The organism is Ruegeria sp. A3M17, assembly GCF_003318255.1.
GTDB lineage: Bacteria > Pseudomonadota > Alphaproteobacteria > Rhodobacterales > Rhodobacteraceae > Ruegeria.
The window spans coordinates 54,975-110,522 of record NZ_QOCF01000008.1 but is presented as its reverse complement, the minus strand read 5'-3'; the positions used below and the strand labels follow the sequence as shown (position 1 = coordinate 110,522).

Annotated in this window: 61 protein-coding genes (2 of these 61 running past the window's edge); 34 read left to right on the top strand and 27 right to left on the bottom strand. The window is 58.0% G+C overall.

Annotation, left to right across the window (positions count from 1 at the left end):
* Positions 1-675, bottom strand: the 5' portion of a protein-coding gene (locus DS906_RS05495) for an ammonium transporter (RefSeq protein WP_113789210.1). The gene continues 636 nt to the left of window position 1, outside the view; only the first 675 of its 1,311 coding nucleotides appear in the window; it begins with the start codon at positions 673-675; its stop codon lies beyond the left edge, outside the window.
* Between the two features lie 33 nt (positions 676-708).
* On the bottom strand, positions 709-1,047 hold the full coding sequence (locus DS906_RS05490) for a P-II family nitrogen regulator (protein ID WP_058273036.1): 339 nt from the start codon (positions 1,045-1,047) through the stop codon (positions 709-711).
* Positions 1,048-1,306: 259 nt separating this feature from the next.
* On the opposite strand from DS906_RS05490, the gene DS906_RS05485 reads away from it, so the two are divergent.
* Positions 1,307-3,493, top strand: coding sequence for a transglycosylase domain-containing protein (locus DS906_RS05485; protein WP_113789208.1), 2,187 nt, complete (start codon positions 1,307-1,309; stop codon positions 3,491-3,493).
* Positions 3,494-3,541: 48 nt separating this feature from the next.
* On the opposite strand, the gene leuB is transcribed toward DS906_RS05485, so the two are convergent.
* From leuB to DS906_RS05450, 7 genes are all read right to left on the bottom strand, one after another.
* Positions 3,542-4,645: a 3-isopropylmalate dehydrogenase gene (gene leuB, locus DS906_RS05480; protein WP_113789207.1), complete on the bottom strand. Its 1,104-nt coding sequence runs from the start codon at positions 4,643-4,645 to the stop codon at positions 3,542-3,544.
* Positions 4,646-4,811: 166 nt separating this feature from the next.
* Positions 4,812-5,843 (bottom strand): endonuclease/exonuclease/phosphatase family protein, encoded by a 1,032-nt coding sequence (locus DS906_RS05475; RefSeq protein WP_113789205.1) that lies wholly within the window; start codon positions 5,841-5,843, stop codon positions 4,812-4,814.
* A complete protein-coding gene (locus DS906_RS05470) occupies positions 5,840-6,670 on the bottom strand; it encodes a hypothetical protein (RefSeq protein WP_113789203.1) in 831 nt (276 codons plus the stop codon). The genes DS906_RS05475 and DS906_RS05470 overlap by 4 nt, the downstream gene beginning before the upstream one ends.
* Positions 6,671-6,999: 329 nt before the next feature.
* Positions 7,000-7,605 (bottom strand): 3-isopropylmalate dehydratase small subunit, encoded by a 606-nt coding sequence (leuD, locus tag DS906_RS05465; RefSeq protein WP_058273030.1) that lies wholly within the window; start codon positions 7,603-7,605, stop codon positions 7,000-7,002.
* Between the two features lie 42 nt (positions 7,606-7,647).
* The gene (locus DS906_RS05460; RefSeq protein WP_113789201.1) at positions 7,648-8,202 is read right to left on the bottom strand and encodes an HdeD family acid-resistance protein; all 555 of its coding nucleotides are present in this window, start codon (positions 8,200-8,202) and stop codon (positions 7,648-7,650) included.
* Between the two features lie 37 nt (positions 8,203-8,239).
* Positions 8,240-9,643: a 3-isopropylmalate dehydratase large subunit gene (gene leuC / locus DS906_RS05455; RefSeq protein WP_113789200.1), complete on the bottom strand. Its 1,404-nt coding sequence runs from the start codon at positions 9,641-9,643 to the stop codon at positions 8,240-8,242.
* A 52-nt stretch (positions 9,644-9,695) separates the two neighbouring features.
* Positions 9,696-9,794, bottom strand: coding sequence for an isopropylmalate isomerase (locus tag DS906_RS05450; RefSeq protein WP_108861670.1), 99 nt, complete (start codon positions 9,792-9,794; stop codon positions 9,696-9,698).
* A 102-nt stretch (positions 9,795-9,896) separates the two neighbouring features.
* On the opposite strand from DS906_RS05450, the gene DS906_RS05445 reads away from it, so the two are divergent.
* The 4 genes from DS906_RS05445 to DS906_RS05430 all read left to right on the top strand — a co-directional run bounded on the left by DS906_RS05445 (position 9,897) and on the right by DS906_RS05430 (position 12,775).
* Complete coding sequence (locus DS906_RS05445) at positions 9,897-11,249, top strand: mechanosensitive ion channel family protein (RefSeq protein WP_113789198.1); 1,353 nt, start codon at positions 9,897-9,899, stop codon at positions 11,247-11,249.
* A gap of 164 nt (positions 11,250-11,413) precedes the next feature.
* Positions 11,414-11,773 (top strand): ribosome silencing factor, encoded by a 360-nt coding sequence (gene rsfS / locus DS906_RS05440; RefSeq protein WP_113789248.1) that lies wholly within the window; start codon positions 11,414-11,416, stop codon positions 11,771-11,773.
* 44 nt (positions 11,774-11,817) lie between these two features.
* Positions 11,818-12,288, top strand: coding sequence for a 23S rRNA (pseudouridine(1915)-N(3))-methyltransferase RlmH (gene rlmH / locus DS906_RS05435; RefSeq protein ID WP_113789197.1), 471 nt, complete (start codon positions 11,818-11,820; stop codon positions 12,286-12,288).
* A gap of 1 nt (position 12,289) precedes the next feature.
* Entirely contained in the window at positions 12,290-12,775 is a 486-nt protein-coding gene (locus tag DS906_RS05430) for a flavodoxin family protein (RefSeq protein ID WP_113789195.1), read from the top strand.
* Positions 12,776-12,778: 3 nt separating this feature from the next.
* Here DS906_RS05430 and DS906_RS05425 read toward each other — a convergent pair whose 3' ends face one another.
* Both DS906_RS05425 and DS906_RS05420 read right to left on the bottom strand, forming a co-directional pair.
* Positions 12,779-13,126 carry a hypothetical protein gene (locus DS906_RS05425; RefSeq protein ID WP_113789194.1) on the bottom strand — a complete coding sequence of 116 codons (348 nt, stop codon included), beginning with the start codon at positions 13,124-13,126 and terminating at the stop codon, positions 12,779-12,781.
* A gap of 35 nt (positions 13,127-13,161) precedes the next feature.
* A complete protein-coding gene (locus DS906_RS05420; RefSeq protein WP_113789193.1) occupies positions 13,162-13,872 on the bottom strand; it encodes a DUF599 domain-containing protein in 711 nt (236 codons plus the stop codon).
* A gap of 80 nt (positions 13,873-13,952) precedes the next feature.
* On the opposite strand from DS906_RS05420, the gene DS906_RS05415 reads away from it, so the two are divergent.
* The 7 genes from DS906_RS05415 to DS906_RS05385 all read left to right on the top strand — a co-directional run bounded on the left by DS906_RS05415 (position 13,953) and on the right by DS906_RS05385 (position 21,129).
* The gene (locus tag DS906_RS05415) at positions 13,953-15,401 is read left to right on the top strand and encodes an FAD-linked oxidase C-terminal domain-containing protein (RefSeq protein ID WP_113789191.1); all 1,449 of its coding nucleotides are present in this window, start codon (positions 13,953-13,955) and stop codon (positions 15,399-15,401) included.
* Positions 15,402-15,426: 25 nt separating this feature from the next.
* Positions 15,427-16,527: an FAD-binding protein gene (locus DS906_RS05410; RefSeq protein ID WP_113789190.1), complete on the top strand. Its 1,101-nt coding sequence runs from the start codon at positions 15,427-15,429 to the stop codon at positions 16,525-16,527.
* 4 nt (positions 16,528-16,531) lie between these two features.
* Positions 16,532-17,848, top strand: coding sequence for a glycolate oxidase subunit GlcF (gene glcF, locus DS906_RS05405; RefSeq protein WP_113789188.1), 1,317 nt, complete (start codon positions 16,532-16,534; stop codon positions 17,846-17,848).
* A 118-nt stretch (positions 17,849-17,966) separates the two neighbouring features.
* Positions 17,967-18,761, top strand: coding sequence for a serine protease (locus tag DS906_RS05400; RefSeq protein ID WP_233494688.1), 795 nt, complete (start codon positions 17,967-17,969; stop codon positions 18,759-18,761).
* Positions 18,758-19,573: a serine protease gene (locus tag DS906_RS05395; RefSeq protein WP_113789187.1), complete on the top strand. Its 816-nt coding sequence runs from the start codon at positions 18,758-18,760 to the stop codon at positions 19,571-19,573. The genes DS906_RS05400 and DS906_RS05395 overlap by 4 nt, the downstream gene beginning before the upstream one ends.
* 122 nt (positions 19,574-19,695) lie before the next feature.
* Complete coding sequence (locus tag DS906_RS05390; protein ID WP_113789186.1) at positions 19,696-20,163, top strand: Hsp20 family protein; 468 nt, start codon at positions 19,696-19,698, stop codon at positions 20,161-20,163.
* A 186-nt stretch (positions 20,164-20,349) separates the two neighbouring features.
* Positions 20,350-21,129 (top strand): hypothetical protein, encoded by a 780-nt coding sequence (locus DS906_RS05385; RefSeq protein ID WP_113789185.1) that lies wholly within the window; start codon positions 20,350-20,352, stop codon positions 21,127-21,129.
* Positions 21,130-21,217: 88 nt separating this feature from the next.
* Here DS906_RS05385 and DS906_RS05380 read toward each other — a convergent pair whose 3' ends face one another.
* Together DS906_RS05380 and DS906_RS05375 are read right to left on the bottom strand one after the other, a co-directional pair.
* Positions 21,218-23,401, bottom strand: coding sequence for an esterase-like activity of phytase family protein (locus DS906_RS05380; protein WP_113789184.1), 2,184 nt, complete (start codon positions 23,399-23,401; stop codon positions 21,218-21,220).
* A 128-nt stretch (positions 23,402-23,529) separates the two neighbouring features.
* Positions 23,530-25,005, bottom strand: a complete 1,476-nt coding sequence (locus DS906_RS05375) for an NAD-dependent succinate-semialdehyde dehydrogenase (RefSeq protein ID WP_113789183.1) — start codon at positions 25,003-25,005, stop codon at positions 23,530-23,532.
* A gap of 283 nt (positions 25,006-25,288) precedes the next feature.
* Here DS906_RS05375 and DS906_RS05370 point away from each other — a divergent pair, with 283 nt between their 5' ends.
* The 7 genes from DS906_RS05370 to DS906_RS05335 all read left to right on the top strand — a co-directional run bounded on the left by DS906_RS05370 (position 25,289) and on the right by DS906_RS05335 (position 32,461).
* Positions 25,289-26,368: a hypothetical protein gene (locus DS906_RS05370; protein WP_113789182.1), complete on the top strand. Its 1,080-nt coding sequence runs from the start codon at positions 25,289-25,291 to the stop codon at positions 26,366-26,368.
* Positions 26,369-26,645: 277 nt separating this feature from the next.
* On the top strand, positions 26,646-27,764 hold the full coding sequence (locus DS906_RS05360) for a hypothetical protein (RefSeq protein ID WP_113789180.1): 1,119 nt from the start codon (positions 26,646-26,648) through the stop codon (positions 27,762-27,764).
* Positions 27,765-27,817: 53 nt separating this feature from the next.
* Positions 27,818-29,749 carry an ATP-binding protein gene (locus DS906_RS05355; protein WP_113789179.1) on the top strand — a complete coding sequence of 644 codons (1,932 nt, stop codon included), beginning with the start codon at positions 27,818-27,820 and terminating at the stop codon, positions 29,747-29,749.
* On the top strand, positions 29,746-30,204 hold the full coding sequence (locus DS906_RS05350) for a hypothetical protein (RefSeq protein ID WP_113789178.1): 459 nt from the start codon (positions 29,746-29,748) through the stop codon (positions 30,202-30,204). Before DS906_RS05355 ends, DS906_RS05350 begins: the two co-directional genes overlap by 4 nt.
* Entirely contained in the window at positions 30,201-31,538 is a 1,338-nt protein-coding gene (locus DS906_RS05345) for a DUF6638 family protein (protein ID WP_113789177.1), read from the top strand. The genes DS906_RS05350 and DS906_RS05345 overlap by 4 nt, the downstream gene beginning before the upstream one ends.
* The gene (locus DS906_RS05340) at positions 31,539-31,805 is read left to right on the top strand and encodes a hypothetical protein (RefSeq protein WP_113789176.1); all 267 of its coding nucleotides are present in this window, start codon (positions 31,539-31,541) and stop codon (positions 31,803-31,805) included.
* Positions 31,806-31,816: 11 nt separating this feature from the next.
* Positions 31,817-32,461 carry a DUF1523 family protein gene (locus DS906_RS05335; protein ID WP_113789175.1) on the top strand — a complete coding sequence of 215 codons (645 nt, stop codon included), beginning with the start codon at positions 31,817-31,819 and terminating at the stop codon, positions 32,459-32,461.
* Positions 32,462-32,523: 62 nt separating this feature from the next.
* On the opposite strand, the gene DS906_RS05330 is transcribed toward DS906_RS05335, so the two are convergent.
* The 6 genes from DS906_RS05330 to DS906_RS05305 all read right to left on the bottom strand — a co-directional run bounded on the left by DS906_RS05330 (position 32,524) and on the right by DS906_RS05305 (position 39,763).
* Positions 32,524-33,618 (bottom strand): flagellar basal body P-ring protein FlgI, encoded by a 1,095-nt coding sequence (locus tag DS906_RS05330; RefSeq protein WP_113789174.1) that lies wholly within the window; start codon positions 33,616-33,618, stop codon positions 32,524-32,526.
* Positions 33,615-34,622, bottom strand: coding sequence for a flagellin (locus DS906_RS05325; protein WP_113789246.1), 1,008 nt, complete (start codon positions 34,620-34,622; stop codon positions 33,615-33,617). Before DS906_RS05325 ends, DS906_RS05330 begins: the two co-directional genes overlap by 4 nt.
* 2 nt (positions 34,623-34,624) lie before the next feature.
* Positions 34,625-36,076, bottom strand: a complete 1,452-nt coding sequence (gene flgK / locus DS906_RS05320; RefSeq protein ID WP_113789173.1) for a flagellar hook-associated protein FlgK — start codon at positions 36,074-36,076, stop codon at positions 34,625-34,627.
* 34 nt (positions 36,077-36,110) lie between these two features.
* The gene (locus DS906_RS05315) at positions 36,111-37,406 is read right to left on the bottom strand and encodes a flagellar hook protein FlgE (RefSeq protein WP_199528485.1); all 1,296 of its coding nucleotides are present in this window, start codon (positions 37,404-37,406) and stop codon (positions 36,111-36,113) included.
* 98 nt (positions 37,407-37,504) lie between these two features.
* Complete coding sequence (locus tag DS906_RS05310) at positions 37,505-38,341, bottom strand: flagellar motor protein MotB (RefSeq protein ID WP_113789172.1); 837 nt, start codon at positions 38,339-38,341, stop codon at positions 37,505-37,507.
* A gap of 87 nt (positions 38,342-38,428) precedes the next feature.
* Positions 38,429-39,763, bottom strand: coding sequence for a FliI/YscN family ATPase (locus tag DS906_RS05305; RefSeq protein WP_113789171.1), 1,335 nt, complete (start codon positions 39,761-39,763; stop codon positions 38,429-38,431).
* An 86-nt stretch (positions 39,764-39,849) separates the two neighbouring features.
* On the opposite strand from DS906_RS05305, the gene DS906_RS05300 reads away from it, so the two are divergent.
* From DS906_RS05300 to DS906_RS05260, 9 genes are read left to right on the top strand one after another with little or no spacing between them, the layout of a single operon-like run.
* A complete protein-coding gene (locus DS906_RS05300; RefSeq protein WP_113789244.1) occupies positions 39,850-40,236 on the top strand; it encodes a FlgB family protein in 387 nt (128 codons plus the stop codon).
* Positions 40,237-40,249: 13 nt separating this feature from the next.
* Positions 40,250-40,636: a flagellar basal body rod protein FlgC gene (gene flgC, locus DS906_RS05295; RefSeq protein ID WP_113789170.1), complete on the top strand. Its 387-nt coding sequence runs from the start codon at positions 40,250-40,252 to the stop codon at positions 40,634-40,636.
* 11 nt (positions 40,637-40,647) lie between these two features.
* Entirely contained in the window at positions 40,648-40,938 is a 291-nt protein-coding gene (gene fliE / locus DS906_RS05290) for a flagellar hook-basal body complex protein FliE (protein ID WP_113789169.1), read from the top strand.
* A 4-nt stretch (positions 40,939-40,942) separates the two neighbouring features.
* Positions 40,943-41,215, top strand: a complete 273-nt coding sequence (locus DS906_RS05285; RefSeq protein WP_113789168.1) for a flagellar biosynthetic protein FliQ — start codon at positions 40,943-40,945, stop codon at positions 41,213-41,215.
* On the top strand, positions 41,215-41,925 hold the full coding sequence (locus tag DS906_RS05280; RefSeq protein WP_113789167.1) for a flagellar hook-basal body complex protein: 711 nt from the start codon (positions 41,215-41,217) through the stop codon (positions 41,923-41,925). The genes DS906_RS05285 and DS906_RS05280 overlap by 1 nt, the downstream gene beginning before the upstream one ends.
* Before the next feature lie 21 nt (positions 41,926-41,946).
* On the top strand, positions 41,947-42,732 hold the full coding sequence (flgG, locus tag DS906_RS05275; protein ID WP_113789166.1) for a flagellar basal-body rod protein FlgG: 786 nt from the start codon (positions 41,947-41,949) through the stop codon (positions 42,730-42,732).
* Entirely contained in the window at positions 42,732-43,148 is a 417-nt protein-coding gene (gene flgA / locus DS906_RS05270; RefSeq protein WP_113789165.1) for a flagellar basal body P-ring formation chaperone FlgA, read from the top strand. The genes flgG and flgA overlap by 1 nt, the downstream gene beginning before the upstream one ends.
* Complete coding sequence (gene flgH, locus DS906_RS05265) at positions 43,148-43,879, top strand: flagellar basal body L-ring protein FlgH (protein ID WP_113789243.1); 732 nt, start codon at positions 43,148-43,150, stop codon at positions 43,877-43,879. The genes flgA and flgH overlap by 1 nt, the downstream gene beginning before the upstream one ends.
* Positions 43,880-43,889: 10 nt before the next feature.
* The gene (locus DS906_RS05260) at positions 43,890-44,417 is read left to right on the top strand and encodes a flagellar basal body-associated FliL family protein (RefSeq protein ID WP_113789164.1); all 528 of its coding nucleotides are present in this window, start codon (positions 43,890-43,892) and stop codon (positions 44,415-44,417) included.
* A gap of 37 nt (positions 44,418-44,454) precedes the next feature.
* Here the strand turns inward: DS906_RS05260 and DS906_RS05255 are convergent, their stop codons facing one another.
* The 8 genes from DS906_RS05255 to DS906_RS05220 form a co-directional block, all read right to left on the bottom strand.
* Complete coding sequence (locus DS906_RS05255; RefSeq protein ID WP_113789163.1) at positions 44,455-44,799, bottom strand: hypothetical protein; 345 nt, start codon at positions 44,797-44,799, stop codon at positions 44,455-44,457.
* Positions 44,799-45,884, bottom strand: coding sequence for a flagellar type III secretion system protein FlhB (flhB, locus tag DS906_RS05250; protein ID WP_113789162.1), 1,086 nt, complete (start codon positions 45,882-45,884; stop codon positions 44,799-44,801). Before flhB ends, DS906_RS05255 begins: the two co-directional genes overlap by 1 nt.
* Positions 45,881-46,654 (bottom strand): flagellar biosynthetic protein FliR, encoded by a 774-nt coding sequence (locus tag DS906_RS05245; protein ID WP_113789161.1) that lies wholly within the window; start codon positions 46,652-46,654, stop codon positions 45,881-45,883. Before DS906_RS05245 ends, flhB begins: the two co-directional genes overlap by 4 nt.
* Entirely contained in the window at positions 46,651-48,738 is a 2,088-nt protein-coding gene (flhA, locus tag DS906_RS05240) for a flagellar biosynthesis protein FlhA (protein WP_113789160.1), read from the bottom strand. Before flhA ends, DS906_RS05245 begins: the two co-directional genes overlap by 4 nt.
* A gap of 9 nt (positions 48,739-48,747) precedes the next feature.
* Positions 48,748-49,437 carry a lytic transglycosylase domain-containing protein gene (locus DS906_RS05235; RefSeq protein ID WP_369934127.1) on the bottom strand — a complete coding sequence of 230 codons (690 nt, stop codon included), beginning with the start codon at positions 49,435-49,437 and terminating at the stop codon, positions 48,748-48,750.
* Positions 49,438-49,510: 73 nt separating this feature from the next.
* The gene (locus DS906_RS05230) at positions 49,511-49,939 is read right to left on the bottom strand and encodes an Lrp/AsnC family transcriptional regulator (RefSeq protein WP_113789159.1); all 429 of its coding nucleotides are present in this window, start codon (positions 49,937-49,939) and stop codon (positions 49,511-49,513) included.
* A 34-nt stretch (positions 49,940-49,973) separates the two neighbouring features.
* Positions 49,974-51,206 carry an MFS transporter gene (locus DS906_RS22665; protein ID WP_113789158.1) on the bottom strand — a complete coding sequence of 411 codons (1,233 nt, stop codon included), beginning with the start codon at positions 51,204-51,206 and terminating at the stop codon, positions 49,974-49,976.
* A 3-nt stretch (positions 51,207-51,209) separates the two neighbouring features.
* The gene (locus tag DS906_RS05220; protein WP_113789157.1) at positions 51,210-51,473 is read right to left on the bottom strand and encodes a metal-sensing transcriptional repressor; all 264 of its coding nucleotides are present in this window, start codon (positions 51,471-51,473) and stop codon (positions 51,210-51,212) included.
* A 134-nt stretch (positions 51,474-51,607) separates the two neighbouring features.
* Here DS906_RS05220 and DS906_RS05215 point away from each other — a divergent pair, with 134 nt between their 5' ends.
* The 6 genes from DS906_RS05215 to hpf all read left to right on the top strand — a co-directional run.
* Positions 51,608-52,222 (top strand): ribonuclease D, encoded by a 615-nt coding sequence (locus DS906_RS05215; protein ID WP_113789156.1) that lies wholly within the window; start codon positions 51,608-51,610, stop codon positions 52,220-52,222.
* Complete coding sequence (locus DS906_RS05210) at positions 52,219-53,181, top strand: SIS domain-containing protein (RefSeq protein WP_113789155.1); 963 nt, start codon at positions 52,219-52,221, stop codon at positions 53,179-53,181. The genes DS906_RS05215 and DS906_RS05210 overlap by 4 nt, the downstream gene beginning before the upstream one ends.
* 15 nt (positions 53,182-53,196) lie before the next feature.
* Positions 53,197-53,796, top strand: coding sequence for a hypothetical protein (locus DS906_RS05205; protein ID WP_113789154.1), 600 nt, complete (start codon positions 53,197-53,199; stop codon positions 53,794-53,796).
* A 3-nt stretch (positions 53,797-53,799) separates the two neighbouring features.
* Positions 53,800-54,291, top strand: coding sequence for an LptA/OstA family protein (locus DS906_RS05200; protein WP_113789153.1), 492 nt, complete (start codon positions 53,800-53,802; stop codon positions 54,289-54,291).
* A complete protein-coding gene (gene lptB, locus DS906_RS05195) occupies positions 54,291-55,049 on the top strand; it encodes an LPS export ABC transporter ATP-binding protein (RefSeq protein ID WP_058272996.1) in 759 nt (252 codons plus the stop codon). Before DS906_RS05200 ends, lptB begins: the two co-directional genes overlap by 1 nt.
* 253 nt (positions 55,050-55,302) lie before the next feature.
* A protein-coding gene (gene hpf, locus DS906_RS05190) for a ribosome hibernation-promoting factor, HPF/YfiA family (protein ID WP_113789241.1) crosses the window boundary here: on the top strand, positions 55,303-55,548 show its beginning. 318 nt of this gene lie beyond the right edge of the window; only the first 246 of its 564 coding nucleotides appear in the window; it begins with the start codon at positions 55,303-55,305; its stop codon lies beyond the right edge, outside the window.

The window sequence follows — 55,548 nt, the reverse complement described above, 5'->3', positions numbered from 1 at the left end:
GCCGTCCTTGTATTTGCCAATGCGGGGGCCAAGGATTAGGCAGCCCGCCAGAGCGGCCCATCCACCGACCGAATGAACAACCGTAGAACCGGCGAAGTCGGAAAAGCCCATGGCATCCAGCCAGCCGCCGCCCCATTTCCAGGACCCCGAGATCGGGTAGAGGATACCGGTCAGTACGATGACGAAGACCAGGAAGGGCCACAGCTTTATGCGCTCGGCCACGGCACCGGACACGATGGACGCGGTTGCCGCCACAAAGACCAGCTGGAAGAAGAAGTCCGAACCGATTGACGCGTAATCTAACGCCGCGTCTGCGGGCGCAACTCCCACGGCATCAAGCACGGTCGGTCCGCCAAGGGCAAAGAAACCATTGAAGTCGCCCGGGTACATCGTGTTGAAGCCGACCAGCCAGTACATGATCGCGGCAATCGAAAACAGCGCGATGTTCTTGATCATCTGCATAGCCACGTTTTTTGAACGCACCAGCCCGCCTTCGAGCATGGCAAAGCCTGCGGCCATGAAGAACACCAGGAAGCCGGCCATCAGGAACAGTAGGGTGGTAAAGATATACTGGGTATGTTGCGCGGCTTCGCCAGGGGTGGCCTCCTGCGCAAGGCCCATCTGCGGCAACGCGACGATCGCGGCGGCAGGGATGAGAGATTTCATCAGGTTCATTGTTAGTCCTCGAATGCTTTGGAGTGGCGGCGCTTACAGCGCCTCTTCGTTGGTTTCCCCGGTCCGCACGCGCAGCGCCTGCTCGACATCAAGGACGAAAATCTTGCCATCACCGATCTTGCCGGTCTTGGCGGTTTTGGTGATGGTTTCGACGATCTGGTCGGCCATCGTGGCCGGCACCACGATTTCGAGTTTGATCTTGGGCACGAAATTCACCGCATATTCGGCCCCACGATAGATTTCGGTGTGGCCTGATTGCGAGCCGAAGCCCTTGATCTCGGTCACCATCATGCCGCGCACGCCGGCCTCGGTCAGCGCCTCGCGCACCTCCTCCAGCTTGAACGGCTTGATTGTCGCAATGATCAGTTTCACGTCTGTCCCCTCTTCCTGTCCGGCGGAACCGGTTTGTTTGCACTTGCAGAAAGAGAGCGTGACTGACCGCAGTAAGAAACGGTCGGGGTGAGTGAACGCAGGGGAAAAGGGGGGTGAGGTGCACAATTTTTGCACAAAATAACGTTTTTGCCCAAAAAGCGGGCGAACTATTGAGGCCGGTTGGCGGAATTTCATACCTCTACTTCGCGCCAGCGGCAGGGTATGGTGCCTCAAAATGATAACCGGGCAGAGTTTGAGCATGACTGAGTCCAGGCGTCGCAAGACATCGCTTGTTGCAGACAAAAGATACCCTTCAAAGGGGCGTAAAACCGCTGCGACAAAGCGGACGACAAAGCCCGCTGGCAAAAAGGCGACGGCGCGTAAAACGTCGACTCGCAAAACCGCCCGAAAGAAAACCCGCAAGATGTCCGGTGGCGGCGGCGGCTTCTTTCGACGCATGTTCCGTTGGATTTGGCGGTTGATTTGGGGTGTGACCTGGCGTGTGGGCGCGGTGGCTGCCATGCTGTTGGCTTTGGCGGTTGGGGTTGTCTACTCCTCTCTGCCTGACGTCGATGCCTTGCTAGACGGTCGCGCGCGCGGGTCGGTGACCCTGTTGGATCGGGACGGCAAGGTCTTTGCCTGGCGTGGAGACCAATTTGGTGGGGTGATCACCGCCGATACCGTCTCGCCGCATCTGAAAAACGCCGTCGTCGCGACCGAGGACAAGCGGTTCTATCGCCATTTCGGCGTCAGCCCGCGCGGTGTCGCAAGCGCTGTGCGCATCAACCTGAGCGAAGGGCGCGGACCGCTGTCGGGGCATGGTGGGTCGACCATCACGCAGCAGACGGCCAAGCTGTTGTGCCTAGGTGTGCCTTATGAGCCCAGTGAATGGGAATCCGAGGCTGCATATGAATCCGATTGCCGCCAGGGCTCGCTTTGGCGCAAGGCCAAAGAGGCGGTCTATGCGATGGCGATGGAGGTCAAGTATTCCAAGGACGAGATCCTGACCATCTACCTGAACCGGGCCTTCCTTGGCGCGGGTGCGCGCGGGTTCGAGGCCGCAAGCCAACGTTATTTCGGGATCTCGGCGGCAGAAGTCAGCCCGTCGCAGGCCGCGATGTTGGCTGGTCTACTGGTGGCACCGACGCGCTATGCACCGACGAATAACCTTCAACGTTCGCAGGACCGGGCGCGGCTGGTAGTTGGCCTGATGGAGGCACAGGGGTATCTGACCTCGGCCCAAGCCAGCAATGCGCGCAGCAATCCCGGGCAACTGTCCGAAGCCGCTGCTGCGCGGGCGGGGGGCTATTTCGCCGATTGGGTGATGGCCAGCGGGCCCGAGTTCTTTACACGCAACACAACCGAAGACGTGGTGATCCGCACCACGCTGGATCAACGTATCCAGAAATCGGCCGAAGAGGCGCTGCAGTTCATCTTTCAGGAAAAGGTCCGCGAAGGATCAAAGGCGCAGGCCGCGATCGTGGTGATGTCGGCGGACGGGGCCGTCCGTGGCATGGTTGGCGGGCGAAAGACCCGCGTGTCCGGTGCATTCAACCGCGCCACGCAGGCGCTGCGGCAAACGGGGTCCTCATTCAAACCCTTCGTGTATGCCACCGCGCTTGAGCTGGGATATTCGCCATTGGATACGGTGGTGGATGAGCCGTACTGCGTGAACATTCCGGGCTCTGGGCAATGGTGTCCCAAGAACTACACCAACAAGTTTTACGGGCGTGTCACGCTGGCGGACGCGTTGAAAAACTCGCTGAACATCCCGGCGGTGAAAGTGGCTGAGATCGCAGGGCTGGACAATGTCCGCACGGTGGCCAGCGAGTTCGGTATTGATAGCGATCTGGCGCAGGGTCCCGCTTTGGCGCTGGGCGCGTCGGAAAGCACGCTGATCGAGATGACAGGGGCCTATGCGGGTATCCTGAATGGCGGTTCGGCGGTGGAACCGTATGGGCTGACGGAACTGAAGTTGTTAGGCGATGTTACCCCTGTCATGGTGACGACAACAGGCATTGGTGAGCGGGTCATCAACGACAAAGCAGCCAAGCAACTGACGTGGATGATGGAGCGGGTGGTGTCCGAAGGCACCGGCGCACGGGCGCAACTGCCCGGTTGGCAGGTGGCGGGTAAAACCGGCACAACGCAGGCTGCGCGGGATGCGTGGTTCATCGGGTTCACGGCCGATTACGTGACGGGCATCTGGATGGGCTATGACGACAACACGCCGCTGTCCGGTGTGACCGGAGGCGGTTTGCCTGCGGAAATCTGGAAAGAAACCATGCTGCGCGTGACCGAAGGTATGACGCCGACACCGTTGCCGATGCTGGCCCCGGACCCACCGGTTAGAACAGCTCAGCCGCAGCAGCAGCGCCGTAAGAATGAAACTGGGTTGGACCGGGCCATCAACAACCTGCTGAACAACATCTTCGGTGGAAACTAAAAAAGGCGGTGCGCTGAGCACCGCCTTTTCAATTGAATGTGGGTCTGATCAGAGGCTGTCGTCGAGAGCACCCAAAATGGCGTCGCCCATTTCCGTGGTCGAAACCGGCGTGACACCTTCGTCGGCCAGCAGATCGCCGGTGCGAACACCGTCGGCCAGCACCTTCTCGATCGCGGCTTCCAGACGATCTGCTTCTTCAAGCTGATCAAAGCTATAGCGAAGCGCCATGGCAAAGCTGAGGATACAGGCGATCGGGTTGGCCTTGCCTTGTCCGGTGATATCCGGGGCCGAGCCGTGGACCGGTTCGTACATCGCCTTGGGGCGGCCATTCGCCATCGGAGCACCCAGCGAGGCCGACGGCAGCATTCCCAGCGAGCCGGTCAGCATCGCGGCACAGTCCGACAGGATGTCGCCAAACAGGTTATCGGTCAGGATGACGTCGAACTGCTTGGGCGCGCGTACCAGCTGCATCGCGCCATTGTCCGCATACATATGGCTCAGCTCGACCTCGGGGTAATCCTTAGCCACACGGTTCACAACTTCGCGCCACAGGATGCCCGATTCCATGACGTTGGCCTTCTCCATTGAGCAGACCTTTTTGTTCCGGCGCATTGCCAGTTCAAAGGCTGAGCGCGCGGCGCGTTCAATCTCAGATTCGGTATAACGCTGGGTGTTGATACCCACACGCTCATTGCCTTCCTCGAAGATGCCGCGCGGCTCGCCGAAATAGACGCCCGAGGTCAACTCGCGCACGATCATGATATCGAGGCCGGCAACGATGTCTTTCTTCAGCGACGAGAAATCAGCCAACGCGTCAAAGCACTGTGCCGGGCGCAGGTTGGAATACAGGTCCATTTCCTTACGCAGGCGCAGCAGGCCACGCTCGGGCTTGAGGCTGAAATCCAGATCGTCGTATTTCGGGCCGCCAACAGCACCCAGAAGAACGGCGTCGACTTCTTGCGCTTTGGCCATCGTCTCGTCCGACAGGGGCTTGCCATGCGCGTCATACGCGGTACCACCGACCAGATCCTCGCTCACGTCGAATTCCAGGCCGCGTTTTGCACCGAACCAGTTGATGACTCTGCGCACTTCGGCCATGACTTCGGGGCCAATTCCGTCTCCGGGCAGGATGAGGAGCGAGGGGTTGGACATGAAGGATCTCCTTGCGTTTTACAGCACAGGCCCTAGCGCCTGCACGGCATCGGGTCAATGAGACGATCCCGCCTGAGGGCAAGGAAAATAGAGGTTTGTTTCCGTTAGCGTCTGAAAATTGCGTCAGGCCTGTTTTGCAGGCTGGATCATGGCGCAAAGGGCCGTATCAGCGAGGCAGTGTCAGGTCGACCCAGATCAGCCGGTGACGGCTGGCGCTTTCGGCGGTTTTGCGTTCTTCGGTGCCTGCGGGGGGCCAGTGAACCCCGGAATCCACTACCTGCCAATGGATCGAAGGCAGAACGTAATCGACCCGCATTGGACCAACCGTTTTCCAAACCACCGTAGTCAAATCGCCTGAGGGGTCTTCGGGTGAAGGATCCTGAAGGCGGGGGTCGTTCAAAAATTCTTGGATCGCCTCTTTGCGTCCATCACCCCGCACTGGGTCCAGATTGGCGTCACCCGCGATGACAAACAGACGATCGGGTTTGCGGCCGACGTCCCCGTCCATGACTGCGGACCAAAGGCGAATTTCATCCCGGTTTCGCAGTCCATTGCGATCCTCTGGCCCGTCAAACACCGGGGGCGAGGCGTGGAAGGTCATCAAATCCAGCTGCCCTGCCGGAGTTTCGATGGGCACAATCCAATGCGCCACGGATGAGAGGCGCTGAACGTTCTGCGCCTGTTCTGACGGGTAGGGACCTGCGTCATGTTGGGGCAGTTCAGCGCCGGGCAGTTCCAGCCATAGCAGTTTGGATAGGTCCTGAACTTGATCCGAAGCGATGGGATAACGGGACATCACGGCCAGCCCACCTTGTCCGGTGAAGCGACCCCAACCCTGCGCGTCACCAGGGCCGTGGGTTCGACCATCTCCGTTCAGATCAAGATCCGTTTCCAGGCCGGAATTTGGTTGGGCTGCGAAAGTGTAGGGATAGTCCAATCCGGCCTCACGCAACCGATTTTCCAGCGCCGCCAGCGCCAGCCCCTCGAAATCCCAGTCGATCCCCTGCAACGCAATGATATCGGGTCGAGCTTCTGCTAAAACGGCAACAACCGCCATCACCTGATCATCACCGCGGTGAATATCCCGCAACAGCAACCCCGGGCCATCGCGGCTGAGTTCTGTGTTGTAAGTGGCTATACGGATCGTCTCTGCCTGCGCCACAACGGGCAACAGCAGCAGGATCAGAATGCGGATCATGCGGTTTGGGTAGACTCGGCTGTGGAATAGGCGCGCCGTTTTTCGACGATCAGATTGGCAATGCGCAGAGTCGCCATGCCACGCATGATCATGCTGGCCGGAAGGAAGGCCCAGGCGCTGAGCGTCCAGATCAGGGTCTGAGGATTGCTCAGAGAGATCGGTTCGGCATAGTCGGTCAACAGTTTGATCAGCGCAGGGATCAGGAACGGCAACAGAATACCGATGCAAATGTTCAGCCGTCCGTCGCGCTGCAGGCGCGTGACCACGTCACCGCCTTTGGTGGGGTCGAACAGCGGAAGATTTGTCCAGACATTGAAGGCGCCGTTTCCGGTCGGCCAGCCGCGCACTTTCACCGCGTAGGCAAAGCTGGCGATCGTCACCAAAGCAGCGACATACGCGACGCTGGCAGAAATACGGACAAGTTCGATCAGGGGCGCGCTTGCATCAGTCGGCAGCATCAGGATGATCAGCCGTACTGGCGAATAGGGAAAGTCGACCACATTCGCGACACCCACGCCGAAGGAATAGAAGATCGTCGTCAGGCTGGTCGGCGTATATGCGTTTTTGCAGATCAACGTTAGGAACGTAATCATCGACATCAGCCCGACAAAGCGCAAACGGTTGACAGGCGGCGCATCGCGGAATTCGATAAAGCTGGGAAAAGCAGAGTTATATTCAGCGAATGTCAGGAAAAACGCAAGAATGGCGAGAAAGACGACAATCTCGGTCCCATTCGTAGACGTTACAGGCAGGTACAACGCGGGTGTCAGCACCATTAGTGCGACCAATAATCCCCGAATCGCCGCCCCTGTTGTGCGCGCAATCACTATCCAAACCCTTTCAAACCGGATTGACCGCTTCTTTGACGGTTTCGTCCCAACTTGTGCCCGATCATTATTTATCGACGGGTGCCTCTATTATCGCCAACACTGACGATAAGCGGCAATCCGCTCAAGCCAAGCTGCAGAAAACACGGAATTTCAGGCAAAAAGATGGCAAAACTGGTGCGCCTTTGCATCATTTCCGTCGCAAATTCGGCGTGTATCAGAAGGGGAGCACCACATGTTGTGGTTGCCGAGACATCGACCCCAAGAACGCGAAAGGGGTCGCCCAGGCGACCCCGATAGGTTGAGTATCCACAGATTCGCTCTTGGAATCACACCCAGGGGCGGGCCTGGCTTGCGTGATCCTCGAATTTGTCGATGTGGTGATCTTTCTCCATTGTCAGGCCGATATCGTCCAAACCATTCAGCAGGCAATGCTTGCGATGTGGGTCGACACTGAACTCGATCACAACGCCATCCGAGGTGGTGATCTGCTGATCCTCCAGATGCACGGTCATGCGGGCGTTTTCACCTTTATGCGCATCTTCCATCAGGATCGCGTGGTGTTCTTCTTCGACCACGATGGGCAGAATGCCGTTCTTGAAGCAGTTGTTAAAGAAGATGTCGGCAAAGCTGGTCGAGATCACAACCTTGATGCCGAAATCCTTGATCGCCCATGGCGCGTGTTCTCGGGATGAGCCACAGCCGAAATTGTCGCCGGCAACCAGAATCTCTGTCTGACGATAGGCGGGTTTGTTCAGCACGAAATCTTCGTTTTCGCCGCCATGTTCATGATAGCGCATCTCATCAAACAGCACGACACCAAGGCCGGACCGTTTGATGGTTTTCAGGTGCACTTTCGGGATGATCATATCGGTGTCGATATTGATCAGCGGCATTGGGGCGGCCACCCCGTGGACTTTGTCAAACTTTTCCATGTCTACACTCCTGCGAGAGAGGGCCGCGCCCGTGTCCCGCGTTTAAGCTTGTTTCGCTTCTGTTGTTGCGTCGTTGGGAGCGTTCTTGACGAAGAACGCCATGAAGACCAATCCAAACCCGTTGAACAGCATCTCAATGCCCAGGAAAATCCCCAGCAATTCCAAGAGAACTGTTTTTTCCTGAGCCGCGTAGTTCCAGATAATGACGGCTAGTATGACGGACAAGATGCCCGAGATGAGCGTCGGCCAGAAGAACTGGGTTCCACGCATCTGAAAGGACAGGATGATCCGGGCGATTCCGCCAGCCATAAATAGGATCATGACAACGATTGCCAATGTGATGGTGCCCTCAAGAGGCTCGGACATGAAATTCCAGCCCAGAAATAGCATCACCGCACCCATAATGAGCGACAGAATCTTGTTGCCGGTACCTTCGACGGTGAAGCCGCCGACGACCTGAAATGCTCCCGCTATCAGCAGCAACACACCGGTCACGAGCGTCACCGCAACCGATGCGGCAATAGCATTACCCAGCGCAAAGACGCCAAATGCTATCGATAGCAGCCCCAGCAGGAGCCATTTGACCCAGTCACTCATGTTTTCAATCCCTCAAATATCTAGATGTGATGGGACCTTACATCAATTCACGCACGTCTGTCAGCCGTCCTGTGATTGCCGCAGCGGCAGCCATTGCAGGGCTCAGCAAATGGGTACGTCCGCCCCGGCCCTGACGGCCTTCGAAGTTGCGGTTCGAGGTCGCGGCACAGCGTTCACCGGGCTCCAATTGGTCCGGGTTCATCGCCAGACACATAGAACATCCAGCCAGACGCCATTCGAAACCGGCCGCCTTGAAGATCTCAGCCAGACCTTCCTCTTCGGCCTGCGCACGAACAAGGCCCGAGCCGGGCACGATCATTGCGCGGATACCGTCCTTGACCTTCTTGCCCTTCAGGATTTCCGCAGCGGCGCGCAGGTCTTCGATGCGGCCATTGGTGCAGGATCCGATAAACACAGTGTCGATCTCGACGTCGCTCAGCTTTTGACCGGCTTCCAGACCCATGTACTCGATCGAGCGGCGTGCCGCGTCGACCTTGCCACCTTCGAAATCTTCGGGGTTTGGAACGGTCGCGGTGATCGGCAGAACGTCCTCGGGGCTGGTGCCCCAGGTCACGACAGGCGCGATGTCTTCACCGCGCAGGGTGATGACCTTGTCAAAATGCGCGTCATCGTCGGTAAACAGCGTTTTCCACCATGTAAGCGCGGCTTCCCACTGTGCGCCTTTCGGCGCGTGGGGGCGGCCTTTGACATATTCATAGGTGGTCTCGTCCGGCGCGATCAAGCCCGCGCGGGCGCCGCCTTCGATGGCCATGTTGCAGACGGTCATGCGGCCTTCCATCGACAGATCACGGATCGCTTCGCCGCAATATTCGATGACATAGCCGGTGCCGCCGGCTGTGCCGGTCTCACCAATGACAGCCAGAGTAATATCCTTGGCGGTCACACCCGGCTGCAATTTGCCAGTGATTTCCACCTTCATGTTCTTGGATTTCTTCTGGATCAGAGTCTGCGTGGCCAGAACATGTTCGACCTCGGACGTGCCGATGCCGTGGGCCAAAGCACCAAACGCGCCGTGGGTGGCCGTGTGGCTGTCGCCACATACAACGGTCATGCCGGGCAGGGTCCAGCCCTGTTCGGGGCCGACGATGTGCACGATGCCCTGACGAATGTCATTCACCGGGTAATAGTGAATGCCGAAATCCTTGGCGTTCTTGTCCAGCGCTTCGACCTGAATACGCGATTCGGGGTTTTCGATGCCGTTTACGCGATCCGCAGTGGTCGGAACGTTGTGATCCGGCACAGCGATGGTCTTTTCCGGCGCGCGCACCGGACGACCCGACATGCGAAGCCCTTCAAAGGCTTGCGGGCTGGTGACTTCGTGCACCAGATGGCGGTCGATATAAAGCAGGCAGGTGCCATCATCCGCTTCGTGCGCGACATGGGCATCCCAGATCTTGTCATAGAGTGTTTTGGGGGACATCGGTCCTCTCCCGTATGTAATGAGAAATAGCTGGCGAGTGGCTGGGCGTCGCTTATAGGCGGGCCAGAACCGTGCGGGCGGCCCCAAAGAACCGTTCACGCAGGCGCGTGCGGTCTTGCAGTGTCGGAGCGGGGGCCAAATAGACTCTCATGCGCCTCAGATATATCGCGTGTGCCTGTCAATCAAGGTTCAATCCGGCCTCGGGCTTGCATCACCCCGAGTTGCTGTCCAAGCTGCGGGTCAGGAGACCTGTATGAACCAAGACCTGATCCCCAGTTCGCTGTCGGAACTCTATGAAAACATGGTCGCGGGGTTTTCCGTGCAGTTTGGCAAACTTGTCGATCTGATTGTTACGCCGGGTTGGCGGCGGCACCAGTTGGTCATCATCCTCGCCCTGTGGGCTTTGGCATATGTGCTCAAGCTGGTTACGCAAAACCGGTGGGAAACCTGGGCACGTGCCCGCACCGGCTGGCCCAAATGGCGGCTGCGCACTCTGGTCCAGCTGATGCAGCGCCTAACACTGGTCTATTTCGTTTTGTTGTCCTGGACGCTGTACCTGATCATGCAGAATGTGACCTGGCCGTCGCACAGTTACATTATCGGCGTGATCGCGACATTGGCCGCCGCTTGGCTGGCGATCGCGCTGGTGGCGCGACTTGTCCGCAACCGTACGCTGCGGCGGATATTCAAATGGGCAATGTGGGTCTATGCAACGCTGGTTGCTCTGAATTTGACGGATGATGTGGCCGAGTTTCTGGACGGCGTCGCAATTTCCATCGGTGATCTGCACATCTCGGCGCTGGGGATTCTAAAGGCCATACTGCTGATCGGCGTGCTGCTGACGCTGGCCCGTATCGGGACCCGCACGGCAGAGCGGGGATTGCAGAGGAATGACGACATCACGCCTTCGATGCAGGTTCTGTTGGCCAAAGGCATTCAAGTTCTGCTGTACGGAGCTGTCTTTATGGCGGCCATCCGCACGCTTGGGTTTGATCTGACTGGCATCGCGCTGTTGTCAGGCGCGATCGGCGTGGGCATCGGGTTTGGCCTGCAAAAGGTGGTGTCGAACCTGATCTCTGGGATCATCATCCTGATGGACCGCTCGATCAAACCGGGCGACGTGATCTCGTTGGGTGACACCTTCGGATGGATCAACGCGCTGGGCGCGCGGTATGTATCGGTCGTGACGCGGGATGGGCGTGAATACCTGATCCCGAACGAGGATCTGATCACCAATCAGGTGGTGAACTGGTCGCATTCGGACCGTTATGTGCGTCTGGATCTGGATTTTGGAACCAGCTACGACGACGACCCGCATCAGGTGCGCGCCACGGCGATCCGGTCGGTCAAAACAGTGAAACGTGTTCTCAGCGGGGGTTCGCATGAGCCAGTCTGCCATATCACCGGGTTCGGGGACAGCAGCGTGGATTACGTGCTGCGGTTCTGGATCAGTGATCCGACCAAGGGGCTGACCAACATTCGGGGCAATGTTTACCTCGCCCTTTGGGACGCTTTCAAGCACGAGGGGATATCGATTCCCTTCCCCCAGCGCGAGGTTCGGCTGCTGCCCGACGGCGCAGACTCGCAACAGATCGCCAAAGAGTGAGCGCCCGTGCGGCCCCAAAAGCGCCGCTTCATTGAAATGTTGCATTCCCCTTGTTACCTTATTAGTACCCCTGCGCCGGGGTTTGGCGGCGCGCAACAAAGGAGGACTATGTCCTGTCTCTACATACACAGGCGGGTTTGCCCGCCGATGATGGGGCCAATGTAATGGCCCACTCTCAGTCAATCAGCGACAAGCTGCTTGAGCGTATCCTTTCCTCACTTTCCGATGACAAGGCCGAAGATGTCGTGCAGATCGACCTGCAAGGCAAGTCGTCTGTCGCGGATCACATGGTTATTGCGTCCGGGCGTTCGACACGTCAGGTCTCGGCCATGGCGGAAAAGCTGACGGATCGCATCAAGCAGGAATTCGGTTTCACCTCGAAGGTCGAAGGCAAGGATGCCGGCGACTGGGTGCTGATCGATACGGGCGATGTTATCGTCCATATCTTCCGCCCCGAAGTGCGTGAATTCTATCAGCTGGAAAAGATGTGGCTGCCTCAGGGCGGCAGCGCCTCGGCCAACTGAGGCGCTATCCCGGCCTGCATTAACAGGCCGGAGGCGAGAGAAATATGCGTATAAGCATTTGTGCGGTCGGGCGATTGCGTGCCGGACCGGAGAAGTCCCTGCTTGACGATTATCTGACCCGATTTGACCGAACCGGCCGCGCGCTGGGTCTTGGTCCAGCACGGGTGATCGAAGTTGAGGACAAGAAAAATGCCGGGATGGGTGCCGAGGCCGCGTTACTGCGCAAGGCACTGCCCAAGGGTGCGGTGATCTGCACGCTGGATGAACGTGGGCGGGTGATGTCCTCGCCTGATTTCGCAAAAAAACTGGGTGGTTGGCGAGATGCTGGGCGGCAAGATCTGGCATTGATCATTGGCGGTGCGGACGGAATAGACCCTGATCTGCGGGCCGAGGCCGATTTTTCCATCTCATTCGGGTCGATGGTCTGGCCCCATATGCTGGTCCGTGTGATGCTGGCCGAGCAACTTTACCGGGCCGCGACCATCCTGTCGGGCGGTCCCTATCACCGGGTCTGACATGGCGCAGCTTCTGATCGTCTACCATTCGCGCACCGGCGGAGCCCGTCAAATGGCCCAAGCCGCCGAGTCGGGAGCGCAGGACGAGGCGGACACGGTTCTGAAAACTGCAGATCAGGCGACCCCTGAGGATTTGCTGCGCGCGGATGGGTTTATCTTTTGCGCGCCCGAGAATCTGGCGGCCATTTCCGGACAGATGAAAGAGTTCTTCGACCGCTGCTACTATCCTGTGCTGGGCAAGATCGAAGGGCGACCCTATGCACAGATGATTTGTGCCGGGTCCGATGGCGAAAACGCAGCCCGGCAAACCGCGCGCATCGCCACGGGTTGGCGATTGAAAGAAGTTCATCCTCCGCTGATCATCTGCACCCATGCGCAAACGCCCGAGGCTATTCTGGCCGAAAAGACCATCCCGCAAGATCAACTGGATCAATGTCGTGATATCGGTGCGGCATTGGGCGCAGGTCTGGCGCTGGGTGTGTTCTGAGGGTCAGTTCAGTGTGACCAGCGTTGTCTGATCACCCCAGCCGTCGACACTGCACCGCGCCTGGATCTGAACCTGCGTCACGCCATCTGGAATCGTCACGCCGGATAGCGAGCGAGTAAAGGGCTGCTCATTCTCATGCGGATGATGCAGGACACGCATACCCAGTTCATTGCCGTCCATGTTCAGAACACGCCAGCCATCGGCATAGTGATCCCAACCGGAATCAGGATGTCGGATTGTCACGTCGAATCGCCACGTGTCACCGCTGTGACTGGCCGCCACGTTTTCAATCACAGAAGGGTCGGCAATCGCCGGGCTGGTCAGAAGAAGGCTGAGAATCAGATACCGCATCAGGCGATCCTAGGCTGTGTCCGTCGGCTTCGCGATCACGAATCCGTGTCGCTCGGTTGGGACAGCAGGACCAGCCGGGAATGCGACGCAAACTCGCGCCGGTATAGGACACCAAACGTGATCGCCGTGCCCAGTAACAGCGCCACAGGCCCAAGTATCCAGGCAACGGAAGCCAGAGCAAAATAGGTCACGCGCAAACCGCGGTTAAAGCTGCGCGCCGCGGTGACGCAGATCTCGGCCGCTTGTGCTGCGCGCGGATAGGCTTGTGGGTCCGACGGTTCATTGGGCACCGAGGCCATCAGAACCGCGCAATAGCCAAACAACCGATGTGCCCAGACGTATTTCAGGAATGCATTGGCCAGAAAAAGGATGATGATCAGAATCTTGATCTCCCACACCATCGCCGGTGCGCTGCCGATGGCCAGATCATTGGCCACGCCGGCAAGACTTTCGGTATTGCCCAGCAGGGCCAATCCGCCCCCGATGGCGATCATCGTGGTCGATGCAAAAAACGTGCTGCCCTGCCGCATCGCCGCGACCACCTGCGCGTCAAACATTCGGGGTTGCCGGGTGACCATTTCCCGCATCCATTCTCGACGATAGTCATCCATCATCACCGTGACGGAATGCTTATTGGGTGAGGGATTTTCGATTCGCCAACCGATCCACAGCCAGGTGATCAGCAACACGGCAATGGCCGCATAATCCAGCGGTGAAAACAATTGTGCCCGATCAATCCAAGTCATGCTGCGACCTTAGGACCAGACATGAGAACTTGCCAGATGAAGAAATTGGTAATATTATTTTACCAAATAGGGGATCGACCATGGAAATGCCAACGCCAAATCCTGACGTTCTGCGCCGCAAGGCCGTAGTTCTTCAACGTTTGTTGCAAGTTTTGCCCGAGGACGCGGTGATTCACGAACCGTCCGAGACTCGAGCTTATGAATGTGACGCGCTGACGGCGTATCGGTGCCCTCCGATGCTGGCGGTTCTACCGTCGACCACGCAAGAGGTCTCGGACGTTTTACGCATCTGCAATGAAGAAGGTGTCCCTGTGGTTCCGCGCGGGTCGGGTACTTCCTTGGCCGGTGGCGCGTTGCCAACCGCAGATTGCGTCATCCTTGGCGTCGCCCGGATGAATGAGGTGCTTGAGGTCGACTATGACAACCGCTTCATTCGCGTTCAATCAGGCCGCACGAACCTGAGTGTGACCGGAGCGGTCGAGGAAGACGACTTCTTCTATGCGCCAGATCCGTCCTCACAGCTCGCCTGTGCCATTGCTGGGAACATCGCCATGAACTCAGGCGGGGCGCATTGTCTGAAATACGGCGTGACCACCAACAACCTACTGGGCGTAAAGATGGTGCTGATGGATGGCAGCGTGGTCGAGATTGGCGGCGCGCATCTGGACTCTGGCGGCTTGGACCTGTTGGGAGTCATCTGCGGGTCTGAAGGGCAGTTGGGCGTGGTGACTGAAGCCACGCTGCGGATTTTGCGCAAACCCGAAGGCGCGCGGCCCGTGCTGATGGGGTTTGATGACAATGAGGTTGCCGGGCAATGCGTCTCGGACATTATCAAGTCCGGTATCATGCCGGTTGCGATCGAATTCATGGATACTCTGTGCATCAAAGCCTGCGAAAACTTCTCCCATGCAGGCTACCCTGATTGCACCGCCTTGCTGATTGTCGAGGTCGAAGGGTCCGAGGCCGAGATGGACTATCAATTGTCAAAAATCATCGAAATCGCCAAGCGTCACAATCCGGTCGAACTGCGCGAAAGCCAATCCGCTGAGGAAAGCGCGAAAATCTGGCTGGGGCGCAAGTCGGCCTTTGGTGCGATGGGACAGTTGAACGATTACATGTGTCTGGACGGTACGATCCCGGTGTCGTCCTTGCCGGAAGTGCTGCGCCGGATTGGTGAAATGAGCGAAGAATACGGCCTGCCGGTCGGCAACGTGTTTCATGCAGGTGATGGCAACATGCACCCGTTGATCCTGTTCGACGCCAACAAACCCGGTGATCTTGAAAAATGCGAGGCGTTCGGAGCCGATATCCTGAAGCTTTGCGTTGATGTGGGTGGCTGCCTGACAGGTGAGCACGGGGTTGGGATCGAAAAGCGCGATTTGATGTCCCACCAATACGCGCCTGCGGACCTTGAGGCGCAAATGGCCGTAAAGGACGTGTTCGATCCAAAGTGGTTGCTGAACCCCGCCAAGGTGTTCCCATTGCAGGCGTCGAAGTCCCGACGCAACGCGAGGATTGCCGCAGAATAATCGGCTCTAACAAAGAAGAATTGTCATGAAACCAAAGACAGAAGCCGAACTGGCCGAGATGGTGGCCGGGCTGAACGAACCGGTCAGTATCAAGGGAGGCGGTACGCGCGGTATTGCGGGGCCAGACGCGGTGATCGACACCAGCGAGCTCACCGGCGTCACACTTTATGAACCCGGCGCGCTGACTTTGGTAGCGAAGGCCGGAACACCCGTGGCAGAGATCGAGGCCGCGTTAGATGCAGAAGGTCAGCAATTAGCGTTCGAGCCTATGGATCACCGGGGATTGCTGGGAACCAGTGGAACACCGACCATAGGCGGCGTTGTTTCGGCCAACATATCAGGGCCCCGGCGGGTACAGGCAGGGGCATGCCGCGATTTTCTGTTGGGCGTGCGCTATGTCGATGGCATGGGGCAGGTCGTCAAGAATGGCGGCCGGGTCATGAAGAACGTCACCGGCTATGATCTGGTCAAGCTGATGGCGGGATCTTGGGGCACTCTGGGTGTTTTGACCGAAGTGTCGTTGAAGGTACTGCCCAAGCCCGAAGTCTCGGCAACGCTGATTGTTCAGGTACCCGATGTGACCACCGCAATTGCAGCGCTGTCCGCCGCAATGAAGTCCCCTTTTGAAGTCAGCGGAGCGGCGTACGACCCGGACATCGGGTGCGCCTTACTGCGCCTCGAAGGATTTTCGGGTTCGGTGACATACCGGTCGGACCAACTGAAATCACTACTGTCTGGTTTCGGCGAGGTTGCCGAGCTTGACCAACCCGGCACAGTGTGGGCCGACCTGCGTGATGCAGGCGGTTTCCACGAACAAAGCGGTGATGTCTGGCGCATTTCGGTCAAACCCTCGGATGCGCCGGACATCGTTGCGCGCATCCGGGCAGAGCGGACATTGTTTGATTGGGGCGGCGGGTTGATCTGGGCCTTGGTGCCGGTTGGTAGTGATCTGCGGGCGCAATTTGGCGCGTTTGACGGTAACGCAAACATCGTGCGGGCAGGGTCCGAAACACTGGCCGAACTGGGGCGTTTTCAACCGGAGGCAGCCGGTATTGCGGCTCTAACCAATAGTATTCGTCAAAGATTTGACCCCCGCGGTTTGTTTAATCCGGGGTTGATGGGGTAAGCCGATGCAGACGACATTCACCGAAAAGCAGTTGCAAGATCCCGCGATACAAAGATCAAATGAAATCCTGCGAAACTGCGTCCATTGTGGGTTTTGTACAGCCACATGCCCGACCTATCAGGTGCTTGGAGACGAGTTGGATAGTCCACGGGGGCGCATCTACCTGATCAAGGACATGCTAGAAAACGAGCGTGTGCCGGATGAGAAAACGGTCAAGCATATCGACCGCTGCCTGTCATGCCTGGCCTGTATGACCACGTGTCCATCTGGCGTGCACTACATGCATCTGGTCGATCACGCGCGCGAATACATCGAAGAGAACTATAAACGCCCCTTCTCGGATCGTGCATTGCGTTGGGTGCTGGCACAGATTCTGCCTTATCCGATGCGGTTCCGCTGGGCTTTGATCGGGGCGAAGCTGGGGCGGCCATTCCGCTTTCTGATGCCCGACGCCCGGTTGCGTGCCATGCTGGACATGGCACCCAAACATATCCCGCCCGTCAGTCGCAATGACGACCCGCAGAGATTTCCAGCAAAAGGACCACAGCGCAAGCGTGTTGCACTGATGACGGGTTGTGCGCAAAAAGCTTTGAATACTGACATTAACGACGCAACTATTCGACTTTTGACCAGGATGGGATGCGAAGTCGTCGTGGCCAAAGGGGCAGGGTGCTGCGGCGCGTTGACCCATCACATGGGCAAGACCCGCGAAAGCCATGAGGCCGCAAAAGCCAATATCAGGGCCTGGAACGCAGAAATGAACGGCGACGGGCTGGACGCCATTGTCATCAACACCTCTGGCTGCGGAACGACGGTCAAGGATTATGGCCATATGTTTCGCAATGATCCCATGGCCGAAGACGCAGCGCGGGTGTCGTCGATTGCAGTGGATATCAGCGAACTGCTGATCCAGCTGGAGCTGCCACAAGGCGAAGACAAGGGCCTGACGGTTGCATATCATGCAGCCTGTTCTTTGCAGCACGGTCAAAAGATCAAATCGCATCCCAAAAACCTGCTGAAACAGGCTGGTTTCGCCGTGTTAGAGCCTACAGACAGTCATTTGTGCTGCGGCAGCGCGGGAACATACAACCTGATGCAACCCGAGATTTCGGGCAAGCTGAAGCACCGCAAGATCAAAACGCTGGAAGCCAAAAAACCGGACGTGATCGCGGCGGGCAATATCGGATGTATGATGCAGATCGGCTCTGGTACAAACATTCCCGTGCTGCACACGGTCGAGCTTTTGGACTGGGCAACCGGCGGCCCGGTTCCGCGGGCATTGCGTGAACCAGCCAAACCTGAGGTTCCGATCCTTAGATAGACCATGCTGATGCAACTGCGCACCACTCGCCACGTTAAACGGACGCGGGCGTCATCGCCCTATTTTTGCCGCACCGGAGACGTAGGAAAATACGTCAACAGCAAAGCCGGAGTGCCGTTTGCGAAACTGGATCACAGCATTGGCGCTGGCTTTGATGCCGTTGTCCGCCGCAGCTCAGGATACCGGGTTGAAAAGCCTGGACACCACCGATGCGGGGCGCGCGTGGATGGCGGTCGGGCGCTTGGACATCAGGGACGGCGCCGGGTTTTGCACCGGGACACTGATTTCTCCGACCCAGGTTTTAACGGCTGCTCATTGTCTGTTCGATAAGGTGACCGGTCAGCGGATTGACCTAGCAGAGGTCGAGTTTCTGGCCGCCTGGCGTCTTGGGCGCGCATCGGCCTATCGGGCCGCACGTCGCGCTGTTGTTCACCCGGCCTATGAATACAGCACCGAAGCAACAGCCTCGCGGCTATACAATGACATCGCGCTGATTGAGTTGTGGCAACCGATCCGCAGCACGAGCGTAATTCCGTTCGAGACCGGAGACCGCCCGTCCCGAGGTGCCGAAGTGGGGGTCGTGTCTTACGCGCAGGACCGGGCCGAGGCCCCCTCGCTGCAAGAAGTGTGCTCGGTCATGACGCGCACATCCAACGTTTTGGTGTTGTCCTGTGACGTCGAATTCGGGTCGTCAGGCGCGCCGGTCTTTTCTTTTGAAGGGGACCGGCCGCGCATCGTTTCGGTCGTTGCGGCCAAGGCCGAATTCAACGGGCAGCGCGTGGCGATCGGCACAGCGGTCGAGGATTCATTGGAACTGCTGCAGGCAGAGTTGTCAGCTGGTCGCGGATTTGGCGTGTCTTCCTCCCAAGGTGGGACACGTCGCAATATTGGAGCAAGGTTTATTAAACCATGAGTCGTTTAGTTCTGAATTTTCTTTTGTTCCTTTCAATTTCCGCCACTGCAACTTACGCCCAGACCGCCAAGCGCAAGCTGACGGATCGCGATGATCTTTACGGATGGGAGGCTGTTGGACGTCTGGACATAGGCGATCAGGGGTTTTGCACCGGCACCCTGATTGCGCAGGATCTGGTTTTGACTGCTGCGCACTGTGCGGTGGACAAGGCCAGCGGCAAACCCTACGAGCCGGGAAAGGTGACGTTCCGCGCCGGTTTGAGTCATGGTGAAGCGCTGGCAGATCGCAAGGTCGTGCAGATTGCCGTGAACCCCGATTATGTCAGCAATGCCCGGTTGTCACCGGATACTGTCCGCGCCGATGTTGCGCTGATGCGTTTGGAACAGCCTATCCCCTATTCCATCGCCAATCCGTTTGCCTTGCATAAGGGGCGCGTTGCCGGAACCGAGGTCAGCCTGGCCTCCTACGGGCGCGGCCGGTCCCAGGCGATCACGCGGGAAAGATCTTGCCGTATCCTGGGTCGCCAGCAAGGGTTGATTACCTTCAACTGCGACATCACCTTTGGCTCGTCCGGTTCGGCATTGCTGGCCAGAAATGGCCCACGCTGGCAGATCCTGTCAGTTGTCTCAGCGATCGGAACCTACGGGGGTCGTGTGGCCGGATACGGGATGGAACTGTCTGGAATCGTTGCCGAACTCAAGGCGGACTTGCGGCGCGATGCCCCGCGTCCACAGGCAACGATCCGCCGGTTGCAGGTCGGGTCCGACAAGTCGAATTCCGGCGCGAAATTCATCAGCTCGGGCGGGGGTTGAACTCGGTCAAACTGCTACCCATGTGAACTGTATCGGGTCGCCACGAACGGGGCCCGTATCAACCAGATGCCCGTCCGAACGGAGGGCAGAACACAGATCGCTCTGATATGAGGATATGACACATGCGTAGTTTTGATTTTGCACCCCTGCACCGTGCCACCGTTGGTTTCGACCAGATCGCCGACATGATGGATCGCGTGCTGACCAATGATGTGGCTCAGCCGAGCTACCCGCCTTACAACATCGAAAAGACCGATGCCGACACCTATCGGATCTCGGTTGCTGTCGCCGGTTTTTCGGAAAATGACCTGTCGGTCGAAATGAAAGAAAACGCCCTTATCGTCGCGGGCAAAAAAGCCGCCGAAGACAAAGAGCGCAGCTATCTGCATCGTGGCATCGCCACCCGCGCGTTCGAACGCCGCTTTGCGCTGGCCGATCACGTGCGCGTCACCGGCGCCAATCACGAAGACGGGATGCTGAACATCGACCTGAAGCGCGAAGTGCCCGAAGCACTGAAACCGCGCCGGATCGAGATTTCTTCGGCCAATGCCATCGAAAAGGACGTGGTCGACGCCAAAGCCGTGAACTAAGGCGACCGCTATACGCCGCGATAATCGTTCCTCTCTGGATTATCGCACCATACGCCCCGCGTTCCTCCAGACGCGGGGCGTTGTTTGTCTGCGAAGTGATTTTCAAGTCACCGAACCTGCTTGCTGCATCTGGCATTGAGTGAGAAGGTCACCCGCAAGCAATCAGACCGAAGTGAGGAGTGCCACATGGGTGAAGGTGATCTTGGCATCCTATATGCCCTGCTCGTTTTGTCGCCGTATATCGCTGTGGGTCTTTTTTGCCTGATTGGGGCATTTTTGCTTTTTCGGAAAGGACGTGGATCAAAGATCGTGGGGGGCGGAATGCTTGTTCTTGCGGTTTTCGGCATCTTTGGAATCCCTGTTCTGAACAGCCTCCTGCTAGACATAGAAACGGACGAGTTTCTGTCAGATGCGGTATTGCCTGAGGCCCTCACCATGCAGGATGCAAGTGTTCTGGTCGTCGGGTCACAATCTCCGGACTGCGCATTGGTATGCGCCGAGATGATTGAAGGCGGACATGTGTCGAAGATCGCCGAAGTTCGCGTGGGACAGGGCCCTGCAGAAGAGATTTACCGAGCTGGACCGTTCGACCTGACCAGTTTGTCAGGATATGTGCAGGATGCAAATGGGCGGCCGCTGGTCACGAAACAGGTCACTGATGACGTGGAGTTTGTTCTGTTCAACGAGACGCACTGGTTGGCTTATCATGACGCGCAATCGTTTCTGCAGTTTCCCAAGCAGGCCTATAGCGGCGTTTTCCTGTTTCGGGTGGCTGACCCGCACGCTTTTGACATCTCGCAGGCCGAGCTTGTTCTGCGCATTTATCAATCCGAACAGAAACCGGGTAGATTCCTTTGGTTCTCGGAAACGACCAATGATCAATCCTTGCCGAGCGACGCGCAAATCGCACAGATGTTTGAGGATGCACTATCAGAGGGGGCATCACCATCAACTGTCGATCAGTAGATGTGGCGAGGCCACCTTGGGCTGGGAAATTCTCGCGTAATGAAGCCCCGCACCTATGCACGGGGCCTTCCTGCATATTGCGGGCTGCTCAATTCCCAGCAGTCACCGACCCAATCGACCAGAACATAGTCTCGCCGGAGGCGTCGTCGACTCCGTCATTGTCGGTCATCACAAACGCCTCGCCCGAGGGCAGGATGGCCAGGCCTTCGATCTTGTCCAGAACGTAACCGCCGGTTGAGGTCAGGCCGGGCAGCAGGTCGCGGACCTCTTGCTTGCTGACCACGGGCAGGAGGTCGCCCAGCGGGGCCGGGGTCATGTCAGACAACGGTATGCGGTAGACCTTTTTGGTCACGGCGCGGTGGTCGTGCTGATTGTCACGCTCGATGACATAGACGTGGTCGCCAAAGGCCACGATTTCCGACAGACCGACCCAGCCCTTTTCCGGGTCCGCTTTGGGATAGTGCACCGCGCCCCATTCCTTGGTCTCAAGGTTGTAGGCCACCAGTTTCACGTGGTTTTCAGGGTCGTCCTTCCATTCGCGCTGAACGGCCATCCACAGGGTGTTGCCAACGCGGGTGATGCCCTCAAACCCAAAGCGTTTTTCGACGGCCATAAGCTCAGGTGGCAGGCCGATCTCGCCTTTGCGGTCCTTGATCAGGCCATCAGCGGACACGTGGTAAATCGCATGCGGGATAACACGGTCGGTGCGGCCTTCGGAGGCGACGTAGAACCCGCCTTTACCGTCCAGCGTGATGCCCTCCAGATCCAGTTTTTGCGCTGGGTTGCCGTCCTGACGGTGGATGCGGATCACATCCACAATGCGGGCGGGTTTCTGGCTGGGGTCGATCTTGAAAATCGAGGGTTGGAAGCCGTAAAAACTGTCGTTGACCGCATAGATCATACCGCCCTCATCTGCCACCAGACCGGACAGCGCGCCCCAGCCGATCAGCTCATCCGCCCCCGCGGACGTCAATTGCGGATAGGTGGCCGGGGCGTCCTGATATTCGTAGATCATCACATGCGCGCGCGGTCCACCGTCTTCGATCAGGTCCTTTTCATTGGCCGAGATCAGCAGGTTACGTTCCGGGATCGCAACATAACCTTCGGGACCAACGCCTGAAGGCAGCAGCTGTTCCAGAACCGGGTTGGTTGGGTCGGTGGCGTCATAGACACCCACGACCGAGGCGCGCTCGGCCCCTACAAAGATCATTGGTGTGTCACCAAAGGTCGCTGCGGTCACACTTTCAGGCTCAACACCTTTGCTGTCCGAGCGTTTGTCGGGGTAGTGACCGATCTGGATGATGGCCTTCTCAAACTCGGTACCGTTTTCGTAAACAACGGTGCCGTCCTTGTGGAAGATCGTCCAGCCGCGCGAACCGCCCTGATAGTCGCCTTCGTTGGCGGTGGCGAAATGGGTGTCGTCGATCCATTTCACCGCGTCTGGTTCGCGCAGACGGCCCAGTTTACTTTCGGTGAAGATCAGCGCGCCGCGCTCATCCGTGGCGTCTATGCCTTCCAGATCCACGCTGCCTGCCGAGAAATGGCTGACCACGTTGCCATCCTTGTCGACAACCGCGATGTGGTTGTTTTCCTGCAAGGTGATGACGGTTTCACCCAGGGTGTTGATGTCGACAAACTCTGGCTCGGGATCAGTGGGGGCAACGTGGGCCAGCCCTGTCAGCGAGGCCATCTTCATGCCCGCACAATCCAGTGCGCCGTCTTTCAACGGCACCAGCGCCAGTGTCCCGGCGGGCAGCTGCGGGAGGACCCCGTCGTTCATGTCTTCGTCACGCTCATTCTCGATGGCTACGGAAACAAAGCTGCCATCCGGGGCAATCGCGACACTGTCGGGCTGACCACCCAGATCACAGGCACCGGTTTCGGCCTTGCCCGCAATATCGACCGAGATCAGCCTGCCCGAAGGGGCAGTATAGCTTTCCGATGTGTTCACGCCCACAAAAGCCGTCGCACCAACAATCGCCACGGATGTCGGCTCACCACCCACGTCCATCGTGCCCAGCGGCGCGGGGTTCGCTGGGTTGGTGATGTCGACCATGCCAATCATACCCAGTGGGCTGTCGGTATAGACCAGCGTCATGCCATCAGCAGTCGTTGCGATGATCTCGGGCGAGGTTTCGCGGGTGGCATCCGCCCCCTCGGCCATGTTTTTGACGACGGGGAAAGACGCAATTCGGTTGAAATTCATTTCTGCCACAGCCTGACCGGCGGTCAGGGCAAGGGCAGATGTCAGGCAGACACAGTGCAATGACATCGGGTGGTATCCTCTCTCACTTGGATGAGAGGGGGATGAACGCGGGTCATTGCAGGGATGTGACGGTTTGTTTGCAGTTTTGTGACAAACGTAATGGCCCCGGCACGCAGCACCGGGGCCTTTTCAGATCAGACCGACAGGCAGACGTATTTCATCTCAAGATAGTCTTCCAAACCGTGGTGGCTGCCTTCGCGGCCCAGGCCGGACTGCTTAACGCCGCCAAACGGGCCCAGCTCGGTCGAGATGATGCCTGTGTTGACGCCGACGATGCCGTATTCCAGAGCCTCGGCCACTTTGTACACGCGGCTGAGGTCCTTGGCGTAGAAGTAAGACGCCAGACCAAAGATCGTGTCGTTGGCCATCGCGATCACGTCGTCTTCGTCTTCGAACTTGAACAGGGGCGCCAGTGGGCCAAAGGTCTCATCCTGCGCCACCATCATGTCCTGCGTCACGCCGGTTACAATGGTTGGCTGGAAGAAGGTGCCGCCCAGATCGTGTGGCTGACCACCGGTCAGAACCGCGCCGCCCTTGTCGGTGACGTCTTTGATGTGCTCTTCGACCTTGATCACTGCTTCGGCGTTGATCAGCGGGCCGGTTGTCGTGCCCTCAGCCAGACCATCACCGATTTTCAGCGCCTCGACAGCGGCTTTCAGTTTGGCCGCGAATTCATCGTACACGCCCGCCTGCACATAGATGCGGTTGGCGCAGACACAGGTCTGGCCGTTGTTGCGGAACTTGCACATCATTGCGCCTTCGACAGCCGCATCCAGATCTGCATCGTCGAACACGATGAATGGCGCGTTGCCTCCCAGTTCCATCGAGCATTTCATGACCTGATCAGCGGCTTGTTTCAGCAGGATGCGACCCACTTCGGTCGAGCCGGTGAAGGTCAGCTTGCGCACGCCGGGGTTTTCGCAGAATTCCTTGCCAATCTCGCTGGAGCTGGAGGACGGCAATACGTTGAACACGCCCGCAGGGATACCGGCCTGTTCGGCCAGAACGCCCATAACCAATGCGGACAGCGGTGTTTCCTTGGCCGGGCGCGCAACAAAGGCGCAGCCCGCCGCCAGCGCCGGAGCGGCCTTGCGGGTGATCATCGCATTGGGGAAGTTCCACGGCGTGATCGAGGCCGCAACACCGATCGGCTGTTTCAGCACCATGATCCGCTTGTCGCGCTGATGGCCCGGGATCGTCTCGCCATAAACGCGCTTGGCCTCTTCGCCGAAGAACTCGATGAACGACGCGCCATAGCCGATCTCACCAACGGCCTCGGCCAGCGGCTTGCCTTGCTCGGCGGTCAGGATCTTGCCCAGATCTTCGGCGTTTTCCATCATCAGGTCGTACCAGCGACGCAGAATCACGGCGCGTTCCTTGCCGGTCAGCTTGGCCCATTCCTTTTGCGCAGCCTCAGCTTGTGCGATCGCGCCGGCGACCTGCGCGCGGCTCAGGTCTGCGACTTCGGCTACGACGTCGCCGCGCGCAGGGTTGGTCACGGCAAAGGTGCCATTGTCCCCGTCGACCCACTGACCGCCGATATAGGCTTTGGTTACAAGCAGATCGGGGTTTTTCAGGATTGATTTCAGGTCGGTTGTCGCGTCCAGCATGGGTCAGCCTCCGGCAATAAAAATTTGTTAGCACTCAAACATGTGCCTCCCGGATTGTCTATGGCCACCCGTGGGGTCAGATCAATCCAGTTTTCGTATGGTAAACGTGACGTTTTTTGCCTACCGGGGCGCATTCATGCGATCTGAGGTCAAAGTGTCAACCCGCCTATCTTTTTTTCGCGGAGTTTGCCAAAGTTCCACAGGATTGGATGCCCAAGGGGATGTAAATGATCGTAACATCTCCTATCTTGTTGGGTGCATAATTAAAAAAGGAATAGGACAGATGTCGAACCAGCAGTTTGATGCGTTGATTGAGGAAACGCAGCAAAAAGTGCGCGAAAGCCAGTCTCAGATCGAAGGGCTGACATCCCGGATCGAAGCCGCGCGTTCTAAGATCGGCTCTGCCGAGGCCGACATCGACATCGAAAACGCCACGCTTGAGGATGTTCACGCCCATACCGAGGTGATGAACGCCAATATCGCCGAGCTGATCATGGGTCTGGACGACGTCACCAGCGCCTTTTCCAAGGACTTCGACGAGATGCGCTCGAAATCCGGGTGGGAGACGTTTGTCGGCATCTTCTCCAAGGGCAAATCCGAGTCGATGCGGCAGGAACGCATGCGCACCGCCAATATCGACGACAAGCTGCAGGACCTGATCGCCAAATCCGACGTTATCGTTCAATTGCTGCAAGGGCAGCTATCCGTGTTGGAAGAACAGCGCGTGAAGGTCGAGGAAAACCTGACCGGCACGCTGGACGACCGCGAGGCGACGGTGGCCGAACTGGAGGCTTTGCGGGCTGAAATTCAGGGCATGGACCCGACGATTATCACTCTGGAGAACAAAATCAGCGTCGAACAGGACGCGGCCGCGCGGACCCAATTGGAAACCGAACTGGCCGAGCTGAACAAGCAATACAATGCCAAGGTTCAGGAAGAGCAGGTCAAGCTGGCCAAAAGCCAAACGCTCGAACGCTATATCGAAAAGGGCAAGACCTGGGTTGATTCACTGCAGAACCAGGCGGCGACGCAGATGGTATTGATCAACAAGCTGCAGACAGACACGCAGCAGCGCGTGGTGCTGTATGACGCCCTGACCAAATCGCTGAAAACTGCGCAGCAGCAGGACGTGGCCCACCGCATCAACGAGATCGGCGTGCAGACGGACCAGGAGGCGCAGACCGCCATGGCCGCCATCGGCACCGCGACCAACCAGAAGATGGCCGACATGCTTGAGGCGCATGAGGACCACATGGTCTTTGCCCGCGACGTGCTGGAGAAAAAGGCCAAGGCGGATGAACGCTTTGCCCGCCGGTTTGCCTCGATTGTCGAGAAGCACGATAAGAATTTGTATGGGGGTTGAGCTAATCGGCGAGATTTGACGTGACGAAAGACGTATTCATTCTGCTCCTCAAGCTGCTAGCGATGTTCGGGTGCATAGTTGGAGCGATGCTTTTCGTATTTTTCGTAACTCAAAGGTTTTTGAGTGAAAACGATTTCCTCTTCCAGCTAGTGGGCATATCCGTTGTACTCGGTAGTTTTTGGCTACTTCTGTATTCGCTGAGGATGCTCAAAGAAGAAATGCTGAAAATCGAAAAGAAACATCGTCCATGGCTTTTCGATAGGTTTGGGAACCGTTTATGAGTGACCCCACCCAAGACCACGTCGGCCTGACTGACACTTTCGCCTCTCGCCGGTACTTCCGCAAATTCGAGGTGATCACTGTCCATCTCCTGCGCGTGGCCGCGACGATGGAGGCGGAGGGCGCGATCAGCAAACAAGAGGTGCGGATCGTGTCGCGCTACCTTTCAGGGCTGCTCTACACCTTCCGCGCGCTCAGCATGAAATACTTGCTGGTCGGGCGCGATACGGGGCGGTTCTTTGGCAGTCTCGCCATGGACAAGCGCGACAGCGGGTTTCCGGTGGCGGCCGAGTTGCTGACCATGGCCAATGACGCGCAACAGGCGCAGGTGCATCTGGCGAATATGCCCTCTGAAGATGACCTGAAAACCGACATGGTCCGCACCATCATCGGCGATCAGGAAATTCCCACCAAGCTGCAATTCGCGCTATCCCAAAGGCTCTATTACGAGGAATTGCTGAAAGGTCAGCTGTTCTGGGCCCGCAATGATCCGGAATGTCACTGGATCGGAAATGAAGGCGAGCGGCGCAAGTTCATGGTCCACTGGGCGGTTTATGACAGTCAGATCAACCTGCCGGTCATCTATTTGATGCAGTTGGAGGACAGCGGCAAAACCGCTCTGCCCAAAGACCAACGCCGCTGGCCAGAAGTGCAGGCGCATCTGATGGCGCAAAGCTTAGGCGGGCTGAAACTGGTGACCATCGCCAAAGGGTTCGATCAGGACTTCGACGACCTGCACCCCAAACACCTGCGCCGCATCCACGTAGGTCCGATGTATTCCTCGGCCTACACCGAGCAAACCGGCCCGTTGCGGCAGGTTCTTGAGGACGCACAGGCACCGCAAGGTCAGGACTGGGCACTGGCTTGGACCACAGAAGAGTTGGAAAGCGAAGAGGTGATCGAAGAGCGTGCCGGGTGGTTTTCCACAGTCGAGCGCGAGGTCTTCGCGCTCGACCCGTTCGGCGGGCAGGGGGCCGAAACCGGGGCCACCCGTACTCAGAGGTCGATCATTCTGCCCCAGCGCCCGTTTCAGGTGCTGGCTGAGCGTAACCCGCCGGGATTTGGGGATGTGCGCAAATTCGTGGTCAGCAAAGCCGGGCAGGTGTTGCTCTATTAGTTTGGCCTCCGGCGGGAGTGTTTTTGAAAAGATGAAGCAAGGGCGGTTTTGAAATGAGTTTGACGTCAGATCAGATGGAATTGCGCGAAGACGACATTCGCAAACACTATCCAGCGGCGACCGCCTTGCTGAACGGGTTTGAACACGCGCCGCGGATAGCCAAAGCGGTTGAGGTGGCGACCGAGCGGTCCCCGGGCGTTTCCACTGGACGGCGGTTTCGGTCGACGACGCCGGGGCTGGTGACACGCCGAACCGCGCGCGCAGCCGGAGTGCATCTGATCGAACGGATCGAGGCCTCGGATGATGGCGATGTGTTGGTCTCGCCGCCTCAGGCGACCACGCAGCAGGCCATCCGCCGTGCCATTGCCATCGCCTTGGCTGTGGCTGAGACCTATGCGGAACAGACCTCGCTGGCTGATCTGAAACGCGCGAACTTGGCCGGGGACTTGCCCGCCGCGCGCAAGACCGAATTCTCGGAACTTCTGACGGCGGAGGCTCTGATCACCTCGCACACCTTCGGAAATGCGCTGGCTTATCTGATGTCCTCGCATCTGGGTGAAACCACCGTTGATATTGGTGAGATCGAAGAGGTTCTGACCGATAACGGCCAGCTCGCCCTGCACGGCGCGCTGTGGGAACTGGACCAGACGCTGGCCAAACATGCCCCCGACGATGCCCACCTGATTGCCGCCACCAGCGCCTATGCCGAGCAACTGATGGAAAAGGCCGCGCTGCGCGCGCAATCCGCAGGCCATCTGGCCCCGTTCCAGAACGCCGCATGGCACATCGAGGCTGATGATCTGACGATCCGGGGTTTTGAGCCCGCCTCCAAAGCCAAATCCACCACCCTCACCATGACGTTCAAGAAACCGAATGAGGTGGTCGGCAACCATATCGCCAAGTACCAGGCGATGAAGCTGGCCAAGATGGTGATGGCCTATGACTTCGACCGCCGCCTGAACCCGTTTGCGGAACTCGGCGGGTTCATCTTTACCTTCATGGGCGACGGCAAACCGGGCACTGGTAAAACCACCCTGATCCAGATGATGGCCGGGCTGATCAACGATTACTGCAAGAACGCGGGTTATCCGTTCCGTTATCAGAACCTGAGCACCGACAACATCGACAGCTATCAGGGCAAATCTGGCCAGAATGCTAAGGCGTTTATTGATACGATCCTTGACCCCTCGGTTATCGGCTTTGGTACCATCGACGATATCGACCAGCTGGCGGGTAAACGCGGCGATCGGCAGTCGTCAGCCGGTCAGCTAGAAATCACCGCCGTGCTGATGGAGAGCTTTGCGGGTGCCAACACCGTCGTGCGTGGCAACTGCACCTTTGGCATGTTCTCGAACTACCCAGAGAATGTGGACGACGCCCTGCGCCAGCGGGCGGGCGCTCGGTTCCTGGTCGACGGGCCGCAAACGCGCGAGGATTACATCGACATCCTGCACCTGCTGATGGGCCGCAACCACGACGTCCCGCTGGGCGAACACGAAGCCTATGCCGCGCAGGAGATCAAAAAGGCTGTCGCCGCCAGTTTCGAAAGCCACTCGCGCCCGCATGAGGACGCTCTGCTGCAGGTCTATGACCGGGTGTCCGGCGATATCGGCCAGATGGATACGATTGCCAAGATGGGCACCTACCTCAAGGCGATCCAACAGGCGGATGAGCGGTTCACCGGCCGCGCGATCAAGAACATCACCGACGCCGTCAAGGTCCGCGCGATGGATTTCGAACTGCCCGACGAGTGGATGGAGAACCCCGACCTGTTCCTGTTCCGCGACTACGACACCAAGAAAGCCATGATCGAGGACCTGCGCCAGCCGATCACGGTCGAGATGGTGATCCAGGAGATCAACCGCTACGCCGACAGCGAGTTCCGCTATGCCGACAAGAGCGACGAGGTCGCCATCGAGAACGCCGTCCGCGAGATGGGCCGGATGGAAGAAGCCAAGCGACGGTATTTGGAGGGGAAGGGGTGATCGACGGTCTGGGATTTTTTGTGTTCGCCATTTCCAGCATGGCGGTGTCCTGCCTTGTTGGCTGGCGTACAGGAAAAACAGGTTCAGAAAAACTAAACCGACTTAGGCTTCGCGCAGTATTGAATACTGTGGCGTTGTTTTTCACAGTCGTCCCCCTCGTCCCAGTAGCGATATCAATCGTTTTGACCGGAGGTGTAGAAAGCTTAGACTACTTTCTAAGCATGGGGGCACTTTCCATATTCATTGTTCTTGTTGGTGTGATGTCCGGAATTGTTGGTCTCTGGGCAATATTGGTCTTGAGTGTCTTGTTTTGTCTGGCAACGCTTTCAATCAGTCGCCGTAGTTCTGGTAGCGGTGAATTGCTTTCTAAAGGTCAATTTGTCCGACTGGCCCAACAGGAAGAGTTTCTCTGGAACGTTGAGGAAAAGAGCGCCGGACAGAAAGGATGCCAATGATCCGCCTCATCGAAAAAGGCCTGATGTTTGGCAATCTCGTCCACATCTCCAGCCCGGCTCTGGTCGAGCGCTATAACCGCGCGCTGCAGCATCTGGCAGGCAAGACCACGGCGCTGACGGATTTCCATGTCGATATCTCGGGCTATTCGCCGGAGGTGGGGATTGAGCTGGAGGATGAGCTTTACCTCAACCCCAACGGGGTCAACCGGCAGTTCATCCTGCTGACGACCGAACAGAAACGCGCGCCTTTGCTGAACGTCAAATTCTCGACCTCGCGCGATATCCTGCGCGAATTCATCGAGATGAACGAGGCGCAGCTGTTCGCTCTGACAGCGACCGATGCAGTGGCCGGAGAGCTGGTGAACTCGGTCATCAAACTCACCACACCGCGCGATCTGCTGAACCTGCGCAAGATCGAGATTGAGGCCGACACCGCAGGCGGCACCCTGCGCAAGGCACAGCAACTGGCGGGCATGGTCGAGCGCTTCAAAACCGAAGAAGACGCCTGGTTCGATGATGTGCTGATCGCCAAGATGATCGAAACGGCCAAGGAAACCGGCGACGTCACCCGCAACCCCGTCCGCCTACGTCATACTGCGTTCGAGCAGCGCAATTTCTGGACGGCGCATTTCGGCGGGCTCTACCTGTTCCCCGATCTGGATCATCCGGCGGCGATCTGCATGGGCGAAAAGCCCGACGATATGCCGATCAAATACGTTTTTGAACCGTCGCAGCGGAACCAGATTGCCAAGTTCCTGGGGCTAAACGGCTTGGTCGAAACGATCATCGAGGCGCGCGGCGTGAATTCCGCCGCGATCTTGCAGCAAAAAATGGACTTTCTGACCGTGGATGCCGCTGCCGATGCAGGCGTTGACCTGACAGGGTTGGATCGCGGTGACATGCGACGGTTGGCGCGAAACCACGCGGATCGTCTGCCCGAGGCTTATAACGGTTTGGCGCAGCTGTTGCGCTGGGCGAAGGATGGCGGACCGTGGCCGCGTATCACCTCGGATCACCCGGCCTATTTCTATACGCTGCGGGCGACCAACACACCGAACCGCGATCTGGTGAACATGTTATTGGCGGAACTGGCCCCGTTGGACCCGCGTCAGGTGTTCATTTGCCATAAGGAACTGTTCTACCGCACCTATGCGACTTGGCCCGAGGCCAAAAAAGCCTATGTTGCCGACTTCCTTGCGCGCGAGTATCAGGTGGATAAGGCTGGCGCCCGGGCCGCACTATTCGGCCACGAACCGGATATGAGCGGCAATGACCGGGTCAGCGAAGACATCATCGCACGCGTCGGCCCTTGGGGCGCAGTAGGGAGAAGTTAAATGTTCGTCGCACTGCGTTTTTTGATCCCGTTGCTGGTCGTTCTGACGGTCATTTATGTGGGCGTATCAATCTATTCTCGCCGGGTGCGACGTGGCAAACTGATCGCCCATTGGGAGAAAAAGGGAATGACCGGCGACCGCGATGCATTTGTCCAGCGCGGGCTAAAAAAATACGACGGATCATTTCGACGCAAACTGATCCTTGGGATTTACGTGGTGCCGCTGGGCCTGATCGCAATCCTGATTTATGTTACGAACTTCATGTGAGGGTTTCGCTGATGCGTTACGTCAAATGGGCTATCATCATCCTGTTTTGGGGCACAATTGCGGCGGTGTTGAATTACACCCTTCCGCAGCACGATGTGGTTCGGATTTCGGATACCTATGAGAAACGGATCGACCCTGGTGAGAACAGCATCTTCTGGTCTGTTCATGACGTTGGCAGTGATGCGACAACGCCAAACCGCGATGTGTTTTTCATTCAGACCCGCAAGACCAACGGCAAGGTCATGGTGTATCGGAACGAAGACACGGGCTGGGGCTGGCCGCCCTATTTCAAGCTGAATTCGTCGAACCTGCAAGCCGAAGCGGCGGACCAGAAATCGACGACCGAGGCGCCCCGTTGGGTTGTCGTACGCCATTACGGCTGGCGCAGTGAGTTCCTGTCGATTTTCCCGAATGCAGTGAAGATCTGGGCAGTCGACAGTCCTGACGTTCGAATTATTCCCTGGTTCAATATCATTTTCCTGACCGTTTTCTTCGCGATTGTTTGGGCCCTTTGGGTCCGCTGGCGCCGGTTTCGTGAGGCGCGGGTCGATCCCGTGATCGAGAATATGGAAGATGGCATTTATGCCGCCGGCGACGCCATAGAAGAGCAGGGCAGCAGGTTCCGAAAGTGGCTGAACAGTTGGAAATCCAAATAAGTTTTGGAGGGGCCGTTTGGCACCTCGGCCAGTCTTGGCAGTGACCTGCTGATCGGAGTTCCTCAGCGTACAATAAATTCGGCGTGCAACGCTCCGGCGGCTTTGATCGTCTTCAGAATGTCGATCATGTCCCGGGGCGACACCCCAAGCGCGTTCAGACCTGCGACGACTTCGGACAGGGTTGCCGCTTCGGGTATTTCAGCCAGCCCGGTGCCTTCCTCTTCTTCTATTCCCGCGATTGTTCTGGGCACCACAACGGTCTCGCCGCGTGCGAACGGGTTGGGTTGAACCGCAATCGGCGCCTCTTCGACCGTCAGCGTAAGATTGCCCTGCGAGACCGCCACGCGGGATATCCGCACTTCCTGCCCCATCACAATCGTGCCCGAACGCTGATCGACCACGACGCGGGCCTTGGTTTCGGGTTGGACCAGAATGTTCTCGATCCGCCCAAGCGCGTGGGCGGTCGAAATTGCCTGCGTTGCCGCTATGTTCAGCTCCACCGTCCCGGAATCGCGCATGATGGCCACTGCGCTGTTGAACTCGGTATTAATGGCAAGCTCGATCCTGCCTGCCGTAGTAAAGTCAGGCTCTCGCAAAGCAAGGCGCATCTGGGTAAGCGCCGAAAGTTCAAAGTCTATCTCTCTCTCCACCCTTGCCCCGGACGGGATCACACCAGATGTAGGAACGCCCTGCACCACCGAGGCGGCCTCTCCCTCAGCCGACACGCCGCCTGCCAAAACGGTGCCTTGCGCAACTGCGTATATTTGCCCGTCGGCGGCGTTCAATGGCGTCATGATCAGCGTACCGCCCAGCAGACTTTTGGAATCCCCGATGGCAGAGACCGTCACGTCGATCTGCCCTCCAACGCGCGAAAAGGGCGGTAGGCTTGATGTCACCAGAACGGCGGCCACGTTTTTGGGGCGGAAATCCTCGCCGTTGACGTTGACGCCCAACCTTTCGAGAATGTTGGACATGATCTCTTCGGTAAAGGGCGAATTCCTGAGCCCGTCACCGGTTCCATTCAGCCCCACAACCAGACCATAGCCGACCAGATCGTTTCCGCGAACCCCGTCGAAATCCACCAGATCTTTCAGTCGGATTGCGCCGGCAGAGGTCAGGCCAGGAAGCAACATCAGAAGAAAAACAAGAACTCTCATCTCAGGAAATGCACCAGCGACAGGTTCGCATTGCGAACGGTGACCGAATACAGGCTTTCCAGTTGGAACTGTACGGTTTGCAACTGAGTGGCGGTTTCATAAGGATCCGCGGCGATCAACGTGCTTCGACTGCTTTGCAGGCTAGTCCGCGCCGCATTATTTCGCGTTTGCGCCTGTTCGATTCGGGCTTCGGTCGCGCCGACATCGGCGCGCAGCCCCACCAATTGATCCTTGGCGTTGACCAGATCGACGCCCAATTGTTTGAACAAGGCCGTTCTTTGTTGCATCGGGACATTCAGACCGCTGTCCGCGACCACGGCTGCGACTGCGACGTCGCGAAGTGCGGCTTTGATGGCTGGGTCGGTCGCTGTCACAGGAATTGAAACGCTTTCATTCTCGGATATCTGCATGGGGGCCAGTTTTGTGCCGGATCCCTGATAAATTACCGCATCGAACCCGGTAGGATCGTTGAACCAATCCTCTGCCCTCTGCCGGATGTCCGCGACAGTGGCTGCTCCCGTCAACTCGACCTCTAGCGCGGTGATCAGCGTGTCAGCGGACGGAAGCGGAGAGACATCCGTTGCGGTGCCCGAGTAAAGGCTGCGCCCCCCGGCACGCGTGTTCAAAGCGGATACGATCGCGTCCAGTTCGTTTTTGGCCTGAGCGGATGCGTTTTCATGGGTCACCGCCTGATTTGAGGTGCCAAAGGACAGAAGTGAGGCGGTAATCCCCTCAACAGCGCCGGCAACTGTGTTCAGGCTCAGCTGCATCGCATCCGTGAACAACCCGGCTTCGGCGGTCGATACTTTGAACGCCTCCAGTCTGGACAGGCTGCGATCCAGATCCAGCAGGTGAGAATAATCGCCGTCCAGATGGCCGGACAGGTCCTGAACCCGTCCGGATGACAATTCGTAGGACAGTGTTTCAATCTGGTTTTTGATTTCGGTCGACCTGGTTCTCAGCGTCAATCCGCGCGCCAAATCACCTATGGATGTCAAATTCATCGTCATAACCTCAGCAGAGTGTCCATCATCTCATCCACGGTCGAGATGAGCCGCGCATTCGCGGCATATGTCTTTTCGATCTGCATCAGATTTTGCAGTTCGGCGTCAGTATCCACGCCGCGTTCGGCTTCGATCTTGGCCATTTCCAGCTGCGAGTGCTTGGCGAATGTCATGCGTCCCTCGGCGGCATGGGCATTTGCTCCGGCTTTAGACAGCAGCGCTTCGGTAATCTCCGCGGCACGCATGTTGCCGGTGCCATAGAGGCCCCCGGCAACGGGGCGGGCATCGTTCAGGATCGCGCCAAAGGCTCTCAGCTGCGTTGCATCGCCCGGATTTCCCGGAATGGCGGCGCCGAGGCCCGTCCGCAACTTCCAGCTGTCACCACCAGCATCGGGGTCCACCGCCACGTTCAAGCGTATGCGCGAAGCCAATCCGATTGCCGCAGTCGCGTCGTAGCGATTGCCATCATCGGTGAACACGCCGGGATCAGTTGCCGCGACGGTCGGATCAAGACCGGCGGTCTCGAACCGTTCGATCAGGTCTTGGGCGGCGGTGTCCAAGTGTACTTGAGCCTCAACCGCCAGTTCATCACGAATTTCGAACTGAGCCGCCAGCGCCCCGCCCCTAAGCTGCGCACTATTGCCGCCGGTGCGCACAGGCTGCCCGTTCATTTCAAGCCCGGACAGCAGGCTGTTGGCAATTGTCATGTGCGGCTTGGTTTCGCCGGTAGTCGTAAAACTGAATTCTGCTGCCTGCCCCTCTAAAAGGATCAGGCCGCCGTCTGAATATAACGACACACGGTTGTTATCCCGCGCTACGACATTGACCGACATCAGCTCGTTCACTTGATCAATCAATACCTGGCGCTGATCCAGCAGAGCGTTGATATCGCCGCCAGAATTCTTGATGCTGGGGATCTTGTTGTTCAGGTTTTCGATATCCTGCAAGGACTGGTTCAGGCGGTTAACCTGCATGCCGATGGTCCGGTCTGCGTCCGACCGCGCCCGACGCAAACCCTCGGATGCCGCGTTAAGGCTGTCCGCCAAATCCCGGGCAGCGCGGGCCGCCTGATCCAGCCGCACTTTGGAATCGGGCAGGCTGGCGGCCGTTGTCATGCTGTTCTCAAAATCAGTCAACCGAGACGCGAAGGATTTGGGGTCATCAACCGAACCCACGGCCTTTTCAAAACGCGTGTAGAACTCTGAGATTGCGCTTGTACCGGCAAGATTTGCGTCGGAATCGCGCCGGTTGGCGATCAGGGCCGGGTCCTGATGGCGCGTCACACCGACGGTGCGCACGCCATTGCCTGAGATCGGACTTGTTGCCAATTCCAGCGAGCGACGTGCATAACCCGGTGTCAGGGCATTGGCGATATTGCCCGAGACAACCGCGGCCCCGCGGCTTGCGGCGGTCAGACCGCCCAACGCATTGTTCAATGCTGTCGTCATGTTCATCGGACAGGTCCTTTCTCTAGCTCAAAGCCCTGCATCAACGTTTGATGTTTGTCGTTTCCTGAAGCATCTCGTCGACTGTCTGGATAACCTTGGCGCTAGAAGAAAAAGCCCGTTGCGTCTGGATCATCGAGGTCAGTTCAGTTGCGACATCGGTCGTGGATTCCTCACGCGCAAAGGATACCAGATCGCCGGTCGGCCCATCGCCCGCGTTCCACAGGAAGAACGTTCCACTATCGCGGGACGGGGCGTAAGTTTGGTTGTCCAGCGCCGTTAACCCATTAGGATTGGGAACATCGACAAGCGGTATCTGGTACACGCGCCGGCTGACACCGCTGTCGTATTGCGCGTAGACATATCCGTTTTCATCCACCTTTACACCGGTCATCGTTGCAACCGGGGCACCGTCGCGTGTGATCGACACCGGGGCAAACGTATCAGACAGCTGCGTAATCCCATTTTTGTCGCCGATCTGACCGATATTGATCTCCATCGGTCCGCCATCCACGTTCACCACAAAACTGCCATTTGCCGGATCGTAAGCGCCGCCCGAAATGGCCGTGACGCTGGCTAGTGTCCCGCCCGCGGTTCGGCTGTCGGTAAAGGTCAGGCGGTACTCACCGATCACCGCACCGCCCGATGCGGTATCGCGCAACGTCATGGTCCATTCATTGCTGGAACCTGTTCCGGGCACGGTCGGGACCAGTTCAATGTTTACGGACTCTGATTTTCCGAGATTATCAAAATACTCGACCGACAAAGGCTGTGCATCACCCGGCGCGCCCGCATCTGTCGCCGTGGCCGGAAGGTTCATTCGAAGGTTCATGCTTGTGGTCGGCGAGCCGGTCAATTGATTGACGCTGAGTTTGACGGGTTCCAGCGCAGCTGGCGTATCCCTTGGCACATTGGGGATCGATCCGTCCGGATCGGCGGGCCAACCCAACAAAACAAGTCCGGATTGCGTGACTAAATGGCCCTGCTCATTGGTGCGGAACGAACCGGTTGTGGTTAGCAACATCTCGTTCGAGTTGGATGCAACCTGAGAGCTGGGCCGCACGGGCAGCAGGCCACGGCCGCGCACCGCCAAATCGGTTGAATTATTTGTCGTCACCAGCGATCCGCGCTGGTCGATCATGCGCTGACTTGTGGTTCTGACACCGCCTGCCGAATAGCTTCCCCCCTGACCGGACGTGACCATCGAGTGAAAGTCGGTCTCGACCCGCTTGTAGCCAAAGGTGGACGAATTGGCGATGTTGTCAGAGATGGTCGCCAGACGGTTCGCGTTGGCCTTCAAAGCGGCCACACCGGCATTCAGCGAAGAGGAAATTGTCATTGGCACGCCCTTCTGTTGCGTCAAAACGTGATGCAACAGCTAACGTACTGGCCCTTAACAGCACGCTAACAGGTAAAATGCGTTCTATCCTTTGGGGTCTAGTGCGTGCGCAGAAAAATGATCTCGATCCGGTTGTTGCGAACTGCCATCGGGTTTTTGGTCGTCAGTTCGCGGTCCGCGTGGCCCGTGACCCGATCCAGCCTTTCGGCGGCCAGACCCTTGCCCTGCAACATCTGGCGCACGGTCTGAGCGCGAGTCGTCGACAAATCCCAGGCCGGGTTTTGCGCCAGAACGACCGGCGAGGCACGCACATGTCCTTCGACAGCAATGGAGTTCTGCACCAGGTCCGAAGATCGCGCCACCAGCAAGGCGAGCGCGCGCATCATGGCAGTGGGCTTGTCGGTTCCCGATTCGAACAGCGGTTGATCCTCTGTATCGAACAGCTCGACAACCAGGCCTTCGTCAGTGACGCGCGTGACGATATGCTTCCGGACCTTGTCCGAAACCAGACTTTCGCCCATGCGTCCCAGAAGCTCGGCTTCGAGTGTCGAAAAATCCTCGGTGGTCTCTTTGCCGCCGTCTGCGTTCACGCCAGCCGATCCGCGTGCCTGCCGGGCGACCGTCGGGCTTTTCTGGCTGGCGCCCGAACCATCCATCACCATGGATTTTTCCGAGAACATGTTATTGCCGCCAAAGGCGCCGTCACCGCCGCCAGACACCGGATTCACGGGAATCGTTGGCGAGAAATAGTCCGCCAGCCCTTTGCGTTGTTTTTCCGTCGTTGCATTCAGCAGCCACATCAACATGAAGAACGCCATCATGGCCGTGACAAAGTCGGCATACGCAACTTTCCACGCGCCACCGTGGTGACCTTCGCCACCGGACACACGTTTCTTCTTGATGATGATTGGCGCCGCATTGGATTGCGCACCCATCTCCACTACCTTTTTATCACCCGCTACCGGGGTAGCAGCGCAGGTCTTAAGGCGGGCTTAACGTTTAAAACTGTCGCGATATCGCTGCTACACCAAGGCGGCTCCGGCGCGGCGCAGGATCAGTTGCAGGCGGTCAAAGCTGTTTTTGATTCCATCTGCTTCGGGCTTGGCGAAAAAGGCGTCCAGTTCATCATGCACGCGCACGGCCTGATCCAACAGCGGATCGGCGCCCTCGGAATAGAGCCCGGCTTTGATCATCACCTCGGACTGTTCATAGCTGCCAACCAGTCGGCGGGCTTGCGAGATCAACTGGTTTTCTTCTTCAGTGGCCGCACCGGGAAGGCTGCGTGAGACAGAGCGGCTGAGGTCGATCGCCGGAAACCGGCCACGCTCGGAAATCTCGCGGCTCAGGACGATATGGCCGTCCAGAACACCGCGCAGGATATCGGTTATGGGTTCATCCATGTCCGATCCTGCGACCAAAACACTGAACACGGCCGTGATGTCGCCCTGCTCGCCGGTGCCTGGACCCGCGCGCTCGCAAAGCCCTGCAATCAATGGGGTCACCGAAGGTGGAAACCCGCGCAGCGACGGTTGTTCGCCTGTAGTAACGGCAATCTCGCGATGCGCTTCGGCAAAACGGGTGACGGAATCGGCCAGGAACAGGACATTCAGGCCCCGGTCGCGCAGGTATTCCGCCACCGACATCGCGGACCAGGCACAACGGCGGCGCGCAAGGGCGGATTGATCAGACGTTGCGGCCACCACGACCGACCGCTTCATCCCTTCGGCACCCAACGCGTGTTCGACAAACTCGTTCACTTCGCGCCCACGCTCACCGACCATCGCGACGACAACCACATCCGCCTGCATCGACCGCGCCAGCGTTGCAAGCAGCGTGGACTTTCCCACGCCAGAGCCGGCGAACAGTCCAATGCGCTGACCCTGAACGATGGGCAGCATAGTGTTCAGCATCGCAAGACCAGTCTCCATCCGTTGGCCCAAAGGTTTGCGATCGACCGCAGGTGGCGGGGCTTGCATTATGTCCTGCTCCTGAACTCCAGACAGTAGCGGTTTTCCGTCCAATGGATTGCCAAACGGGTCGACCACCCGTCCCAACCAGTGCATTCCCGGCGCAAAGGCTGGTGTTTGGTTCAGAATCACTCTGTCACCAAGGCAGACCCCGTCCGGTGCGGCGGCGGGCAGCATGTGAAGCAGATCCGATTCGACATGCAATATCTCGCCTGCCAGATCCGGCCCATTGCGTCGGCGTAAGGTCACATGATCCCCGATCCGCGCATGCGCTGCGAGGCCTTCAACCTCTATGACCCCGCGCGCTACGCTGGCCACATGCCCCATATGGCGTGTGGCGGTCAGGCGGTCGAATTCACATTTCAATAGCATTGGGTCGAGATCGGACATCGTGGGTTCTCCAACGGTTTCTGAAAACGGTTTTTAAAGGAATCGGGGTTAAGCCTTGATTGAAATTGATCGAGGGAGAAGCCCCGATGTTCTCTGACCTGAACGTCTTTAAGACTGCGTACGCAATGGCAACCCATGCCGGGCAACGGCAATCCGTCATTGCGCGCAACATAGCCAACGCGGATACGCCGGGCTACCAGCCTCGCGATATCGAGTCCTTTCAAAAAACATTCGAAAGCTCGGGTCGTGAGGTCGCCATGACTGCTACACGGGTGGGTCACCTCAATGGTATTGGGGGCCCAAAACCCTGGGCTGAGATTGAAGCCACCCCTTCGGGTGACCCAAACGGCAATGGCGTTTCCGTCGAGGAAGAGATGCTAAAGGGCGTTGAGGTCAAGCGTCAGCATGACCGCGCCCTGGCGATCTACAAATCTTCAATGAACATTCTGCGCAGCAGCGTCGGCCGGGCATAAGGGGGGCCGTAGGATGAGTGACTTTTCCCATTCTCTGACCGCCTCTGCCAGCGCCTTGCGCGCGCAGGCCGCGCGTTTGCGCCATGTGTCCGAAAACATCTCGAACGCGGACACACCGGGTTATCGTCGCAAGACAGTCCCGTTTGAGGCTGTGAACAAAGACGGCAACGAAAAGGTGCAGGCAGGGCGGATCAAGCTGGACCGCCGCGCGCTGTCGCGCATCTATGACCCAAGCCATCCGATGGCCGATGACACAGGCCATTTTCGCGGCTCGAACGTCGATTTGATGATCGAGATTGCCGACGCCCGCGAGGCGCAACGCAGTTACGAAGCCAACCTCAAGATGTTCGATCAGACACGTCAGATGTCGTCGAGCCTGATGGACCTTCTTAGAAAATAAAGGACACCAGAATGGATATCCGAGCAATAAATGCGGCCCAGAGTTACGCGGGCGCGCGCCCGGCGACGCAAGCTGATCCAGACCATGCCGGAATGGCCCAGGGGCTGCGGGCAGGGTTTCAGGACTTTGCCGCGACGCTGAAACAGTCCGAGCAGATGTCACAGGCTGCGATGACAGGACAAGCCGATCCGCATGCCTTGGTTCAGGCGCTGGCGCAGACAGAACTGGCTGTGGAAACAGCTGTGATCGTGCGCAACAAGGTGGTCGAGGCCTATCAGGAAATCCTGCGGATGCCGGTCTGACGCAATGCTCAGCGAAGGCCTGTTCTATGACATCGTGCGTCAGGCGCTGTGGGTCGCGGTCATCACCTCGGTTCCGATCCTGGCGGTGGCGCTGGTTTCGGGCCTGATCGTTGGCCTGTTCCAGGCGCTGACCTCGGTGCAGGAGATGACGCTGACCTTCGTGCCCAAACTGATCGCCATCGTCATCGTGTTCTGGATTTCCATGGGATTCATGGCCCAGACGCTGGTCACGTTTTTCACCGGGACACTTATCCCATTAATCGCAGGAGGTCGCTGATGGATACCGCCTATGTCACCCTGTCCCGGCAATCGGGTCTGATGAACGAAATGCGGCTGGTGGCGAACAACATCGCCAATGCCAACACCACTGGCTACCGCGCGCAAGGTTTGGTGTTCTCGGAATTCGTCCGCGACATGCCCGGAAACCCGTCCCTGTCCATGAGCCGTGCTGAAGTGCGCAATACTTCGCTGCAGCAAGGCGTGCTGACCGAAACCGGAGGGCAGTTCGATTTTGCCATCGAAGGGGATGGGTTCTTTATGGTCGAAACCCCGGCGGGCAATCGGCTGACCCGGGCAGGTGCTTTCTCGTCCAGTGCGGACGGGGATCTGGTGACCATGGATGGGCACCGCGTGCTGGACAGCAATGGCGCGCCCGTTTTTATCCCGCCGGACGCGGCATCCATTGATGTCGGCAGCGACGGCACGCTGAGTGTCGACGGGCAATTGCTGGGCCAGATCGGGGTTTACCGCGTTTCCGATCCCAACTCGCTGATGCGTGAAGGCAGCACGCAGTTCCGGGCCGAGGGTGACATTGAAACAGTCGAAGAACCCTTGGTCATTCACCGTTTTCTCGAAGGATCGAATGTGAATGCCATCGCGCAGGTCTCGCGCATGGTCGAAATTCAGCGCGCCTATGAATTGGGTCAGAGCTTTCTGGAGGCTGAAGACGAACGGGTGCGCGGCGCGCTCAAGGCGCTGATGCGCTGATTTGAACAAGGAGAATTTGACATGCGAGCATTGAAAATTGCGGCAACAGGCATGACGGCGCAGCAAATGCGGGTCGAGACGATCTCGAACAACCTCGCGAACATGAACACCACGGGGTACAACGCGCGGCGGGCTGAGTTCGCCGATCTGCACTATCAGCAGATGGCGCGGGCGGGTGCGGTCAATGCGAATGACGGAACAGTGCTTCCTACTGGTATCCAATTAGGCTTGGGTGTCCGCCCGGCGGCGGTGACCGCGCAGCTGTCGCAGGGCGCGCTGTCAGCCACCGGAAGCGATCTGGATGTTGCAATCGAAGGGCGTGGTTACCTGGAAGTGACCCTGCCCAATGGCCAGTCCGGCTATACCCGCGATGGGAGCCTGAAACGATCCGCAGAGGGGTTGATCGTAACCTCGGACGGGTTTGCCGTCGCACCCGAAATCACCATTCCTGACGATGCACGGTCGATCTCGATCAACCCCGCGGGCGAGGTTTATGCCTATTTCGACGACGCGCCAGAGGGGCAATTGCTGGGAGAGTTTACTCTGGCCAGCTTTTCCAACGCCAAGGGACTCGAGGCGATCGGCAGCAACCTGTTCAAGGAAACCGAAGCCTCGGGCGCGCCCGTGGTTGGCGCACCCGGAGAGGACGGGATGGGCACGCTGCGGCAGGGTTATCTTGAGGACAGCTCGGTCGATGCGGTGCGCGAGGTTACCGAACTGATCGAGGCTCAGCGGGGATATGAAATGAATGCCAAGGTCATATCCGCCGTCGATCAGATGATGGGCGCAACGACGCAGGTGCGGTGATGCGGGTTCTGAGCTTTGTTCTGGCCTTGACGGCTCCGATCCCGGCAATGGCTGAAATCGTGGTGTCGAAACGCACCATCCGGGCCAAGGAAATCATTTCAGCCACTGACCTGGAAACCAAGGATCAGATGGTTCCAAATGCGGTGAGTAATGTGGACTTTCTGGTCGGGCAAGAGGCGCGCGTTGCTCTGTACCCCGGGCGTCCTATTCGTGAGGGTGATTTTGGTCCGCCGGCAATTGTGGATCGAAACGATCTTGTCGTTCTTGTTTTTGACCGCCGCCCCCTGTCCATCACCGCCGAAGGTCGCGCATTGGGTCGCGGCGCGGTCGGGGATCGAATCCGGGTCATGAACCTGTCGTCACGCACAACCGTCACCGGACGTATCCGGTCGAATGGCCAGATTGAGGTAAAATGATGTCTGCACTTTCTAAAACTCTGTTGGTTGCCGTTCTCACCGTGTCGGCCTGTGGCCGCGTGGATCACCTTGGCAAACCGCCAAGCTTTACGTCCAATGATGAGTCGCCGGAACATGTGGCGATGCTTTGGCCGGGCTTGCCCTTACATACGCAGCCAGCGCGCAACGTTGACAAATCCTCGCTTTGGAGCGGTGGCCAGCAGTCCCTGCTGGGAGATCAGCGCGCAATCAAGAAAGGGGACATCATGACGGTCGTGATCAAGCTGGACGAAAAGGCCGAGATATCGAATGACACGAACCGATCCCGTACCGGCTCGGAAAGTCTTGAGGTGCCGGGGCTGTTTGGTTTGCCGCAACGCGCGGCCGAGCACCTGCCAAACGGCGCATCCCTGGACGAAGCCGTTTCGATCGATTCCTCGTCGACCAGCAAAGGCAAAGGATCAGTAAAGCGCAAGGAAAAGCTGACCCTGCGGGTGGCCGCAACCGTGATTGATGTTTTGCCAAACGGGGTGCTTTCGATCTCGGGGTCGCAGGAATTGCGCGTCAACTTTGAACTGCGTGAGCTTTTGGTCGCCGGATATGTGCGTCCACAGGATATCTCACGTCAGAATGAGATTACCTATGACAAAATTGCGTCTGCGCGTGTGTCCTACGGTGGTCGTGGTCAGATCACTGACGTTCAGCAGCCCCGTTACGGGCAGCAAATCCTGGATTCAATTTTGCCATTCTGAGGAGAGAGTGATGAAAAAACTGATCCCGGTCGTCCTTCTTTTCGCGGGCTTGGGTAGCGGCATCGCGGCAGGCATGTTTCTGGCCCCTTCGGACAATAAGGCAGAAGTTGCCAAAGATATGAACGCCGAGTCAAAACAAGAAAAGACTAAGAAGAAAGACCCGAAAGCCACGGCAAAAAAATCCGGCAAATCGCATAAAAAGGAAAGTTCGGGTTCTTATGAGTATCTGAAGCTGACCAAGCAATTCGTGGTTCCGATCGTGGAATCGGATCGGATTGCAGCACTTGTCACCATGTCGCTAAGCCTTGAGGTAACACCTGGAATGGCCGAGCCGTTCTATGCCTCGGAACCCAAGCTGCGTGATCGCTTTTTGCAGGTGCTGTTCGACCACGCCAATACCGGTGGTTTTGAAGGGAACTTCACCCGGTCGGACAATTTGGCCGTCTTGCGCGAGGCACTGCTGGATGAGGCGCGCAAAGATTTGGGTGACGATGTCTCAAAGGTTCTGATCATGAGTGTGAACCGTCAGGATAGTTGACGGGTCGGCGGGCCCTGGTTGGATCACGGGCGGGTCCTTACCGGTGTTTCTTGTATAAATTGGAAACCGCCTGCTTGCGCCCGAACGCAACGCGCAGATTAACAAGGGCTGTCAGCTTTTGTGCTCGTAACCGCGCAAGTTGCATGTTGAGCTGCCTGCGTGTCGCCGATTCCCACCCGTTCCAGAGAACATCCGTTCCGGTAACACGATACCCTTCTGCAGACGCTGTCTTTTGCCGGGTTTGTTGGACTTGGGCGTCAAGTCGGGCCAATTGTTGTTGTACCTGTGCCTCGGCCTCCAGCACCGGGCGCAGGGATTGGTACTCTCGCTGAAACGAGGCTTCGGTCACTTTGGCCAGATCTTGCAGCTGTTTGCGTTTCATCAGATTTGCCCCTTCACCCGTTTGCGCATCGCCTCGGCAAACCGGATCGCAGCGGCAACGGGGCGGTAATGTTCTTCCGAGATCTGCTGCCCGATCTCAACAGTGACATGCAACGCACGAGCCGTTGGTGGATCCGGGTGGATTGGGACGCCGGCCTGCCTGGCGGCCTCGCGGATGGCGGCAGCGACTGAATCTACGCCTTTGGCCACGCAGACGGGCGCTGATCCGGCGGTCCGGGACCATTTCAGCGCGACGGCAAAATGGGTCGGATTGACGATCACGACATCAGCTTTTGGTACTTCGGTCATCATCTGATTGGTCGCGATGTCCTGGGCGCGCTGGCGGCGCTGCTGTTTTACATGCGGGTCGCCTTCGGCATCTTTGGTCTCATCCTGGATTTCCTTGCGCGACATCCGGTTCTTGCGCATGTGCTCGGCGTATTGCCAGATGTAATCGATCACCCCGATGGCCAGAGCCACCGCAATGACGATGAACATGAACCGAAACAGCAGATTCATCATAAACATCACTGAAGACTGAGCTTGAGTCGCGCTTGCGGACAGAATCTCGCTGAGATTGGCGCGCAGAAAAAGAGCCAGGCATGTGCAATAGATCACCAGTTTTGCAAAGCTCTTGGCAAATTCGAACAAGCCGCTGCGTCCGAATTTGTTCTTCGCATTGGACGGTATCGAAATGCGCGACAGCTTGGGTTTCAGCTTGGTGGGCGCAAAAACAAGCGCACGTTGCGAAATCAGGCTGAGCAGGACGGCGGCAGCAGGCAGGCCAAACAGGATCGAAACAGACCAAGCAGCCGTCTGCAGCATCCCCCCCACGGGGCTGGAAGCCGAACCTGTTGTCAGCAGTTGGCCAAAATCATCTGCCTGATCAATCAACACGATGAACAATGTGCCCATACGGTCCACAGCGAATTGCCCCGCTGCAAGCATGGCAATCAGCAAACCGACATAGGCCGCCACGACGTTCAGATCGTTGGACTTGGCGATTTCCCCTTTTTTGCGCGCCTTCTGCAGCTTTTGCGGTGTCGCCTCAAAGGACTTGTCACTGTCGTCGTCCTGACCGCTCATCTGGTGGCCTCAAGCGGGTTCACAATGAAGGCGAACAGGGCATCGGACCACACCGACAAGATCAAAGGGGTGCCCGCAAACAGCAGAAACAAACCCGCGAAGGTGATCGCAGGGGCGCCGACAAAGGCCACCATCAACTGAGGCATCGCCCGGTTTATGACCCCTAGCGCAAGGTTATAGATCAGCGACGCGATGACAAAGGGCATAGCCAGGCTGAACGCCAGACCAAAACTGCGCGCGATGTGTTTCACGCCCCACTGCGACAGATCCGGTGCCAGCGGAACAACGCCCATCGGAAACAGCGTGTAACTGTGGATCAAGAACTGCGCGACGCGGATGTGCAGGCCCAGCAGAACCGCCAATGTCAGACCTGCGAGTGTCAACAGATAGCCCATCGCCGGAACAGGATCGACAGCGGCCCCGCCTAGAATCTGCGACAGCGATGTCGATTGCGCCGCGATGGACCCCGCAGTTTGCAAGGCCAGCACGAACAAACGCAAACCAATGCCCATTGCCAATCCGACAAGTGTTTCGGTGCCAATCATCCGCACCAAAGGCAACAACCCTTGGCCCAGGTCGGGTGCAGGAACAGCGGGCGTAACGATCAGTGTAAATGCCGCGGCGATCCCCAGCTTGACGCGGGTTGGAATGCTGCGTTCCCCGAAGGCGGGTAATAGCGATACCATCGCCGACACGCGCAGGAAGACGGCAAAGAGGTGCCACAGACCATCTGCCAGTTCCGGCAGCAACGCTGGAGGCACGGCGATCATGCGGGTATCGTTCCGACCAATGCGGGTCTGGCCTCGAGCCCGATTTCCTCAAAGGACAGGACCGGATTCCACACCCCTCGCGCCTGCATGATCGTGCGCAGCAATCGACGTCGGCGGGTCGAGGTCACGACCGCCGGGAACACCCCGTGATCGGCGGATTGCGAGACAGTTTCGACGACTCCATCTGCCAGTTTGTTGAACAGGTTCGGCGGCAGGGCGACATCCAATCCGGCGTTGGGCGCGTCGATCTGGTACGAGGCAAACGTGTCTTCCCATTCAGGCGCAAGCTGGATCAGTGGAATGGATCCGTCCCCTCGCTTCATGTCGGCAACCAACTGGAATCCCAATCTTTGTCGGACCAGCTCGCAAATCCCTTCGGGTTGGGTCGTGGTCAGGCGCGCCTCAGCCACTGTTTCAAGGATCAGGGCCATGTTACGGATCGAGACTTTTTCCTCCAGCAACAGGCGCAACACGGAATGCAGCGTGTCGATCGGCACCTTGTCCGGGATCAGCTCGTCTAGCAGCTTGCGGTTCGCTTCGGCCCGAACCGGATCGCTAAGCCGTGTCATCTCGGACAGCAGGCGGCGCAGGGATTTCAAAGTCAGCAGCCGCGCGAAGTTCTGTTTGATAATCTCAAGCAGATGGGTCGCCAAAATCTCAGGGGGCGAAACGATGGTCGCGCCGCTCAGCGCTGCGGCTTCTTGATCCTTTGGCAGTATCCAGCGCGCCGGGGCGCCATAAACAGGTTCGGTCACATCATTGCCTTCAGGCAGCATGTCATGGCCGTCCTGCACCAGCGCCAATACCAGATCGGGGTTGAGAACACCGCGTGCCTGCTCGACCCCCTGTACCTTGATCACATAGGTTCCCAGTGGCAGTTCCGCCCGGTCTGTCAGGCGGATGTCAGGCAGGATCAGTCCAAAGCCTGAGGCGACATATGTGCGCATATTGGCAATCCGGGCATCCAGTCCAGTGCCGGGGTTAAGAACCATGCTTACAAGATCAGGAGCGAACTCCAGATGAACATCATCCAGATCCAGAATGTCCCCGATGGCCTGGGAAACCGGGGTTTCATCCTCTGATGTCGGCGTCTGTTCCGCGTTTGCTTTGGCCTTCTGTTTGCGGTGTACCGAATAGGCGGAATACCCCAGAACGCCCGCGCCAAGGATGAAGGGCAGAAAGGGCAGGCCGGGCACCAGCGCAAACAAGACCATCAGCGCGGCCACCGTGCCCAAAGCGGCTGGGTGCCGACCCAGTTGCGAAAAAATAGCGCTGTCGGTTGCGCCTTGAGTGCCTCCCCGCGCCAGCAATAGTGCCGAGGCGATCGAGATGATCACAGCGGGAATTTGCGAAACCAGCCCGTCGCCGACAGTTAGGATGGCATAGGTCTCAAACGCGGCAGAGATGGGCATTCCCTGCACGATCACGCCCATAATCAGGCCCATCACAAGGTTCAGAAGCGTGATCAACAGCCCCGCAACCGCATCCCCCTTGACGAATTTCGAGGCCCCGTCGAGCGAACCGAAGAACGTGGTTTCCTGTTGTTCACGCTCGCGGCGCTCTTTCGCTTGTTGATGATCAATGGCTCCGGCGGACATGTCACTGTCGATGGCCAGCTGTTTGCCAGGCATTCCGTCCAGAGCAAATCGCGCGCCGACTTCGGCCATGCGGGCCGCGCCCTTGGTGATGACCATAAAGTTCACGATCAGCAGCACACCAAAGACAACAAGGCCCAGAAAGATGCTGCCGCCCATGACAAAATTCGCAAAGCCTTCGATCACGTCTCCGGCAGCACTGGGGCCGGTATGGCCCTGACCGATGATCAGTTTGGTCGAAGACACGTTTAGCGAAAGTCGCAGCATCAACGAGGCAAGCAGGATCGTTGGAAAGGACGAGAAATCCAGCGGGCGTTCGATGAACAGCGTCAGGGTGAAGATCAGGATCGCCAGAGCAAATGAGGCGGACAGGCCGACGTCCAGCACCCATGCGGGCATGGGCAGGATCATCATCACGATGACAGTCATCAACGCCAGCGCCAGCAGCACGGTCGGAGAGAAAAGCGAACGGGCGTCGATCTTGGGCACACAGAGCTCCTAGTTAAATTGGATGAAAGCGGTCGCGGCGCTGGCCACCGGCACCAGCGATCCCATAGCGCCAGTGTTGGTAGGTTCTGCTCGAGGTGGAATTAATGGATCGGCAGCCCCGGTAAACGGAACGCGCGTCGCAAATGCGTTTGGAGTTTGCTGATCCAGCTGAGCCAGAACGGTTTGAAAACGCGCCACATAGGCGTTTGCCAAAGCGGGTGTGCGCGAGTGATAGGCCCCAGCGGCGGCGTTCCACGAACCGAGTTCGGCATACAGCTCTTTCAGAAACCGCGCGGCATATGTGGCGTTTTCATCGGGATCGAACATGGCGTCGATCGAGCGGAACGCTTTGCCGTGCCAGCGGTAGTTGATCTGGAAGCACCCGATATCAAAGCTGCGTTTGCCTGCTTTGAAGATGTCGAACACATATAATTTTGCCTCGAACTCTGAGGTGAACCAAATGCCTTTTCCTTCAACATTGATCGTCCAGGGCCAGGGTTGCAGTGCCCCGTCAGCTGTGCGGCCGGTTTCAACGCGGGCAATGGCGCGCATGACATCCAGTGGCACACCTTCGGACCGGGCGGCGCGCTGGGCGGCGTGGTCGCAGATGCGGGCAGTTCGGGTGTTGGGCATGGCAAAACCCTGCGGCGCAGCCAACAGCGTCACCAAGGTCAGTGCAAAGATCGTTCGATATGGCATTCTGCCGGTCCGGGATTCTGATCAGTCCGGGTCAAGCTAGCTGTGTCAGGGTTTACAGAGGGTTATCGGCCGCTCAGTTTCGATCGATCCGGCGGCCGAACACGACACTGGTGTTGGTTCGCAAAACTCCAGGGATCTTTGCCAATTCGTCGACCAGAATGTCCAGATCCTCGATCCTGGGGGCTTCGGCGGACAGCAGCAGGTCGAATTCCCCATTGATCGACAGGCAGAGTTTGACCTCGGGATAAGTTTCCAGCCGCTTGATAATACGTTTGGTCTCTTTTTGCTGAACCTCAAGCAAGACAACGACCTGAACGCGCGGGGCGTCTTCAGGGGCGCTCAGAACCACGGAATACCCGGCAATCACGCCGCGTTCTTGCATCCGCTGAATGCGTTCATGCACGGTGGTCCGGGCCAAACCCAGTTTCGCCGCGATCTTAGTCGTAGATTCGCGGGCGTTGTGCTGCAGGGCAGAGATGATGCGGCGGTCAAGCTGATCCATAGGGCCAAGGTGTAGTGCAAAGCCCTTGGGATACTCAAGGTTTGTCAGTGTGTTCGCCCGGCGTGGATGCCTGTTTTGAAGGTGGCCAGATCAGAAGCGTAATACCAAGCCCCGCGAGGGCCGTCATAGTCATCCAGATCAATGTCTGTTCGGTTCCTTTGGTGGTCATCAGCCACCCGGCCAGCGGGTACAGTACCAGCCAGCACGCATGGGACAGGGTGAACTGCGCGGCGAAAACTGCTGGTCGGTCTTCCGGGCGGGCCGTGCGTGTCAGCAGGCGGCCGGACGGTGTCAGAGTGGCTGAATAGCCAAAGCCAGCACCCGCCCATAACACCGCGAGCCCCCACAAAGTCATCTGGGTCGAGTCGAACAACCCCGCTGCAATGGCCATCGTAAGCGTCCCGAATGCTGCACCAGCCAGCATAACGCTGCGATCCTCGTAGTTGTTTAGAAGAGACGGCAGGACAAAGGCGGCTAGCATCGACCCACCCCCATATCCGGCCAATGCAACGGCCACAGCACTTTCCGACAGTTCAAGATCGGCGCGCACGATTACGACAGTGTTGACGATGACCATCGCGCTGATTGACGCGGCCGTCCACGTCAGCGCCAGCAAACCGCGCAACCGTGTCGTACCAAGGTATAGGCGAATGCCCCGGGTTGTCCGGTCGTAAATCCCCCTCCGTTTCGTCGGTTTGGGCGAAGGCAGGGCGACCGACACGACAAGGATTGCCGAGGCAACGAACCCAAAGCTTGTGCCCCAGAACAGGCTGTCAAAGCTAATGATCAACAACAGCGCTGCAGCCAGAGCGGGACTGAGCAGACTTTCGAGGTCATAGGCCAGCCGGGACAGCGACAGGGCTTTGGTATAGTCCTGCTCATCTGTTAGAACATCTGGGATCGTTGCCTGAAAGGCAGGGGTGAAACCGGCAGAGGCCGATTGCAGCAGGAAGATCAACACATAGATCTGCCAGATCTCTGTCACGAACGGCAGACAAAGCGCAACGGCGGCACGCACAAGATCTAGCACCACCAACATTTTGCGCCGGTCCAGCCGTTCTGCAAACGCAGCGGCGAGCGGGGCGACAACCACGTAGGCCACCATCTTGATGGTCAGGGCGGTGCCCAGAACCATACCCGCCGCGTCACCGGCCAAATCAAAGGCGAGCAACCCCAAGGCAACCGTCGCCAGTCCGGTTCCCATCAACGCGACCACCTGAGCCGCCAGTAAATGCCGATAGACGCGGTTCTTCAGGACGCTCAGCATCGGTCAGAGGTACTTTGTGATGGTTTTGAAACCTTCCACGTCCGGGTCTTTGGATGCGGTCTTTGGTGATAGGCAGTGATCAATATGATCGTGGATCAAGGCCCGTTTGGCGTTGGTAATCGCCTTTTCCACCGCAAAAAGCTGCTGTGAGATGTCGGTGCAGGGCTCTTGATCTTCGAGCATGGATATTACCCGGGCCAGATGCCCGTGTGCCCGTTTCAGACGCGCGTGGATCTGCGGGTGCGACTCGTGTTTGTGCTGTTTCATGAGATAACCCTATCCTCCCCATAGGGATATGGCCAACGCAACCTGCGGGTCCCTGCCGCACCGTCATGGATGGCGTTGAGTTTAGGGACCAAACCTCCTATCTCGGGGACGATACCGGACAAAGGACAAGCCCCGTGGCAAATCATCTTTATAAAAACGACCTGCCGGACGGGTTGGATATGGGCCCTGTTGTGGCCATTGACTGCGAGACTATGGGGCTGAACCCGCATCGGGACCGCTTGTGCGTGATCCAGATGTCAGGCGGCGACGGAAACAGCCACATCGTTCAGGTGGAGAAGGGACAGACCGAGGCCCCGAACCTGTGTGCGATGCTGGAAAACCCCGACGTGCTAAAGCTATTCCACTTTGGACGTTTCGACATCGCTGCGATGTACCACGCGTTTGGCGCGCTGGCCGCACCGGTTTATTGCACCAAGATCGCCAGTCGGTTGGTGCGCACCTATACGGATCGACACGGGCTGAAGAACCTGTGTCAGGAGCTGATCGGCGTCGATATCTCAAAACAGCAGCAAATGAGCGACTGGGGGGCTGAGACCCTAACCAACGCGCAGCTGGATTATGCGGCTTCGGACGTTTTGTACCTGCATCAGCTGCGCGAGGCGTTGGACGGACGCTTGGCCCGCGAACGCCGCACCGAAATGGCGCAGGCCTGTTTTGACTTCCTGCCGATGCGTGCGAAACTGGACCTCGCCGGTTGGCCCGAAACGGATATTTTTGCGCACTCATGACCGATACCGAAGCATTCCTGAGAACCGCACGTCAGGTCATCACCGACGAGGCCCGCGCGTTGGACGTGCTGGCCGAAAGCCTGAATGAAGATTTTGCTGATGCCGTGCAGATGATCCTGCAGGCACCGGGCCGCATCATCATCAGCGGTATCGGCAAATCGGGTCATATCGGCCACAAGATTGCCGCCACGCTGGCCAGCACCGGCACGCCGGCCTATTTCGTACACCCTGCCGAGGCTAGCCACGGTGACTTGGGCATGGTGTCGAAGGGAGATGTGGTTCTGGCGATTTCCAATTCGGGCGAAGCGCCGGAACTGGTCAATCTGCTGGCCTTTACCCGCCGCTTTGGCATTCCCTTGATCGGCTTGTCCAGCAAGCCGGAAAGCACGCTAATGACGCAGGCGGATGTGCATCTGCTGATCCCGTCGCTGGGCGAAGCTTGCGGTTTTGGCATGGTACCCTCGATTTCAACCACGTTGACGTTGGCGATGGGCGACGCGCTGGCCATTGCGTTGATGAAATACCGTGATTTCAAGCCCGAGGACTTCCGCGCCTTCCACCCCGGCGGCAAGCTTGGGGCGCAGCTTTCAACCGTGCGGGATTTGATGCACGTCGATCTGCCAGTTGTGTCTGAGGGCACCCCCATGAGCGAGGCGCTGCTGGTCATGAGCCAGAAAAGCTTTGGCGTTGTCGGTGTGACGGATGAGACGGGCCGCCTGATTGGCATCGTGACTGACGGTGACTTGCGCCGGAACATGGACGGCCTTCTGGACAAGACCACCAAAGAGGTCATGACCACCAATCCGCTGACCATTTCCCCGAACGCAATGGCGGAAGAGGCGGTGGCGATCATGAACGACCGCAAGATCACTTCGCTGTTCGTGGTCGACCCCGGGACACAAGGCCCGGCCGAGGGGCTATTGCATATCCACGACTGCCTGCGCGTCGGATTGGGCTAAGCGGAGGGTAGCGCGGTGGACGGACACTCACGCAGGGTACAGTTCTTCAAGGTGGTGCTGCCACTGGTGGCCATTGCTATGCTGTCGACTGTGTTCCTGCTGTCGCGCAGCATCGAAACCAATGTGTCTGTGCCCTTCAACCAGCAGGATATCGATGAACGTTTGGCGGATCAGGTTGTAACGCAGCCCAACTATCAGGGGACCACCCGCAAAGGCGAAGACGTTCAGATCGAGGCAAGTCGGGCAACGCAGGGTACTGAGGGCGAAGTGCCAACAGCGGCCGAGTTTCGGGGCCGTTTGGGGCTGTTGAATGGCGGCGTGATCACTTTGGACTCCATCTCTGGCATGATCCGTCCGGACAAGAATACGGCTACCTTTGTCGGGGATGTGGTAATAACAACGACGGACGGCATCGTCGTCACGACCGATCTGTTGAACACCGCGCTGGACGAAATTCAGGGCGATACGCCCGGTCAGGTCAACGGAACCGGTATTATCGGTGATTTTACCGCCGGAAGAATGACATTTGGGACTGAAAAAAAAGATGGACCGGTCCATATTATTTTTACAGATGGCGTGAAGTTGGTGTATGAGCCTCAAAAAGCAGAAAGATAACCTGTGTTCTATTTTCGATTAGCCCTTGTAAGCTGTGCTCTGGTAACTGGTGCGATTTCTGCGACAGCGCAGGAAACTCAGGTTGCTTTCGGTTCGGCTAATGCCGACCCAAGCCTGCCGGTCGAGGTGACCTCGGAAAAGCTGAACGTAAATCAGGAAGACGGTTCGGCCGAGTTTCTGGGCAACGTCATTGTCATTCAGGGCGAAATGCGCCTGACGGCGGAACGCGTGCTTGTCATCTATAACGAAGACCGTTCTGGCATCGAACGTATGGAAGCGACCGAGGATGTGATTCTGGTCAGCCCACCGGATGCGGCCGAAGGCGACTGGGCGGAATACACCATCGATTCAGGCGAGATCGTCATGAAGGGCAACGTTCTGCTGTTGCAGGGACCAAGCACGATCAGCGGCGACCAGATGAACGCCAACCTGACCACTGGCAAAGCGACGGTGACAGGCAACGTGAAGACCATTCTGCAGCAGGGGGCCAACTGATGGCTCAGCCAAACCTGACGGTAGCCGAAGGCGCCTCTGGCCTGAAAATCGAAAAACTTCGCAAGTCTTACCGAAAAAAGACAGTGATCCGCGACGTTTCCATGACCTTGGGCCGATCCGAGGTCGTGGCGCTGCTGGGTCCGAACGGGTCAGGCAAGACCACCACATTCTACTCGGTCGCGGGCCTTGTGTTTCCTGAGGCCGGCACTGTTACGATTGACGGCCAGGTTGTCACAACGCTGCCCATGTATCGCCGCGCGCGTCTTGGGATCGGATATCTGCCGCAAGAGATGTCGATTTTCCGTGGCATGAGTGTCGAGGACAATATCGCCGCCGTTCTGGATATCACCGTCAATCATGCCCACCGCCGAAAAGAGCGGCTGGAAGAGCTGTTGTCCGATTTCTCGATTGAACACCTGCGCCGCGCACCCGCGCTGGCCCTGTCCGGCGGTGAGCGTCGCAGGGTCGAGATCGCGCGCTGTTTGGCAGCAGATCCGAAATATCTGTTGTTGGATGAACCCTTTGCGGGCGTCGACCCGATCAGCGTCGGGGATATCCGCCATCTGGTGGCGGATCTGAAAAAGCGTGGGATCGGCGTGTTGATCACCGATCACAACGTGCGCGAAACACTAGAGATTGTAGATCGAGCGTACATCCTGCATGATGGTCAGGTCCTGATGTCCGGCACACCCGACGAAGTGGTTGAAAACGAAAACGTGCGCCGGGTTTACCTGGGCGAAAACTTCCGTATTTCATGAGCTTGCGCAGATATTCGCCGGGCGCATGGCGGAAATCACGTATATACACGCCTGTTTTGATTGACTCTCCCGCCGTCTCTTGCCTCAATTGGACTATGGCATTTCTTCGGTTCCCGACTGGATCACGACGCCCCTTCTTGGAAGGGGGGCCGGTGCGGTTACCGCAGGATTTGCCGATGTCCCCCACCCGATAAAAACAAGCGCGTCGCATTACGTGACGTCAGAAATGGGTGTGAATTGTGAAGGAGATCACATGCGTTACCAAATCAGCGGAAAACAGATCGACATCGGTGCGGCCCTGCAAACTCATGTGCAGACCGAACTGGGCGAGGTCGTGGGCAAATATGCCCAACGTCCGACAGATGCCAACGTCGTCTTTTCCCGTTCAGCGCATGAATATGTATGCGAAACCACAGTGCATCTTTCCACTGGTCTGACCGCTCAGGCCAAGGCACACGCAACCGAGATTTACGCGGCGTTTGAGGGATGCTGCGACAAG

What these genes read in the sequence shown, in the direction of transcription:
- DS906_RS05415 (WP_113789191.1), top strand. Translation starts at nt 13,953, where the DNA reads ATGGAAATGCCAACGCCAAATCCTGACGTTCTGCGCCGCAAGGCCGTA.
- DS906_RS05475 (WP_113789205.1), bottom strand. Translation starts at nt 5,843, where the DNA reads ATGATCCGCATTCTGATCCTGCTGCTGTTGCCCGTTGTGGCGCAGGCA.
- DS906_RS05390 (WP_113789186.1), top strand. Translation starts at nt 19,696, where the DNA reads ATGCGTAGTTTTGATTTTGCACCCCTGCACCGTGCCACCGTTGGTTTC.
- DS906_RS05210 (WP_113789155.1), top strand. Translation starts at nt 52,219, where the DNA reads ATGACCGATACCGAAGCATTCCTGAGAACCGCACGTCAGGTCATCACC.
- leuB (WP_113789207.1), bottom strand. Translation starts at nt 4,645, where the DNA reads ATGTCCAACCCCTCGCTCCTCATCCTGCCCGGAGACGGAATTGGCCCC.
- DS906_RS05385 (WP_113789185.1), top strand. Translation starts at nt 20,350, where the DNA reads ATGGGTGAAGGTGATCTTGGCATCCTATATGCCCTGCTCGTTTTGTCG.
- DS906_RS05345 (WP_113789177.1), top strand. Translation starts at nt 30,201, where the DNA reads ATGATCCGCCTCATCGAAAAAGGCCTGATGTTTGGCAATCTCGTCCAC.
- flgA (WP_113789165.1), top strand. Translation starts at nt 42,732, where the DNA reads ATGCGGGTTCTGAGCTTTGTTCTGGCCTTGACGGCTCCGATCCCGGCA.
- DS906_RS05305 (WP_113789171.1), bottom strand. Translation starts at nt 39,763, where the DNA reads ATGTCCGATCTCGACCCAATGCTATTGAAATGTGAATTCGACCGCCTG.
- DS906_RS05460 (WP_113789201.1), bottom strand. Translation starts at nt 8,202, where the DNA reads ATGAGTGACTGGGTCAAATGGCTCCTGCTGGGGCTGCTATCGATAGCA.
- DS906_RS05220 (WP_113789157.1), bottom strand. Translation starts at nt 51,473, where the DNA reads ATGAAACAGCACAAACACGAGTCGCACCCGCAGATCCACGCGCGTCTG.
- DS906_RS05360 (WP_113789180.1), top strand. Translation starts at nt 26,646, where the DNA reads ATGAGTGACCCCACCCAAGACCACGTCGGCCTGACTGACACTTTCGCC.
- glcF (WP_113789188.1), top strand. Translation starts at nt 16,532, where the DNA reads ATGCAGACGACATTCACCGAAAAGCAGTTGCAAGATCCCGCGATACAA.
- DS906_RS05340 (WP_113789176.1), top strand. Translation starts at nt 31,539, where the DNA reads ATGTTCGTCGCACTGCGTTTTTTGATCCCGTTGCTGGTCGTTCTGACG.
- DS906_RS05375 (WP_113789183.1), bottom strand. Translation starts at nt 25,005, where the DNA reads ATGCTGGACGCGACAACCGACCTGAAATCAATCCTGAAAAACCCCGAT.
- leuC (WP_113789200.1), bottom strand. Translation starts at nt 9,643, where the DNA reads ATGTCCCCCAAAACACTCTATGACAAGATCTGGGATGCCCATGTCGCG.
- DS906_RS05315 (WP_199528485.1), bottom strand. Translation starts at nt 37,406, where the DNA reads ATGACAATTTCCTCTTCGCTGAATGCCGGTGTGGCCGCTTTGAAGGCC.
- DS906_RS05420 (WP_113789193.1), bottom strand. Translation starts at nt 13,872, where the DNA reads ATGACTTGGATTGATCGGGCACAATTGTTTTCACCGCTGGATTATGCG.
- fliE (WP_113789169.1), top strand. Translation starts at nt 40,648, where the DNA reads ATGGATATCCGAGCAATAAATGCGGCCCAGAGTTACGCGGGCGCGCGC.
- DS906_RS22665 (WP_113789158.1), bottom strand. Translation starts at nt 51,206, where the DNA reads ATGCTGAGCGTCCTGAAGAACCGCGTCTATCGGCATTTACTGGCGGCT.
- flgH (WP_113789243.1), top strand. Translation starts at nt 43,148, where the DNA reads ATGTCTGCACTTTCTAAAACTCTGTTGGTTGCCGTTCTCACCGTGTCG.
- DS906_RS05230 (WP_113789159.1), bottom strand. Translation starts at nt 49,939, where the DNA reads ATGGATCAGCTTGACCGCCGCATCATCTCTGCCCTGCAGCACAACGCC.
- rsfS (WP_113789248.1), top strand. Translation starts at nt 11,414, where the DNA reads ATGGCCCACTCTCAGTCAATCAGCGACAAGCTGCTTGAGCGTATCCTT.
- DS906_RS05410 (WP_113789190.1), top strand. Translation starts at nt 15,427, where the DNA reads ATGAAACCAAAGACAGAAGCCGAACTGGCCGAGATGGTGGCCGGGCTG.
- DS906_RS05330 (WP_113789174.1), bottom strand. Translation starts at nt 33,618, where the DNA reads ATGAGAGTTCTTGTTTTTCTTCTGATGTTGCTTCCTGGCCTGACCTCT.
- lptB (WP_058272996.1), top strand. Translation starts at nt 54,291, where the DNA reads ATGGCTCAGCCAAACCTGACGGTAGCCGAAGGCGCCTCTGGCCTGAAA.
- DS906_RS05280 (WP_113789167.1), top strand. Translation starts at nt 41,215, where the DNA reads ATGGATACCGCCTATGTCACCCTGTCCCGGCAATCGGGTCTGATGAAC.
- DS906_RS05260 (WP_113789164.1), top strand. Translation starts at nt 43,890, where the DNA reads ATGAAAAAACTGATCCCGGTCGTCCTTCTTTTCGCGGGCTTGGGTAGC.
- DS906_RS05430 (WP_113789195.1), top strand. Translation starts at nt 12,290, where the DNA reads ATGGCGCAGCTTCTGATCGTCTACCATTCGCGCACCGGCGGAGCCCGT.
- flgG (WP_113789166.1), top strand. Translation starts at nt 41,947, where the DNA reads ATGCGAGCATTGAAAATTGCGGCAACAGGCATGACGGCGCAGCAAATG.
- DS906_RS05300 (WP_113789244.1), top strand. Translation starts at nt 39,850, where the DNA reads ATGTTCTCTGACCTGAACGTCTTTAAGACTGCGTACGCAATGGCAACC.
- DS906_RS05370 (WP_113789182.1), top strand. Translation starts at nt 25,289, where the DNA reads ATGTCGAACCAGCAGTTTGATGCGTTGATTGAGGAAACGCAGCAAAAA.
- DS906_RS05235 (WP_369934127.1), bottom strand. Translation starts at nt 49,437, where the DNA reads ATGCCATATCGAACGATCTTTGCACTGACCTTGGTGACGCTGTTGGCT.
- flhB (WP_113789162.1), bottom strand. Translation starts at nt 45,884, where the DNA reads ATGAGCGGTCAGGACGACGACAGTGACAAGTCCTTTGAGGCGACACCG.
- DS906_RS05325 (WP_113789246.1), bottom strand. Translation starts at nt 34,622, where the DNA reads ATGAATTTGACATCCATAGGTGATTTGGCGCGCGGATTGACGCTGAGA.
- DS906_RS05425 (WP_113789194.1), bottom strand. Translation starts at nt 13,126, where the DNA reads ATGCGGTATCTGATTCTCAGCCTTCTTCTGACCAGCCCGGCGATTGCC.
- DS906_RS05380 (WP_113789184.1), bottom strand. Translation starts at nt 23,401, where the DNA reads ATGTCATTGCACTGTGTCTGCCTGACATCTGCCCTTGCCCTGACCGCC.
- DS906_RS05450 (WP_108861670.1), bottom strand. Translation starts at nt 9,794, where the DNA reads ATGAGAGTCTATTTGGCCCCCGCTCCGACACTGCAAGACCGCACGCGC.
- rlmH (WP_113789197.1), top strand. Translation starts at nt 11,818, where the DNA reads ATGCGTATAAGCATTTGTGCGGTCGGGCGATTGCGTGCCGGACCGGAG.
- DS906_RS05255 (WP_113789163.1), bottom strand. Translation starts at nt 44,799, where the DNA reads ATGAAACGCAAACAGCTGCAAGATCTGGCCAAAGTGACCGAAGCCTCG.
- flgK (WP_113789173.1), bottom strand. Translation starts at nt 36,076, where the DNA reads ATGAACATGACGACAGCATTGAACAATGCGTTGGGCGGTCTGACCGCC.
- DS906_RS05355 (WP_113789179.1), top strand. Translation starts at nt 27,818, where the DNA reads ATGAGTTTGACGTCAGATCAGATGGAATTGCGCGAAGACGACATTCGC.
- DS906_RS05445 (WP_113789198.1), top strand. Translation starts at nt 9,897, where the DNA reads ATGAACCAAGACCTGATCCCCAGTTCGCTGTCGGAACTCTATGAAAAC.
- DS906_RS05395 (WP_113789187.1), top strand. Translation starts at nt 18,758, where the DNA reads ATGAGTCGTTTAGTTCTGAATTTTCTTTTGTTCCTTTCAATTTCCGCC.
- leuD (WP_058273030.1), bottom strand. Translation starts at nt 7,605, where the DNA reads ATGGAAAAGTTTGACAAAGTCCACGGGGTGGCCGCCCCAATGCCGCTG.
- DS906_RS05485 (WP_113789208.1), top strand. Translation starts at nt 1,307, where the DNA reads ATGACTGAGTCCAGGCGTCGCAAGACATCGCTTGTTGCAGACAAAAGA.
- DS906_RS05285 (WP_113789168.1), top strand. Translation starts at nt 40,943, where the DNA reads ATGCTCAGCGAAGGCCTGTTCTATGACATCGTGCGTCAGGCGCTGTGG.
- DS906_RS05310 (WP_113789172.1), bottom strand. Translation starts at nt 38,341, where the DNA reads ATGGGTGCGCAATCCAATGCGGCGCCAATCATCATCAAGAAGAAACGT.
- DS906_RS05335 (WP_113789175.1), top strand. Translation starts at nt 31,817, where the DNA reads ATGCGTTACGTCAAATGGGCTATCATCATCCTGTTTTGGGGCACAATT.
- flgC (WP_113789170.1), top strand. Translation starts at nt 40,250, where the DNA reads ATGAGTGACTTTTCCCATTCTCTGACCGCCTCTGCCAGCGCCTTGCGC.
- DS906_RS05245 (WP_113789161.1), bottom strand. Translation starts at nt 46,654, where the DNA reads ATGATCGCCGTGCCTCCAGCGTTGCTGCCGGAACTGGCAGATGGTCTG.